Here is a 55893-nt window from a genome sequence, read left to right as displayed (position 1 = left end):
CGCCGAAGATGGTGTGCTTGCCCTGCAGCCAGGTGGTCGGCGCGACGGTGATGAAGAACTGCGAGCCGTTGGTGCCGCGGCCCGCCTGCTTGCCGGCGTTGGCCATCGCGAGGATGTAGGGCTGGGTGAAGTCGAGCTCCGAGTTGATCTCGTCGTCGAACTGGTAGCCCGGGCCGCCGATGCCCTGGCCGAGCGGGTCACCGCCCTGGAGCATGAAGTCGGGGATGATGCGGTGGAAGACGGTGCCGTTGTAGAGCGGCTCCTTCGTCTTCGCACCGGTCGCCGGGTGGGTCCATTCGATGTCGCCGGTCGCGAGACCGACGAAGTTGCGGACCGTCTTCGGCGCGTGGTTGCCGTAGAGGTTGACGACGATGTCGCCCTTGGTCGTGTGGAACGTCGCGACTGCGGTGTGCAAAGGCATGGGTGGATTCTCGCACAGCGGCTCTGTAGGCCCCCGCAACGCCGGGTGTCAATGCGCTGGGTGCGCGATGCGCGGGCCGCGGGATGAGTGGCAGTATTGAGCCGTTGTTCGCCGCTCGTAGCCGATGGAGGACCAAGTGGGTCTGTCACGTAAGCACAAGAAGGATCTCAAGCGCCTCCGCAAGAACGCCGAGGCGGTCTGGAGTGAGCAGCAGGAGGTGCTGGCGCACGCCGCCTCCGTTCTCGAGAAGAGCCGCCGCCACGCGACCAAGTACGCGAAGAAGGAGGTCGTGCCGGCCGTCAAGGACGCCTACTCGAGCCGGGTGAAGCCCGTCTACGACAACGGTGTCTCCGCGGTCGAGGGCACCTACTCGTCCGCTCGCGACGCGTACAAGCACAAGGTCCTGCCGACCTTCGCCGCTGTCGGCGGCACCGCCGCGGCCGCGTTCGAGGCCGCCAAGGACTCGAAGAATCGCGCGAAGCTCGCCGAGATCTCCAAGGCGCGCTGGGAGGAGCTCACCACTCCCCCGAAGAAGAAGAACAAGGTCGGAACGGTCTTCGCGATCGGCGCCGCCCTCGTCGCCGTCGGCGGCATCGGCTACGCCGTCTGGCAGACCTTCCGTGCCGACGACGAGCTGTGGGTCGCCGAGGACGAGCCGGCCAGCGCCGCCCAGTCGGCGGCGTCGACCGCTTCCTGAGCACTCGCGTGAGGCCCGGACACCGCTCTGCGGGTCCGGGCTTCACGCATGCCCGGGTCGCCGCTCTCCGCGGATAGGCTGCTGCAGTGGACATCCGGGTCGCCGCGTACGGCGTGATCATCGACGGCGAGCGCATGCTCCTCGCGCACTGGAGCCAGGGGCCGTGGGAGGCGTGGACGCTCCCCGGGGGCGGCATCGACGAGGGCGAGTCCCCGGCCGATGCGGCGGTCCGCGAGATCTTCGAGGAGACCGGCTACCACGCCGAGCTCGAGGGGCTGATCGGCGTGGACTCGCACGTCATCCCGGCGCACCGGCGCAGCGATCCCGCCGCCGGCCCGCTGCACGCGATCCGCGTCGTCTATCGCGCCCGTGTCACGGGCGGCGAGCTGACCCACGAGGTCGACGGGTCGACGGACGCCGCGGCGTGGTTCCCCCTCGCCGAGGTCGAGGGCCTGGAGCGCGTCGAGCTGATCGACGTCGCGCTGACGATGAACGAGGCCTGGTCTCTGCGCTGAGCCCCGCGGGTCTCGATACGCCGCCTCCGGCGGCTACTCGACCAGCATGCAGGGCCGACCATCTCTGTCACACCCTCCTGGAAGGCGCCCCCCATGCTGATCGAGTAGGCCGCGCAGCGGCCGTATCGAGATCCACAGGCACAGGCGCCACCGGCGCACCTGGCGTCCGTGCTGATCGAGTAGCGCGCGCAGCGCGCGCATCGAGATCCGCCGCGGGAATCGCGCGCCCGTCCGGGACGTTGACTCCCCTGTGATCGTCGAGCTCTACACGTCCGCGTTCTGCGGCGCCTGCCATGCGGCCCGCTCCGTGCTCGAGCGCGCCGCGGAGCTGGTCCCCGCGGCGGAGATCCGCGAGTTCGACGTGGCGTTCGCCCCGGAGGCGGCGGAGGCCGCCGACATCCGCTCCACCCCCACGGTCGTCGTCCGCGACGCCGACGGCCGCGCGGTGTTCCGCGCGGAGGGGGCGCCGTCGCTCCCCCAGGCGCTCTCCGCGCTCGCACTCGCCGTAGGGTGACCCCGTGCCGCATCGTCGTCGAGTCGCCAGCGTCGCGGTCGTCCTGACGACCGCCGCCTCCCTGGCGCTCTCCGGCTGCTCGACGCCCGCCGTCTCCGAGGCGACCGTCGGCCTCGGCCGCGGCGGCCAGCGCGCCGAGGTGCTCGGCGTCGTCGTGGTCTGCTCCGGAGCCGTGGACGGTCTCGACCTCGCCGTCGAGGACACCGCTCCCCTGCTCATCGGCGACCGCGCTCGGCGGATCACCCGCTGGGTCGCTCCGGAGCCCGTCGACGACATCGGCGCGACCGATCTCTCCGGCCGGACCGTCTGGCCCGCCGACCGCGAGATCGAGCGCTTCCCCCTCGGCGTCGACCTCACCCTGGGCGCCTACTCCGTCGGCGGCTCCGTCGTCGGCCGCCCGGTGGTCTTCACCGCCGAGCAGTTCGACACCCTGTCCGTCGGCGAGATCATCGTCGGCGACGTCCGCGACGGCACGTCCGAGTCGCTCTCGGTGGAGGAGTTCCTGGGCCGAGCCTGCCCGCCCCGCTGACGCGTCAGGCGCCTCGCGGGACGAGGACCACCCGGGGTGAGATCGCCGACGGAGGAGACCGCGGCGCAGGAGCTCGTGAGGGCCGGCACGCACAGCGGCTGAGGAGGAACCGCGGAGGGGTTCGAGTGTGGAGCCTAGGAGATTCGAACTCCTGACATCCTGCTTGCAAAGCAGGCGCTCTACCAACTGAGCTAAGGCCCCGGATTCCGGACGGGCGGACGCCCGGAGAGTGGAACGGCCCGACACCTCGCGGTGACGGGCCGTTCGGCACGTGGGGGTACCAGGACTTGAACCTGGGACCTCTTCATTATCAGTGAAGCGCTCTAACCGCCTGAGCTATACCCCCGAATTGGCCAGATGAGACTCTACCCGACACCGGGTCAGAATCCCAATCGGCCGCTCCGTGCACCCACTGGACCGCTGAGCGGTCCGGCAGGTCGCGGCCCCTACTGGTTGGTGAAGCCGACCAGCAGGCCACCGGTGATCTTGACGCTGAGGTTGTACAGCAGCGCCACGATCGCGCCGAGCGCGGTGGTGACGATGGTGTTCAGCACCGCCACGACGATCGCGAAGCCCATGATCTGGGGCAGCGAGATGATCGTGTTGAGATCGAACGCCTCCGCGCCGGCGATGTCCTGGACGAGGCCGTTGACCTCGTCGAAGACGCCGGTCTGGGCGAGCACCGTGTAGACGAGGTAGACGACGACGATCGTGATGATCGCGAGCGTCAGACCCAGCAGGAACGACAGCTTGACCGCCGACCAGAAGTCGACGTACACGAGCTTGAGCCGGACCTGCTTCGCCGCCGGGCTCTTCGCGGACTTCCTGGCGAGCTTCTCGGCGACCGTGCTACTCATCGACGGACTCATCCTCCTCCGACACCGCTTCGGACTCGGCCGACGCCGCGGCGTCGGGATCCTCGTCCTGGGCGTCGAGATTGCGTTCGGTGTTCTTGGCGAGTGCGATGATGCGGTCGTCGTCTGCGAATCGTGCGAAGACGACTCCCATGGTGTCGCGACCCTTGGCCGGTACCTCGGCCACGGCAGAGCGTACCACCTTGCCGCTGGCGAGCACGACGAGCACCTCGTCGTCCCCGCCGGTGATGATGGCGCCCACCAGATCGCCGCGCTTCTCCTCGAGCTTGGCCACCTTGATGCCCAGTCCGCCGCGCCCCTGCAGGCGGTACTGGTCCACCGCGGTGCGCTTCGCGTAGCCGCCCTCGGTCACGACGAAGACGTAGCCCTCGTCGCTGACGACGTTGGCGTCCAGCAGGCGGTCCTCGCCGCGGAACGACATTCCCCGCACTCCCGAGGTCGAGCGGCCCATGGGGCGCAGCGCCTCGTCGGACGCGGTGAAGCGGATCGACATGCCCTTGCGGGAGACGAGCAGCACGTCGCTGTCCTCGTCGACCAGGAGCGCCGAGACGAGCTCGTCGCCGTCGCGCAGCTTGATCGCGATGATGCCGCCGGAGCGGTTGGTGTCGTACTCCGCCAGCGCCGTCTTCTTCACCAGGCCGTCGCGGGTCGCGAGGACGAGGTAGCGGGCCGCCTCGTAGTCGCGGACGTCGAGGATCTGCGCGATCTGCTCGCCCGGCTCCAGCGCGAGGAGGTTCGCGATGTGCTGGCCCTTCGCGTCGCGGCTGACCTCCTGGAGCTCGTAGGTCTTGGCGCGGTACACGCGACCGGTGTTCGTGAAGAACAGCAGCCAGTGGTGCGTCGTGGTGACGAAGAAGTGCTCGACGATGTCGTCGGCCTTGAGCTGGGCGCCGCGCACGCCGCGACCGCCGCGGTGCTGAGCGCGGTAGGAGTCGCTCCTGGTGCGCTTGAGGTAGCCGCCGCGGGTGACGGTGACGACCATCTCCTCCTCGGGGATCAGGTCCTCGACGCTCATGTCGCCGTCGAAGCCGAAGAGGATCTCGGTGCGGCGGTCGTCTCCGAAGCGGTCGACGATCTCGTCGAGCTCGTCGGAGATGATCGAGCGCTGGCGCTCGGGGCTCGCGAGGATCGACTTGTAGTCCTCGATCTCGGCCTGGATGCGGTCGTGCTCGTCGATGATCTTCTGGCGCTCGAGAGCGGCCAGCCGGCGCAGCTGCATGTCGAGGATGGCGCGCGACTGCACCTCGTCGATGTCGAGGAGCTCCATCAGGCCGTCGCGGGCCTCCTCCACCGTGGGGGAGCGGCGGATGAGCGCGATGACCTCGTCGAGGGCGTCGAGCGCCTTGAGGTAGCCGCGCAGGATGTGGATGCGCGCCTCGGCCTCGTCGAGCAGGTACTGGGTGCGGCGGACGATGACCTCGACCTGGTGGTCGACCCAGGCGCGGATGAAGCCGTCGAGCGAGAGCGTGCGCGGGATGCCGTCGACGATCGCGAGCATGTTCGCGCCGAAGTTCTCCTGCAGCGGGGTGTGCTTGTAGAGGTTGTTCAGCACGACCTTCGCGACGGCGTCGCGCTTGAGCACGACGACGAGGCGCTGACCGGTGCGGCCCGAGGTCTCGTCGCGGATGTCGGCGATGCCGGAGACGCGGCCGTCCTTGACCAGCTCGGCGATCTTGATCGCGAGGTTGTCCGGGTTCACCTGGTACGGCAGCTCGGTGACGACGAGGCAGGTGCGGCCCTGGATCTCCTCGATCGAGACGACGGCGCGCATCGTGATCGAGCCGCGGCCCGTGCGGTACGCGTCCTGGATGCCGCGGACGCCGAGGATCTGCGCGCCGGTCGGGAAGTCGGGGCCCTTGATCCGCTGCAGGAGCGCCTCGAGCAGCTCCTCGCGCGACGCCTCGGGGTTCTCGAGCGCCCACTTGGCGCCGGCGGCGACCTCGCGCAGGTTGTGCGGCGGGATGTTGGTGGCCATGCCCACCGCGATGCCGACCGAGCCGTTGACCAGCAGGTTGGGGAAGCGCGCGGGGAGGATCGCCGGCTCGCGGGTGCGGCCGTCGTAGTTGTCCTGGAAGTCGACGGTGTTCTTGTCGATGTCGCGGACCATCTCGAGGGCCAGCGGGGCCATCTTGGTCTCGGTGTAGCGGGGGGCGGCCGCGCCGTCGTTCCCGGGGGACCCGAAGTTGCCCTGGCCGAGCGCCAGCGGGTAGCGCAGGCTCCACGGCTGGACGAGGCGCACCAGCGCGTCGTAGATGGCGGAGTCGCCGTGCGGGTGGAACTGGCCCATCACGTCGCCGACGACGCGCGAGCACTTCGAGAACGCCTTGTCGGGGCGGTAGCCGCCGTCGTACATCGCGTAGATCACGCGGCGGTGCACAGGCTTCAGCCCGTCGCGCACCTCGGGCAGCGCTCGCCCGACGATGACGCTCATCGCGTAGTCGAGGTAGGAGCGCTGCATCTCGAGCTGCAGGTCGACCGGCTCGATCTTGTCGTGCCCGTGGATCACCACACCGGTCTCAGTGACGATGTCCTCGCTGTCGTCCGGACCGGTGGGGGTGTCTGATTCGTCTGCCATGATCTCTGTCTTCTCAGGTGGGTCCGGGCCCCGGGTCGTGACGGGGGCGGGTCGCGCTGGGTGTCAGTGTTCTCGTCGTGCTTGCGGATGGTGTGGGCAGCTGTCGCGATCTCGTGGAGAATGCGACCCATTGAGGGTCGCCGTCACGTGTTCGAGGTGGTTGCGACGGCGGTCCACCGGACCGCCGGGCTGCCGCCTTTCGAAGGACGTCAGGTTCCTCGACATCGCTAGATGTCGAGGAACCTGACGTCCTTCGCATTCTTCTGGATGAAGGAGCGGCGGGACTCGACGTCCTCGCCCATCAGGGTCGAGAAGATCTCGTCGGCGGCGGCCGCGTCGTCGAGGGTGACCTGGAGGAGGGTCCGCGTGGCGGGGTCCATCGTGGTCTCCCACAGCTCCTTGTAGTCCATCTCGCCGAGACCCTTGTAGCGCTGGATCCCGTTCTCCTTCGGCATGCGCTTGTTCGACGCGGAGCCGTGCGCGAGCAGAGCGTCGCGCTCGCGGTCGCTGTAGACGTACTCGTGGGCCGAGTTCGACCACTTGAGGCGGTAGAGCGGCGGCTGCGCGAGGTAGACGTAGCCGAGATCGATCAGCGGGCGCATGTAGCGGAACAGCAGGGTCAGCAGCAGCGTGGTGATGTGCTGGCCGTCGACGTCGGCGTCGGCCATCAGGATGATCTTGTGGTACCGCGCCTTGTCGGGATTGAAGTCCTCGCCGATGCCGGCTCCGAAGGCCGTGATCATCGCCTGGACCTCGTTGTTGCCGAGGGCCCGGTCGAGGCGGGCCTTCTCGACGTTGAGGATCTTGCCGCGCAGCGGGAGGATCGCCTGCGTCTCGGGGTTCCGGCCCTGGACGGCGGAGCCGCCGGCCGAGTCGCCCTCGACGATGAAGATCTCGGAGATCGACGGGTCCTTGGACTGGCAGTCCTTGAGCTTGCCGGGCATGCCGCCGCCCTCGAGGAGGCCCTTGCGGCGCGCGGTCTCTCGGGCCTTGCGGGCCGCCATCCGCGCGGAGGCCGCCTGGATCGCCTTCCGGATGATGTCCTTGGCCTGGTTGGGGTTGCGGTCGAACCAGTCGGCGAGCTGCTCGCCGGCGACCCGCTGCACGAAGGCCTTCGCCTCGGTGTTGCCGAGCTTGGTCTTCGTCTGGCCCTCGAACTGCGGCTCGCCGAGCTTGATCGACACGACGGCGGTGAGGCCCTCGCGGATGTCGTCGCCGGAGAGGTTCTCGTCCTTGTCCTTCAGCAGGTTGTTCGCGCGCGCGTACTTGTTCACGAGCGTCGTGAGCGCCGCGCGGAACCCCTCCTCGTGCGTGCCGCCCTCGTGCGTGTTGATCGTGTTCGCGTAGGTGTGCACGCTCTCGGTGTAGGCCGTCGTCCACTGCATCGCGACCTCGAGCGAGATGCGGCGCTCGGTGTCCTCGGACTCGAAGTCGATGATCTCGGAGTGCACCAGATCGGACTTCTTGAGGGAGTTGATGTACTCGACGTAGTCGACGAGGCCCTTCTCGTAGAGGAAGACGTCGCCGCGGGGCCCGGAGGTCTCGTTCTCGCCCTCGCCCTCGAACTCGATCTCCTTTTCGTCGGTCAGCGCGATGCGGAGCCCCTTGTTGAGGAAGGCCATCTGCTGGAACCGGGCGCGCAGGGTCTCGTAGTCGAACTCGACGGTCTCGAAGATCTCGGCGTTCGGCCAGAAGGTGATGGTGGTGCCGGTCTCGTCGCTCGGCTCGCCCTTGGCGAGCGGCGCCTCCGGGACGCCGTCGGCGAAGGTCATGCTGTAGGAGGCGCCCTGGCGCTTGACCTCGACCTCGAGCCGGGTGGAGAGCGCGTTGACGACGGACGAGCCGACGCCGTGCAGACCACCGGAGACGGCGTAGCCGCCGCCGCCGAACTTGCCGCCGGCGTGCAGCACCGTCAGCACGAGCTCGACGGTGGAGATGCCCTCGGTGGGGTGCATGTCGACCGGGATGCCGCGGCCGTTGTCGACGACCGTCAGGCCGCCGTCGGCGCGCATGACGACCTCGATGTTGTCGCAGTAGCCCGCGAGCGCCTCGTCGACGGCGTTGTCGACGATCTCGTAGACCAGGTGGTGCAGACCGCGCGGGCCCGTCGATCCGATGTACATGCCGGGGCGCTTGCGGACCGCCTCGAGGCCCTCGAGGACCTGGATCTGGTTCGCGCCGTAGTCGCCGGAGGACTTCGTCGACATGCCCTCGGACGGAGCGGCGGCGGCGGGGGCGGCCTCGGACGAGGCGGCGGGGCCGGTGGAGCCGTTCGCGTCCAGGTCGTTCGCTGCGGGGGCTGACGTGGAGTCGTTCGGCTCGGGTGTCATAGCTGTGGAGTTCTCCTCTGACGGTCCGTCGCGGCGCGCGGGCGGATCTGGAGATCACGCGCACGGGGTCGACGCTGCGGTTCGGCGGCCCTCCATTCTATCGCGCGGCGGCCGGTCGCGCGGCGCTCAGTGGCGATCTGACGAGGGATTTTCTCGGGGTCGACCGAAAATGCGTACTCAGCCGTAGGTATCGCGCGGACCACGCCCTGGAATCGACCTGGGGCCCTTTTTCCAGTTCGGGACGTCGGGGCCCTGGAAACGGATCGCGGTGATCCCCGCGTCCGGGAAGTGCACGGCGATGTGGTTCATGATCTCGATCCGCATCAGTCGCAGCTGCGTCGACCAGGCCGTCGACTCGCACGCCACGGTGAGCACGCCGTCGACGACACCGGTGGGCGTCGAGTGCTTGGCCGTCTCCTCGCCCGCGATCGCCGTCCAGGAGGAGATGAGGTCGCCCTGGGCGAGGGGAGCGGTCCAGCCGAGCTTGACGGTGAGGGAGGAGAGGACGTCGCCGAGATCGTGCGGATCGCGGCCCTTGCCGAACGGGATCGCGTCGCCCTTGGGCTCGGCGCGCTCCACGGTCTTCCGCACGCGGCGGGGGGCGTCCCCGCCGAAGACCTCCTTGAGGTGCTGGTAGACGCGCGCCGCCTCGGACGCGGGAGCGGGCGAGGGCGCGCCGCGGCGGGGGGAGTCAGCCACGGCCGGGCTCCGGGGCGGGATCGGCGTCGGGGGCGGGCGCGGGGTCCGGGGCGGGCGCGGCCTCGGGGGCGGCGACCGGATTGGACTCGGGCTCGGCGTCCGGCTCCGCGGCGGGCGCGACCGGTGCTGCCAGCGGGGACTCCGGGATCGCGACGGCGTCGGACTCGACGATGCGGCCCGCCTCGATCCGGACGGTGTGCGCCGCCAGCGCCGCCGGCACGTCGTCGAAGACCGCCGCGGTGATCAGCACCTGCTCGTAGTCCGCGACCACCGCGGCGAGGCGCTCGCGCCGTCGCGCGTCGAGCTCGGCGAAGACGTCGTCGAGCATCAGCACCGGGTCGCCCATGGGGGAGTCGCGCCGCAGCAGCTCGGCCGCGCCGAGCTTGAGGGCGAGCGCGAAGGACCAGCTCTCGCCGTGGCTGGCGTAGCCCTTGGCCGGCAGGTCGTTCAGCTCGAACTGGACGTCGTCGCGGTGCGGACCGACCAGCGAGATCCCGCGGTCGAGCTCGCGCCGGCGCACGGAGAGCAGGGCCGCCGAGAAGGTCGCGGCCAGTTCGGTGGGGGCGGCGGCGGTCTCGGTCGTCGCGACGGGCTCGTCGTCGTCGTCGACCGCGCCCTCGATGCTCAGCCGCGAGCGCAGCACCGGTCGCTGGTCCGCTCCGGCGACCGCCTCGTACGCCGAGCGGACCGGACCGCTCAGCTCGTCGACCAGGGTCAGCCGCGACTGCATGATCTCGGTGCCGAGGGCGACGAGGCGCTCGTCCCAGATGTCGAGCGTCCCGAGCTTCGCGGGGTCGCGGACGCCGCTCGCCCGCGCGGACTTGAGGAGGGAGTTCCGCTGGCGCAGCACGCGCTCGTAGTCGGCCTGCACCGCGCTCATCCGGGGGGAGCGGAGGACGACCAGCTGGTCGAGGAAGCGGCGGCGGGCCGACGGGTCGCCGCGGATGAGGAGGAGGTCCTCGGGGGCGAAGAGCACGCTCGAGAAGAAGCGGGGCAGCTCGCGCGGCTTGATGCCGCCGCGGTTGATCTGCGCGCGGTTGGCGGAGGAGCGGTTGATCTGCACCTCGGCGAGCAGGTCGCGGTCGCCGTTGCGGAGCCGGGCGCGGATCACCGCGCTGTCCTGGCCGGCACGGATGAGCGCCTGGTCGGTGGACACCCGGTGCGAGCCGAGGGTGGAGAGGTAGCCGAGGGATTCGACGAGGTTGGTCTTGCCCTGGCCGTTGCGGCCGACGAACAGGTTCGGCCCCGGGGCGAGCGCGACGTCGACGGAGGCGTAGTTGCGGAAGTCGCTCAGCGCCAGCTGCGTCACCTGCACGCGCTCACCTCCTCCGTCTCCACTCTGCCCGATGCCGCGGGTGCCGGCGGCGGGGTCTCGATACGCCGCTCCGCGGCTACGCGACCAGCATGGGGGCCGCTCCGCGGCTGCTCGACCAGCATGCGGGTGGCCTGCGCCCTGAACCGATGGCGACCCGGCGGCCGACGTCTCGACGACGTGGGTCTCGATACGCCGCTCCGCGGCTACTCGACCAGCATGTGGCGAGGGCCCCGCGCAGGGTGCAGGCGGCCGGAGGCCCGCCGCGGCCATGACAGCATCCCTGCGTCATGGGTGCGGCGGGCCGCAGGTCGCCGTCCGCGACCGGCCCTGCGGAACGCCACGGCTTCGAGAAGCCGACCGCCGTGAGGACTGCCGCAGGCAGTCCGAACCAACGAGCACTGCGTCATGGTGGCGGCGGGCCGCAGGTCGCCGTCCGCGACCGGCTCTGCATGACGCCACGGCTTCGAGAGGCCGACCGCCGTTGAGGACCGCCGCGGGCGGTCCTCAACCCGTCGACTCAGTCGACGGCTTTGACGGAGTGCCCGCCGAACTGGTTACGGAGTGCCGCGACCGCCTTCATCGCGGGGGAGTCCTCCTGGCGGGAGACGAAGCGGGCGAAGATCGAGGCGCTGATCGTGGGGACGGGGACGGCGTTGTTGATGGCCTCCTCGATGGTCCAGCGGCCCTCGCCGGAGTCCTGGACGTAGCCCTCGATGTGCTCGAACTCCGGGTCCTGCTCGAGGGCGCGGACGAGCAGCTCGAGGAGCCAGGAGCGGACGACCGTGCCGCGCTGCCACGCCTTGAAGGTGCCGGTGACGTCCTTGATGATGTCCTTGCGCGTGTCCAGGAGCTCGTAGCCCTCGGCGAACGCCTGCATCAGCGCGTACTCGATGCCGTTGTGCACCATCTTCGCGTAGTGGCCGGCGCCGACCTCGCCGACGTGGACGAAGCCCTCCTCGCGGGGGCCCTCGGGGCGCAGCGCGTCGAAGACGGGCATCGCGTAGTCGACGAGCTCCTTCGGACCGCCGACCATGAGGCCGTAGCCGTTCTCGAGGCCCCAGACGCCGCCGGAGACGCCGGCGTCGATGTAGTGGATGCCCTTGGGCTTCAGCAGCGCGTCGTGCTTGAAGTCCTCGGTGAAGCGGGAGTTACCGCCGTCGATGACCAGGTCGCCCTCGCTGAGCTTCTCGGACAGGTCGGTGACGACCGCATCCGTGATGGCGCCGGCCGGCACCATGACCCAGACGACGCGCGGCGCGGGGAGCGCGGCGATCATCTCGTCGAGCGAGGCGGCGTCCGAGACGTCCGGGTTGCGGTCGTAGCCGGTGACCTCGACGCCCTTCTCCCTCAGGCGGGAGCGCATGTTGTCGCCCATCTTGCCGAGTCCGACGAGTCCGATGTGCATGGTGAACCTTCCTGGGATTCGATGTCCGGCGGGCGGGCGCTCGTCGGCGGAGTGACGGTCGCGGCGCTGCGATCGGGGAGGAGCGGTCAGCGCAGGAGCAGGTTCGGCTGGAGCAGGTAGCGGTAGCTGTCGCTGCCCGGCTGCTCGCGCGAGGTCTGCGCCGTGATGAGGACCGGTCCGGGCTTGTTGGGGTTCTCGGTCTTCGTGAACGCGATGCGCACGAACTCCGAGTGCACGGCGGCGAGGCCGTCGAGCAGGAACTGCGGCTTGAGCGACACGACGACGTCGGTGCCCGTGACGATGGCGTCGATGCTCTCGGAGGCCTGCGCCTGCTCCGAGCCGATCGCCTCGAGGGTGAGCCCGTCGCTGCTGAAGCTGAAGCGCAGGGCGGCCTCGCGCTCGAGGACGAGCGAGACGCGGCGGGTGGCCTCGATGAGGTCGCTCGTCGCCATCACCGCGTAGTTCTCGACCGAGGCGGGGAAGAGGCGCTTCACGGGCGGGAAGTTGCCCTTGATGAGGAGCGAGGTGACCGTCTTGCGATCGGCGGTGAAGGCGATCAGCTCGCGCTCGTCGCGCTGGGTGATCGCGACGGAGACGGTGCCGGAGTGGCTGAAGGTCTTGCCGACCTCCTGCAGGGTGCGCGCCGGCACGAGCGCGGTCAGCGGCTCGCGGGGGGCGTCGTTGTCGCCGTTGTCCCAGTCGATCTCGCGGACGGCCACGCGGTAGCGGTCGGTCGCGACGAGGCCGATGGTGTTCTCGGTGATCTCGAGCTGCACGCCGGTGATGACGGGGGTGACGTCGTCGCGGGAGGCGGCGACGGCGACCTGGGAGATGGCGGCCGAGAAGGCGTCCGCGGGGACGAGTCCGGTGGACGCGTCGATCTCGGGGATGCTCGGGTACTCCTCCACGGGCATCTGCAGCAGGGTGAAGTGCGCGGAGCCGGCCGAGACCGACACGCGCGACTCCTCAGTCGCCACGCGCACGGGCGCGTTGGGCAGGCGGTTCGCGATGTCGGCGAGGAGGCGGCCGGAGACGAGGACCGTGCCGATCTCCTCGACGTCGGCGGCGATCTGCGTCTGCGCGGAGACCTCGTAGTCGAACGAGGAGAGCGTGAGGCCCTCGGCGGTCGCCTCGATGAGGATGCCCGAGAGGATCGGCAGGGTCGTGCGCTGCGGCAGCAGCTTGACCGCGAACGACACCGCCTCGCTGAAGACATCGCGGTTGGCTTGGAACCTCACGAGAACACCCCTGACGAGTCGTGGACGAAGACCGACGCCCATCGTACTCGTCAGCTTCGGCGTGCCCGGAAGCACGGCGCTCCCTCGGCGCAGCCGGGCCCTGTGGAGAGGTTGCCGGTCCGCCCCTGATTAAAAAGAGAACTGCGTTAACAGTGTTAACACGTGTGGAAACTGTGGAAAACCCTCTTGAGCCCTACTGCCGACTGCGATGCGGAGGGGCCCGAGGTGTGGAGGGAGTGTGAGCGCGGTCGTGGACGGCCTGTGGAGGGATTCGGGGCGGGGGCCCGGAGTGCACAGGCGGGTGCTCGGAGCGCACAGATCGAGGGTGGTTGTCCACAGTTATCCACAGGTTCCTCACACGTGTGGAAATCGACCGGAATCGTTCGTTCCAGCGAACGCGGTGGGCGTGGCGGAGGGCGCGGAGGGGCGCGGGGGCGCGGAGACGGCTTCACCGGGAGGGGTGGGTCTCGATACGCCGCTGCTCGGCTGCTCGACCAGCATGGAGTCGACCAGCATGGAGGGAGGGGCGTTCGCGCCGCACGGGTGCTCGAACGTCACTGGGAGAGGGAGCGCGTGCTGGTCGAGCCTCCCGCGCAGCGGGCGCATCGGGACTCACCAGCGTCAGAAGGACGGGAGAGCGGAGTCGCTCCGGGCGTCAGCGGTTGGTCTTGATGCGGGTGGTCAGCTCGGTGACCTGGTTGTAGATGCTGCGGCGCTCCTTCATGAGCTCCGAGATCTTCTTGTTGGCGTACATGACGGTGGTGTGGTCGCGGTTGCCGAACAGCTGGCCGATCTTGGGCAGCGAGAGGTTCGTCAGCTCGCGGCAGAGGTACATCGCGATCTGGCGCGCGGTGGCCACCGCCTGCGAGCGCGACGAGCCGTACAGGTCGTCGACCGTGAGCTTGAAGTAGTCCGCGGTGTGATTGATGATGTCGACCGGCGAGATGACGTTGTCCTCGTCGAGCGTGATCAGGTCCTTCAGCACCGTCTGCACCAGGGCCATGTCGACCGGCGTGCGGTTGAGGCTCGCGAAGGCCGTGACGCGGATCAGCGTCCCCTCCAGCTCGCGGATGTTGCTCGACACCTTCGACGCCATGAACTCGAGGATGTCGTCGGGCACCAGGAGCTTCTCGCTGACGGCCTTCTTGCGGAGGATCGCGATGCGGGTCTCGAGGTCGGGCGCCTGGACGTCGGTGATGAGGCCCCACTCGAAGCGGGAGCGCATGCGGTCCTCGAACCCGGTCAGCGCCTTCGGCGGCAGGTCGGAGGTGATCACGACCTGCTTGTTGTGGTCGTGCAGCTGGTTGAAGGTGTGGAAGAACGCCTCCTGCGTCTCCGCCTTGCCCTGCAGGAACTGGATGTCGTCGATCAGGAGGATGTCGACGTTGCGGTACCGGCCGTGGAAGGCGTTGCCGCGGTTGTTCGCGATCGAGTTGATGAAGTCGTTCGTGAACTCCTCGCTCGACACGTACCGCACGCGGATGCCCGGGTAGAGGCTCATCGCGTAGTGGCCGATGGCGTGCAGGAGGTGGGTCTTGCCCAGCCCGGAGTCGCCGTAGACGAAGAGCGGGTTGTACGCCTTCGCCGGCGCCTCGGCCACGGCGACCGCGGCGGCGTGCGCGAAGCGGTTGGAGCCGCCGATGACGAAGTTGTCGAAGCTGTACTTGGGGTTCAGCCGGGTGTCGGTCGCCGGCACGGTGCGCAGCTCCTCGACGACCCGCACCGGGGGAGCGACGGTGGCGGAGGAGCCGGTGACGGGCTCGAACGGGTTCATCGACTCCGACGACGGCGAGCTCATCGGCTCGTGCTCGATGTCGGGGTTCACCACGAAGGCGAAGGTCGAGACGCCGAAGGAGTCGTCGAGCGCGCCGATCGCGCTGAGCAGCGGGACGCGGACGCGGTGCTCGAGCATCCCGCGGGTGAACTCGTTCGGGACCTCCAGGTAGAAGGTGCCCGCCATGATGCCCTTGGGCTCCACGAGGGAGACGAAGCCGTACATCGGCGCGGTGATGCGCTCGTCCCGCGACAGCTCGCCGCGGATCACGTTCCACGCGTCGATCATCGACGTGTCGTCAGGCATCTGTCTCCGGTCCTCGGTCGCTCTCGAAATCCTCGCCGCCGTCCTGAGCCGCCGTCGGTGACGGCGCGCCCTCGGTTCCAGCGGAGGTCCGGGGCCCGATCCCTGCACAGGCGCGTCCACAGGTCCCGGCCGATCCCTGCGCGGACGCGGGAGACGGCGGTTCTCGCCTGTGGATAACTGCGGCTCAACACCGTAACGAACGGAGCCGATGGGAGACAAATCCACCACAGCGCCACCCGCGTGTCAATGCGCGGAACGCACCGCCGCGTGTGCATGATCGAGGTTTCGCCCGGCGCACATTTGACCGGTGGCGGCGGAGGACGTAGTTTAAGTCAGTTGACGCCTGCCCGGCGTCGGGAGCACGGTCCTCGCGGATCGGGCCGATCGGCACCCGGGCACCCCCTCTTCCCGGACGATCCGGAGCCCTCGCCACCGGCGTGGAGCCCCGCTCGCACCGCGGAACACGTACGTGGAGATCTGACTATGAGCAAGCGAACCTTCCAGCCGAACAACCGTCGTCGCGCCAAGGTGCACGGCTTCCGTCTGCGCATGCGCACGCGCGCCGGTCGCGGCATCCTGAGCGCTCGCCGCGCCAAGGGCCGCACCGAGCTCTCGGCGTAGCGCCAAGCGATTCCGTCCAGCGGTGCTGGCCAGAGCCCATCGCATCGTCCTCGGTGGCGAGTACCGGGCAGTCGTCCGTCGCGGTGTGCGGTCCACGGGACCGCACACCGTCACGTATGTCCGGAGGTCCTCCGGCGACGCACCGGTGCGGTTCGGCTTCATCGTGGCCAAGACGGTCGGGACGGCCGTGAAGCGGAACACCGTCCGGCGCCGGCTCAAGGCCGTCGCGTTCGAGCTCGTGCCGCAGATCGATCCCGGGACCGACGTGGTCGTCCGCGCGCTGCCCGGCAGTGCCGACGCTCCGTGGTCCGCGCTCCGGCAGGACGTCGTGGCCGCGGTGATCCGCGCGCGCGTCGTCCGCGCGGGCGAGGCGCTCCGGTGACGGCCGCTCCGCTGACCACCGCTCCGGCTCCGGCCTCCGCGGCCGAGGCGTCGACGGTCTCCTGGGCCGCCCGGCTGGGGTGGGCCCTCCTCCTGCTGCCGCGGAACATCGGCATCCTGCTGCTCGTCGTGTACCGGGCGGTGATCTCGCCCCTCTACGGCGACGTCTGCCGCTACTACCCGTCGTGCTCCTCCTACGCACTCCAGGCGATCCAGCTCCACGGGCTCGTCCTCGGGTCCGTCCTCGGCGCCCGCCGACTCCTCCGCTGCCACCCGTGGGCGGCCGGCGGAGTCGACGACGTGCCGACCTCGATCCCCCTGCACCGACCGGCTTCCGGCCGGACCCGATTCGCCGTGACGCGATTCGGGTTCGTCGTGGGCCCTCGAAAGGACTGACCCCCTCCCATGGACCTCCTCGGCACGATTCTCTGGCCTCTCAAATGGGTGGTCGAGCTGATCCTCGTCGGCTTCCACCAGCTGCTCACCTTCACCGGTCTCGACGCGGCGGCGGGCATCACCTGGGTGCTGTCCATCGTGGGCCTCGTCCTGGTCATCCGCGCCGCGCTCATCCCGATCTTCGTCAAGCAGATCAAGAGCCAGCGCCGGATGATGGAGGTGGCGCCGCAGCTCAAGAAGATCCAGGACAAGTACAAGGGCAAGCGCGACCAGCTGTCCCGCGAGGCGATGTCCCGCGAGACCATGGAGCTCTACAAGAAGACCGGCACGAACCCGCTGGCGTCCTGCCTGCCGCTGCTCATCCAGATGCCGATCTTCTTCAGCCTCTTCTCGGTGCTGAACGACGCGCAGCGCAGCGAGCGCGGCGTCGGCCCGCTGGACGCCGTCCTCGCGCGCCAGTTCGGCGAGGCCAACCTCTTCGGCATCGCGCCGCTGCACCAGTCGATCCAGGGCGCTCTCGCGGAGGGCGGCCAGGAGGTCGTCGTCATCATCGCGGTCGTCATGGTCGTGCTGATGACCGCCTCGCAGTTCATCACCCAGCTGCAGATCGTCTCCAAGAACATGTCGCCCGAGGCCAAGGCCTCGCCGACGTTCAAGCAGCAGCGCATCCTGCTCTACATCCTCCCGCTGGTCTTCGCGTTCTCCGGCTTCGCCTTCCCGCTGGGCGTCATGTTCTACTGGCTGACCTCGAACATCTGGACGATGGTCCAGCAGTTCATCGTCATCCGGAACATGCCGACCCCCGGCAGCGAGGCCGCCAAGGCCCGCGAGGAGCGCCTGCGCCGCAAGGGCAAGCTCGTCGAGGAGACGACCGACGCCGGCACCGTCACGCTCGTCGAGAAGAAGGCCGTGCAGCGCACGCAGCCCGTCAGCAAGAACCGCTCCAAGAAGCAAGCCGGAAAGAAGTAGGCCCCAGAATGACCGATTCGACGCAGATGTTCACCGGTGCTCCGACGTCCTCGGACGGGGCGGCGCCGGCCGAGGGGCAGCTCGCCCAGCGGACTCCCTCGGCGGACGGCTCGGCCGAGCCGACCCTGTCGCAGCTCGAGGACGAGGGCGACGTCGCCGCGGACTACATCGAGGAGTTCCTCGACATCTGCGACCTCGACGGCGACATCGACATCGAGGTCCGCAACGGCCGCGCCTACCTGTCGGTCACCGCGTCGGGCGACACCAACCTGCGCGTGCTCTCGCGCCCCGATGCGGTGCAGGCCCTGCAGGAGCTGACGCGCCTCGCGGTGCAGACGAAGACGGGTGCGTTCTCGCGCCTCATCCTCGACATCGGCGGCTCCCGCGACGCCCGTGAGGCCGAGCTGGCGCAGCTGGTCGACCGGGCGATCGAGCGCATCGAGGAGGGCGCGACGTCGGCGTCGCTGCCCCCGATGTCCTCCTACGAGCGCAAGCTCGTGCACGACATGGTCGGCGAGCGCGGGTTCGTGTCGGAGTCGCGCGGCGAGGCCCGCGAGCGCCACACCGTCATCACCCGCGGCTGAGCGCCGTGGAGCCGACCCTCGAGCCGGAGCCCGCTGCCGCCGCGACGATCGCGGGGGAGCGGCTCCCCGTCCTCCGGCGCTTCACGGAGGCGCTCGCCCGGGAGGGCGAGGAGCGCGGCCTGATCGGTCCGCTGGAGCTTCCGCGCCTGTGGACGCGGCACGTGCTCAACAGCGCCCTGGTGGCCCCTCTGCTGCGTCCGGGGCTCGTGGGTGATGTCGGCAGTGGTGCCGGCCTTCCCGGCGTCGTCCTGGGCATCGTGCGGCCGGACGTGCGGTTCGTGCTGATCGAGCCGATGGAGCGCCGCGTGCTCTGGCTCCAGGAGCAGGTCGACGTTCTCGAACTCGAGAATGTTTCGGTTCTGCGAGCCCGGGCCGAGGAGGTCCGGCTTCCGGAGCCGCTCGATCAGGTGACGGCGCGCGCGGTCAGCGCCCTGTCGAAGCTCATCCCGCTGACGGCCCCGCTGCTGCGGCCGGGTGGCGAGCTCGTCCTGCTCAAGGGCGTGAACGCCGAGAAGGAGATCGAGGCGGCGGCGAAGCAGATCCGGCGCTTCAAGCTCTCTCCGCCCGAGGTCGTCGTCCTCGGCGACGGCGTGCTCTCCGAGGTGACGCGGGTCGTCCGAGCTACAGTGGGATGATCGCCACGACGTCGCACGTGATCTCCTGAGTCCTCGATCGTCGGTCCCTCGGTGCTGCCCCACTTCCACCCGCTGAGCGAAGGTTTCACGTGAAACGATCCGACCCCGCCGGACTGACCGGAGGATTCGACTCCTCGACTCCGCTCGCTCGCGAGATCGCGGACATGACCCGCCGGCGAGCCCTGCTCAACGCGCAGCCGCTGCCGAAGCCCGAGACGACGCGCGTGATCACGATCTCGAACCAGAAGGGCGGCGTCGGAAAGACGACGACGACCGTGAACCTCGCGGCCGGTCTGGCTCGGGGCGATGCGAAAGTCCTCGTGATCGACCTCGATCCGCAGGGGAACGCGTCGACCGCGCTGGGGATCGAGCATCGCGCCGAGACGGCGAGCGTCTACGACGTCATCGTCAACGACACTCCCTTGGCCGATGTCGTGCAGAAGAGCCCGGAATTCGCGTCGCTGTACGGCGTTCCCGCGACGATCCACCTCGCCGGCGCCGAGATCGAGCTGGTCTCGCTCGTCGCCCGCGAGCAGCGCCTCCGCCGCGCGCTCGATCGGATGCTCAAGGCGATGGACGAGCCGTTCGACTACGTCTTCATCGACTGCCCGCCCTCGCTCGGCCTGCTGACCATCAACGCCTTCGTCGCCGCGCGCGAGGTGCTGATCCCGATCCAGTGCGAGTACTACGCGCTCGAGGGTCTCAGCCAGCTGCTGAAGAACATCGATCTGATCGAGCGGCACCTGAACCCGAACCTCGCGGTCTCGACGATCCTGCTGACGATGTTCGACGGGCGGACCAATCTGTCGAACCAGGTCGCCGCGGATGTGCGTGAGCACTTCCCGAAGGAGGTGCTGCGCGCCGTGATCCCGCGGAACGTGCGCATCTCGGAGGCGCCGTCCTACGGGCAGAGCGTGATCAGCTACGACCCGCAGTCGTCCGGCTCGCTCGCCTACCTCGAGGCCGCTGCGGAGATCGCCCGACGTGGCGTCCCGAAGACGGCCGCCGCTACGACTGAAGGAGAGGCCCGCTGATGGCGACCAAGCGCACTGGACTCGGCCGCGGCATCGGGGCCCTGATCCCCGTCAGCGACGACACCCGCTCGCGGCCCGTCGACGTGTTCTTCCCCGACCAGATCGGTGCGAACGACTCGGACGACGATCTCGTCCAGGTTCCTGGAGCGCGGCTGGCTCAGCTGTCGCTCTCGGAGATCGTGCCGAACGCGGCACAGCCCCGGTCGGTGTTCGATCAGGACGAGCTGGCGGAGCTCGTGCACAGCATCCGCGAGTTCGGCGTGCTGCAGCCGATCGTGGTGCGGCCGGTGTCCGGTCGCAAGGGTGCGAAGTACGAGCTGGTGATGGGGGAGCGGCGGTTCCGGGCCTCGAAGGCGGCCGGGCTCAAGACGATCCCCGCGGTGGTAAAGGACACGGCCGACGAGAACATGCTCCGCGACGCGCTCCTGGAGAACCTGCACCGGGCTGAGCTCAACCCGCTGGAGGAGGCGTCCGCGTATCAGCAGCTGCTGAGCGACTTCGGCATCACGCAGGAGGCGCTGGCGACCCGGCTCGGGCGGTCGCGTCCCCAGATCTCGAACACGCTCCGGCTGCTGCGTCTGCCGGCCGACGTGCAGGCGCGCGTCGCGGCGGGTGTGCTCAGTGCGGGGCACGCGCGTGCGGTGCTGTCGGTGGAGACGCCGGAGCTGATGAGGCGCCTGGCCGACAAGATCGTGAACGAGGACCTGTCGGTCCGTGCGGCTGAGGCTGCAGCGACGCAGATGAAGGCTCCGAAGGCCGCTCCGCGCGAGCCGGAGGAGGAGCAGGGCGGGCACGCCGGGCACCTGACGACGGTGGCGGACCACCTCGGCGACCGTCTGAACACTCGGGTCAAGGTGACGCTGGGGGCACGGAAGGGCCAGGTCGTCATCGACTTCGCCACGATCCAGGACCTGAACCGCATCCTCGCCGAGATCGGTGAGCCGACCGAGGTGTCGCTGGCACCGTAGTGGTGTGAGCCGTTTCACGTGAAACGGCAGGTGCTGCGCGGGTCTCGATACGCCGCCGGGGGCGGCTACTCGACCGGCATCACGCGGCGCGCCGACTGCACAGGCCTGTGCACGCTCCATGCAGGTCGAGTAGGTGCGCAGCGCCGTATCGAGACCGACGCTCGTGGTGGGTGGGTCTCGATACGCCGCCGGTGGCGGCTACTCGACCAGCATGAGGTGAGATGTCGGTCGAGGATGTGCCCGCTTCTCTCTTGGTGGTCGAGTAGGTGCGGGGCGCCGTTTCGAGACTGGCGCTAGTGGTGGGTGGGTCTCGATACGCCGCCGGGGGCGGCTACTCGACCAGCATGAGTCGGGTGGGAGACGGTGATGTTTCACGTGAAACGAGGGCGGGCGGGGCGTCGCAGATGTTTCACGTGAAACGCGATGGGGATCTGTCGAGCCGTTTCACGTGAAACGGGGGTCAGGGGCGGAGGGCGCGGCGGGCGAGGGTGGAGTAGACGTCGCCGAGGTAGCGGCCGGACGCCTCGATGGCCTGGGGGATGAGGGAGGTCTCCGTCATGCCGGGGAGGACGTTCGCGTCGAAGAACCAGGGGAGGCCGTCGGGGTCGACGATGACGTCGATCCGCGAGAGGTGGCGGAGGCCGAGCAGTTTGTGGATGGCGACCGCGACGCGGGAGACCTCGGCGAGCGTCTCCTCCGGCAGCCGCGCGGGCGTGTAGAAGCGGGTCTCACCCGCGGTGTAGCGGGCCTCGAAGGTGTAGCGGCCGGCGACCGGCGCGATCTCCACCGGGGGGAGTGCGAAGGGGCCGTCGCCGAGGTCGAGGACACCGACCGAGACCTCTGTGCCGAGGATCTGCTGCTCGATCAGTGCGACCTCGCCGTAGGTGTAGGCATCGACCATCGCACGGGACAGCAGACCGGGCTCGGTGACGATGCTGACACCCTGTGCGGACCCGCCCTGCGCGGGCTTCACCACGAGCGGTCCGGGGAGGTGCGACTGCACCTGCTCCAGGATGCCCGCGGCGCCGAGCTCGCGGAACGTCTCGCGGGGGAGGGTGATCGAGCGGGGCGTCGAGAAGCCGGCCCGCGCGACCAGTGTCTTCGCCGTCGGCTTGAACCAGGCGAGTCGCGCCGCCTCGGTCTGCGAGCCGACGTACGCGAAGCCCGCCGCCTCGAGCAGCCCGAGCAGCGCGCCGTCCTCACCGCTCGCACCGTGCACGGCCGGCCACACGACGTCCGGGCGCTGCTTCAGCAGCGCTGCGAGCAGACCGGCGTCCGGCTCGCGGTGCGTGACCCGGTGCCCCATCGCGGACAGGCGGTCGGCGACGCGGCGGCCGGAGCGCAGGGAGACGTCGCGCTCGTGACTGATGCCGCCGCTGATGACGACGATGTCCAGGGGCTCCTCGGAGCTCGAGAGATCGGCGCTGGAGAAAGAGGTCATGACCTGGCCTTTTGTGCTCGTGGTTCGTGCCGTCAGAGGATCTGCGGCGGCAGGGCGGCGTCACGCTGCTCGACTGGGTCGCTCATGCGCGCACCCGTGCCGGCGAAGGTGGACAGCAGGTCGAGCTCGCCGTTGATGACGGTCGCGAGGCGCCGGATGCCGTCACCGATCCGCTCCGGAGTCGGGTAGCAGAACGACAGCCGGATGTTCCGGCGGCCGTCGCCGTTGCCGAAGAAGGCGGTTCCGGGCGTGTAGGCGACCAGCTCCTTCACCGCGCGGGGGAGCATCGCCTTGGAGTCGAGCTCCTCGGGGAGGGTGACCCAGACGTAGAAGCCGCCGTTCGGATTCGTCCAGGTGAGACCCGGCAGATGCGTCTCCAGGCCGCGGATCATCGCCTCCTTGCGCTCGCGGTAGACGCCGCGGAAGGTGTCGATCTGCCCCCGCCAGTCCGCCGTGGCCAGGTACTGGGAGATGACGAGCTGACTGAAGGACGACGGGCTGAGCACGGCGGCCTCGTTCGCGAGGATCAGCCGCTCCCGAATGGCGTGCGGCGCGAGTGCCCAGCCGATGCGGAATCCCGGTGCGAGGGTCTTGGAGAAGGTGCCGAGGTAGATCACGCCGTCCTCCTCGAGCGAGCGCATCGCCTTCGGCGGCACGTCCTCGAAGTACAGCAGGCCGTACGGGTTGTCCTCGAGGACGAGGATGCCCTCGCTCTTGCAGATCTCGAGGATCTCGACGCGGCGCTCCCAGCTGAGCGTGACACCGGCCGGGTTGTGGAAGGTGGGGATGGTGTAGAGGAACTTGATCCGCTTGCCCGCGGCACGCACATTCGCGATGTGCTCGCGGAGCGACTCAGGGATCAGGCCGTGCTCGTCCATCGCGACGTGCTCGATCTCGGCCTGGTAGGAGCGGAAGATCACCATCGCGGTGACGTAGCTGGGTCCCTCCGAGAGGACCACGTCGCCGGGGTCGAGGAACAGCTTCGACACGAGCTCGAGCGCGTGCTGCGAGCCGGTGGTGACCACGACGTCGTCGGCGCTGGCGGAGATGCCCTCGAGCGCCATCACCTCGAGGATCTGCTCGCGCAGCACCGGGACGCCCTGCCCCGAGCCGTACTGCAGGGCGACCGGGCCCTGCTCGCGCATGACGGTCGCCATCGCGCCGGTGACGAGGTCCTGGGGGAGGGCGGAGACGAACGGCATGCCACCGGCGAGGGAGACGACTTCGGGGCGGGAGGCGACGGCGAACAGGGCTCGGACCTCGCTGGCCGCGAGGCCGGCCGTGCGCTCCGCGTAGGAGTCGTACCAGGGGTCGAGATTGGTGCCGGCGTTGATCACGGTGGTGTCGCTCCGCTCGATGGACAGGGGCCTCCGACCGTCAGCCGGATCGGTCCAGACTACTCGGCGGCCCGGAGCGGAGCCGGGGGAGAGGGGCGCCACTGCGCAGCCCGTGGACTGCCTCCTGCGGCCGTTTCACGTGAAACATGGACACGGGGGTGGGAACGACGAAGCCCCCGCGCCACAGGGGCACGGGGGCTTCGACAGGGGGGCCTGGGCTCAGGAGGACCTGAGCTCAGAGCGGGCCCGAACTCAGAGGAACGCGGCCAGGTCGGCCTCGAGGGCGGGCTTCGGCTTGGCGCCGATGACGGTCTTGACGACCTCGCCCTTCTGGTAGACCTTCATCGCCGGGATCGAGGTGATCTGGTACTTCGCGGCGATCTGCGGGTTCTCGTCGACGTTCAGCTTGACGATCTCGATCTTGTCGCCGTGCTCGGCCGAGATCTGGTCGAGGATCGGGGCGACCATGCGGCAGGGGCCGCACCACTCGGCCCAGAAGTCGACCAGGACGGTCTTCTCGGAGTCGAGGACATCGGCCTGGAACGATGCGTCGGTGACGCTCTTCGCGGTGGACATGACGATTTTCTCCTTCGTGAGCCGGCGGCGCCGACTCGAGTGCGTTGGTGGGAGGGCTTAGAGGGTGAGCAGCTCGGCGGCCGGAGTGCCCTCGGTGCTGGCGATGCCATCGGTGAGGGCGGCGAGGTAGTGCTCGGCGTCGAGGGCGGCGACGGTGCCCGACGCGGCGGCGGTGACGGCCTGACGGTAGGTCGGGTCGATGACGTCGCCGGCGGCGAAGACGCCCGCCACGGAGGTCTGCGACGAGCGGCCGGTGACGGCGATCGTGCCGTCGGTCGTCAGGTCGAGCTTGCCGTGGACGATGTGGGTGCGCGGGTCGTTGCCGATCGCGATGAACAGGCCGTCGAGGTCGAGCGCCGACTCCGAGCCGTCGACCGTGTTGCGCAGCTTGACGCCGGTGACGTGGTTCTCACCGCGGATGCCGGTGACCTCGGTGTTCCAGACGAACTCGATCTTCTCGTTGTCGCGGGCGCGCTTCTGCATGACCTTCGACGCGCGGAGCGAGTCCTTGCGGTGGATCACGTAGACCTTCTCGGCGAACTTGGTGAGGAAGGTCGCCTCCTCCATCGCGGAGTCGCCGCCGCCGACGACGGCGATGGTCTTGCCCTTGAAGAAGAAGCCGTCGCAGGTCGCGCACCATGAGACACCATGTCCCGACAGGCGGTCCTCGTCGTGCAGGCCGAGCTTGCGATAGGCCGAGCCGGTCGCGACGACGACGGTCTTCGCCTCGATGCTCTCGCCGGAGCCGAGGTGGATCGTCTTGGTCTCGCCCTCGAGGTCGAGGGACACGACGTCGTCGTAGAAGGTGTCGGCGCCGAACTTCTCGGCCTGCTTCTGCATGGCCGTCATCAGCTCCGGGCCGAGGACGCCGTCCGGGAAGCCGGGGAAGTTCTCGACGTCGGTGGTGTTCATCAGATCGCCGCCGATCTCGACGGACGAGGCCACCACGACGGGCTTCAGATCGGCGCGCGCCGCGTAGATGGCGGCCGTCCAGCCTGCGGGGCCGGATCCGATGATGACGATGTCGCGCACGGCAACTCCTCGAGGTCTGTGCTGAGCGGGGGCTGCTCCGGCGGAGTGCCGGAGCGGGGGGACTGCCCGGACCCGGTGGTGATCGCCGGGCCGTGGAGCCGGACCCGCTCGCTCTGTCGTTCCCGGGCTCCAGGGGCTACAACACATCCTAGGCGGGGCCTATTCCGCGGCGCCGGGGGCACTCGGCGCGCGGTCAGGGTCGCGGGGCGGATCGGCGGCGGCAGCCTCAGAAACCTGCGGTGACCGGCTCTTTCGTCGCGTCGTGGTCCACGCTGCGGCGCTGCCCGATCGATCGCCGCGAGATCAGGACCGTCAGCCAGCCCGCCGAGGCGAAGACCGCCGTCATCGCGGCGACGTAGAAGACGACGGCGATCATGCCGCCGGGGACGATCGGCGGGTCGGCGAGGCGCGGATCGAGGAACGGGTACGGGTACCAGACCTGCTCGTGCTTCATCTGGTCGTACACCAGCGGGGCCCGGACGCTCGTGTAGACGAACCAGGCGACGGGGAAGGCCAGCAGTGCGGGGACGACGGCCCAGGAGAGCCGCCGGCGGCCGGGGGCGAAGAGCCAGTCGAGGACGAGCGCGAGCGGCGCGACGACGTGCATGACCTCGTTGGTCCACTCCTGGCCCGCCCCGGCGCCGGTGACCACCGTGCCGCGCAGCAGCAGGTTGTAGACCACGCCGATCACGACCATGTAGGTGACGACTCCGGCGCGCAGCCAGGCGAACCAGCGCGGTTCCGGCAGGGCGCCGCGCGCGAGGACGACGGCGCCGATCAGCAGGACCACGGCGGCGAGCAGGCAGACCTCGACGGTGATGTAGCTGAAGAAGTTGGCGGTGAGCGTCGCGCGGTCGCGGAAGCGGGCCTCGACCCAGAACGCGTGGGAGTCGAGGAAGCTCACCGTGGTCGCGGTGAGGACGGCGGCCGCGACGAGCACGCGGAGCAGGACGAAGGTGGAGCGCATCGCGCCTTCCGAGTCGGCGGGAGGGAGGAGGGGGAGGCGGCTCTGCCGGAGGACGCCCCCACCCTTCCACGTCGCGCCCGCCGGCGCACCACTGCTCGGGTGACGTCCCAGTGTCAGGACGGGGGCTCTCAGGGACGCCTGTGAGGCGTCAGCGGGTCCCAGCGGGTCTCAGTGACGCTCAGGGCCGGTCAACGGGCGTCAGCGGGCGTCGGCGGGCGTCAGCGCCCGAGGCGGCGGAGGAACGGCGCGGCCATCGCGCGCAGCTCGGGGACGCGGAGGACCCAGAGGACGCCGAAGTAGACGAGCGCCATCACGACGCCGACGGCGGCCATCGAGACGAGCGGCTCGACGTAGTTCGTGACGGCGAATCCGCCCGGACGGGTGCCGCCGAGCAGGACCAGCATCCCGAAGCCCGCGGCCGCCGAGGGGATCGTCGCGAGGGCGTACTGACCGAGGCGGAGGACGATCCGGGACCCGCCCCTGCCGCCGAGCTTCCGGCGCAGCAGGAAGGCGGCGACGGCGGCCTGGACGATGATGCCCGCCGAGGTCGATGCGGCGATGCCGATGGCGGTCTGCTCCGGCGGGAGCGGCCGGACCAGCTGGTAGCCGATGACGGCGATGACCACCTGGACGAGCGTGAAGACGAACGGACGCGCACCGTCGCTCAGGGCGTAGAACGCACGCTGCATGATGGCGATCGAGGAGAACAGCGGCAGCGCGACGACGTAGGCGATAGCGATCGCGCCGATGGCCCGCGCGTCGGCGAAGGTGTCGGTGAAGACCGACCCGAAGGGCACCGACACGACGACGATCGCCGCGCTCGCGAAGACCAGCATCATCAGGACGAGTCGCAGCGAGGTCGAGACGTCGGAGCGGAACTCCTTCATCTCGCCGCGGGCGGAGTGACCGCTCATCTTGGTGAAGTAGGCCACGGCGATCGAGATCGCGATGACGGAGTGCGGCAGCATGAAGATGAGCCACGCCTTCTGCAGGGCGGCGGCCGACGCGCCCTCACCGGACGCGGGCGAGGCGACGCGGCTCTCCACGAGCCCGGCTCCGATCGTGAGCAGGACGGTCGCGAAGGACCACAGGGACATGCGGCCGGCGGTGCCCAGGCCCAGCCCGCGGAGATGGAGGGCGGGGCGGTAGCTCAGCCCGACCCTCCTCCAGAAGAAGATGAGGAAGGTCGACTGGGCGACGATGCCGAGGGTCGCGCTCCCCGCGAGCAGCGCGACCATCGCGGGCGACCACGAGTCGACGGGACGATCGCCGTTCGGATCCGATCCGAACAGGATGTTGAAGGCGACCAGGCCGCCGAGGGCGACGATGTTGTTGAGCACCGGGGCCCAGGTGAACGGACCGAAGGACCCTCGCGCGTTGAGGACCTCGCCGAGGATCGTGAACAGGCCGTAGAAGAACACCTGCGGGATGCACCAGTAGGCGAACGAGACCGCGAGGTCGTACTGCTCGGGGCCGTAGGCCGGCGCGTACAGGCCGATGAGCACGGGTGCCAGGAGCGTGCCGACGACCGTCGTGACCACCAGCAGCCCGAGTGTCAGGGTGAGCAGGCTGTTGATGTAGCCGCGCCCGCCGTCCGCGTGCAGCCCGGCTCGGACGATCTGCGGGACGAGGACCGCGTTCAGCGCCCCGCCCGCGATGATCGTGTAGATCGTGTTGGGCAGCAGGTTCGCGACGGTGAAGGCGTCGGCGCCGGGCGAGACGGCCGCGCCGATCGTCTGCGCCAGGACGATGGACATCACGAAGCCGAGGACCCGCGAGACCATCGTTCCGGAGGCGAGGACGGCGCTCGCGCGACCGAGGGAGAAGCTAGCCACGGGGATCCGTTCGGTCGTCGTCGAGGCCCGGCTGGACGGCGAGGAGGGCGTTCGGGTCGTCCTCGGCCTCGTCGGGGGTGTCGCCGCGGCGGCGGCGGCGGATGTTGCGGAGGATGCCCGCGCCGAAGACGAGGACGAGGAGGATGCCGATGCCCAGCGTGCCGACGGTCTCCCAGTCGGCGCGGACGTTGGTCACGATGCTGGTGGGGGCGCCGATGGGCGTGCCGTCCTGGGCGGTCAGCTGCATGCGCAGCTCGGTCTCGCCGTTGCCGACGCGGGCCTTCACCGGGATGAGGACGCGGCCCTGGGAGCGGGCGTCGATCGCCGTCGGCTCGACCGAGGACTCGTCGATGTCGAGGACCGCGTTGGAGGTCGAGGCCTGGATCCGGACGGTGACGGGCCAGGGCAGGTCGTTGCGGACGTAGACCGGGATGCTCGAGTCGCGGGAGAGCTGGGTGACGCTGTCGGAGCTCTCGATGGCGACGGAGGAGAGCGTGGTGTCGGCCTGCTCGCGGCTGGCGGTGACCGCCGCCTGCCAGCCGGCGTCGTCCTCTCGCCAGGTCACGGCGAGCAGGGCGAGGAGGTCGTTGCGGCGCTTGCCGCTGAGCAGCTGCGGGTCGGTGAGGACGGCGGAGAACGACTCGACGCGGGCGGCCGCGGTGAGCAGGTCCGAGACGCCCTCGAGACGCTGGTCCGACTCCGGGGAGTCGACGATCGTCGCGTCCTCGGTCGCGGGCGCGGTGAGGGCGGCGGCGAGGGAGGAGCCCTCGGCCCAGGGCAGCGCGTCGACGGCCTGGAGGGTCTGCGAGAGGCGGACGCCGTCGATCGCGGCGCCGCGGTCGAGAGCGAGGACCACGTCGGGCGACTCGCCCTCGCGCTGGACCTGCGCGAGATCGGCCGTGAGGTCGGCCATGCTCGCGCGCCACTCCGAGTCGGTGCTCGCGCTCACGGCGGCGTCGAAGGCGGTGGAGAGGGCGCTGTCGGCGACGATGACGTCGTGGTCGTCGACCGTGGCCCGAGTGGTCGTCGAGACGCCGTCGGGGAGGACGAGGCCGGCGGAGGAGACGACGGTGCGGGAGCTGCCGCTGGTGGCGAAGACGTCGAGGTCCGCGGCACGGACGGTGCCGTCGTCCGGCCACGCGATGCCGCCGACCGTCGGCGACCAGTCGAAGGAGAGGAGCGACTCGGTCGTCGGGCGCTCGGGGAGGTCCTGGCCGGTCGCGTCGGGGGCGGCCGTCGGGGTCGCCGTGCTCGTCGGTGCGAAGAGGGCGGGGTCGAGGGCGTACTCGAACGACGTCGGCGCCAGCAGGGTGGAGAGGCCGGACTGGGCCTGCGCGGCGACGTCGGCGTCGGCGTAGGGGAGGGCGAAGACCTCGTTGGGCACCGCCTCGAGGCGCTCGAGCCAGGCGGTCGCCGACTCCGGTGCCGAGTCGCCGAGGACGCGGATCGACGCGAGGATCCGGGGGTCGACCCCGATGGTCACGGCGCGGCCGTCGATGCTGTCGAGCTGGCGCGAGAGCGTGCCGGTGGTCTGGGTGTAGTCCTGCAGCGTCTCGGCGGAGAACAGGCCGTCGGCGGTGTCGGGGACGGTGAGCGGCACGAGGACGCTGACCCCGGTCTCCTGCTCGCTCGGGAAGCCCGTCGTGAGCTCGAAGACTCCCCGTGCCGTCGCGATCGTGCCGCCGGGGCTGGTGACGGTGACGGAGACGGCGTGGGTGCCGAAGTCCTCGGGGTCGCGGGTGAAGTCGGTGGAGAAGGGGAGGGAGGCGGCGGGCACGGTGACGCCGACCTGTGCCGAGCTGGAGGGGAGCAGGCGGACGTCGGCGCCGTCGCCGGTGCTCGTGCCCTCGTCGTCCGATTCGCCGTCGAGCCACTCGGCCAGCTCGGCTCGGGAGTCGAGCACGGACCCGTCGACCGCGATCTCGACCCGGGCGCCGTCGATCGACTCCGTCGTGCCGTTGCGCACGGAGATGGCGAGCTGGAGGTCCTCGCCGGGGAGGAGGACGCCGTCGTTCGCGGCGCCGACCGTCGCGGTGACGGTGGCCTGCTCGGACTCGATCGCCGTGGGGGCTGCGGCGGCGGGTGCGGCGGCGGCCGCCGCGGGGAGGGCGCCGCCGAGGAGCGCGATCGACAGCGCGGCCGCGCCGACGGAGCGGAGCAGCTGCGGGACCGCTCGCCGGTGGCGGGGACGATCGGAGGGGGTGAGGTCGCGCCGACGCATCGAACTCACTCGGCCTCCATGCGGGTGATTCTACGTGCAGGCCTCCGGGCGTCCGGCTCCGCGCCGCGGGACGCGCGGCGGCGGCGTTCCAGGGCGTAACCCCCCGTGGGGGTTGCGGCCCGGCGTGCACCGCGGCCCGTCCACGCCTCCCCGGTAGGATCTGCCGGATGCACAGCGTCCAGACCGCACTCGAGACCCTCCGCTCCCTCGCGGCGACGCCGACGGTGGCCCGGCTCGCGGCGGCGTTCGAGGCGCAGGGCCACGAGCTCGCGCTGGTCGGCGGCCCGGTCCGCGACGCGTTCCTCGGGCACGGCGTGCACGACCTCGACTTCACGACCTCCGCTCGCCCGGACGACATCGTGCGGATCGTCGCTCCGATCGCGGAGGCGCACTGGGACATCGGGCGCGCGTTCGGCACCATCGGCGCGCGCATCGCGGGCGAGACGGTCGAGATCACGACCTACCGCAGCGACAGCTACGACGGGGTCAGCCGGAAGCCCGAGGTCGAGTTCGGCGACAGCCTCGAGGGCGACCTCGTGCGCCGCGACTTCACGGTGAACGCGATGGCGCTGCGGCTCCCCGAGATCGTGCTCGTCGATCCGGCCGGGGGAGTGGAGGACCTGCTCGCCGGCCGACTGCGGACCCCCGCCGCCGCCGACCTCTCCTTCGGCGACGACCCGCTCCGGATGCTGCGCGCGGCGCGGTTCACCTCGCAGCTGGGCTTCCGGACCACCGACGAGGTCGAGTGGGCGATGGCCGAGCTGGCCCCGCGCATCGACGACGTCTCCGCGGAGCGGGTGCAGGAGGAGCTGCGGAAGCTCCTCGCGACCGCGTCCCCGCGGGCCGGGCTGGAGCTGCTGGTCGACACCGGTCTGGCCGGTTACTTCCTCCCGGAGCTGCCGGCGCTCCGCCTGGAGCAGGACGAGCACCACCACCACAAGGACGTCTACGTGCACAGCCTGACCGTGCTGGAGCAGGCGATCGCGCTGGAGGGGCAGCGGAACCCGGGCTCGGCTCCGGACGTCGTCCTCCGCATCGCCGCGCTGCTGCACGACATCGGCAAGCCGGCGACGCGGCGCCTGGAGCCGGGCGGAGCGGTCAGCTTCTACCACCACGACCTCGTCGGCTCGAAGCTCGCGATCAAGCGGCTGCGCTCGCTCAAGTTCGACAAGCAGACGATCGCGGACGTCGCCCGGCTGATCGAGCTGCACCTGCGCTTCTTCGGCTACACCGAGGGCGCCTGGACCGACTCCGCCGTCCGCCGCTACGTGACCGACGCCGGCCCGCTGCTCGAGCGGCTGCACATCCTCACCCGGGCCGACGTGACGACCCGCAACACCCGCAAGGCCGACCGCCTCGCGCACGCCTACGACGACCTGGAGCAGCGGATCGCGGAGCTGGCCGAGAAGGAGGAGCTCGCCTCGAAGCGACCCGACCTCGACGGCACGCAGATCATGGCGATCCTCGACCTCGCACCGGGGCGCGAGGTGGGGCTGGCGTACAAGTTCCTGCTCGAGCTGCGACTCGAGGAGGGGCCGCTCGGCGAGGAGGAGGCCGCCCGGCGGCTGAAGGAGTGGTGGGCGGCGCGCTGAGGCCGTAAGGGGGATCTGCGAGGGCCACGCTCGGATGAGAGCGCTCCACCAGGATCTGGGCATGGCCTCCGACCTGAGCAACCAGCGATGACCCCGCCGGACGTCCTCGAGGAGCTCGCTCCGCGGCGGGCGGAGGTGATCGCGGGGCTGCTGGCGGAGGACGCCGGGCTGCGGCGGGCCGCCTTCGCCGAGGCGGTCGAGCGCCGCTGGCTGCGCCGCGACGCGCACACCGTCATCCGCGCGGTGCGGCTGGACTCCTCCGCCCCGCTCCCCGCGCGCAGGGCGCTCGCTCGCGGGATCGACGCCAGCCGCGTGTCCCCGCTGGTCTTCGTCGGCGAGCGGGAGGGCGCGCTGCTCTTCGCGAGCGCGGAGGCGCCGGGGTCGCCGCGCGGCGCCGAGTCCGACGCCCTCCTCCGCTCCGAGGCCCGGAGCCGCGGCCTCGCCGTGCAGGCCATCGGCACCGCCCGGCACGACCGCCGCGACGAGGACCTGCTGCCGGCCGCCGAGCGCGCCGTGCTCGCTGCGACCATCGTGGGCTCCCTGCCGGACGGCGGCGGCCGCGGCGACATCGCAGATCTCGGCGCGTGGGTGCTCCTCGCCTCGATCGGCGCGGACACGTCGCAGCTCGCGACGCTGTCCCCCGCGGCGGCGATACTGCTCGAGCGGGGCGACGAGGTGCAGCGGCTCACCGTCGAGGCGTACCTCGACGTGCGGGGCAGCGTGCGGGAGGCCTGCGAGATCCTGCACATCCATCGCACCACGCTCTACTACCGCCTGGAGAACCTGCCCGAGGCGGTCCGGGTCGCACTGGACGACGGCCTCGCCCGGAGCACGCTGCACCTGTGCCTGAAGCTGGTGCGGTTCCGCGGCGGGCTCGAGGGGCGGCGGGCGTAGTGACCGGGTCCGGGGCCGCCGGGCGCTCGCCGGGGGAGCACGAGGCCCCGCTCGTGCGGCTGTACGGGCGGCGCGAGAGCCGCGACGCGTGGGAGCTGCGCGACTTCCTCTCGCGCAGCGTCGTCTCCTTCTCCTGGACGCCGCTCGACACCGACGAGCAGTGCCTCGTCGTCGCCGGCCGGCCGCTCGACGCCGTGCCGCTGCCGCTCGTCGTCTTCCCGGACGGCACCCGCGCCTTCGATCCGACGATCGCCGAGGTGGCCGCCCGGCTCGGCTGGGTCGCCGCGCCGCGGTACGAGGAGTACGACCTCTCGATCTACGGCGCGGGGCCGGCGGGGCTCTCCGCCGCCGTCTACGCCGCCTCGGAGGGCCTGCGGGTCGTCGTGCTGGAGCGCTCGGCGATCGGCGGGCAGGCCGGCTCCAGCAGCCTGATCGAGAACTACCTCGGCTTCCCGCACGGGATCGCCGGGGCCGACCTCGCCGAGCGCGCCCGGCAGCAGGCCGTGGCGTTCGGCGCCGAGCTGCTGAGGATGCGGGAGGGGATCCGCGCCCGCTTCGCCGACGACCGCATCCACGCGCTGCTCGCCGACGGCACGACGGTCGTCGCGCGGGCCAACATCTGCGCCACCGGCATCCAGTGGCGCCGGCTCGGCCTCGAGCGGGAGGACGAGCTGCTCGGCGTGGGCGTCTACTACGGCGCCGGGACGAGCGAGGCGCCGCTGTGCGAGGGGCAGGACGTCGTGGTCGTCGGCGGCGGCAACTCGGCCGGTCAGGCGGTGATGAACCTCGCGGCCAGGGCGAGGCAGGTGACCATGCTCGTGCGCGGGCCCGCGCTGTCCGACACCCTCTCCTCTTACCTCGCGGATCGCGTCCTGCGGCAGCCGAACGTGACGGTCCTCCTCGACTCCCGCGTGGCCGCCCTGCACGGCGGCGACTCGCTCGAGGCGATCGAGGTGGAGAGCAGCGCGACCGGGGTGCGCGGACCGCTGGCGACATCGCACCTCTTCGTCTGCATCGGCGGCGAGCCGGACACGTCCTGGGCGGCCGGGACGGCGATCGTCCGCGACTCCGGCGACTACCTGGTGACCGGCCCCGACCTCGCGGGCGAGCACGCGGCGCTCGACTGGCCGCTGCAGCGCGCACCGTTCCACCTCGAGACCAGCGTCCCCGGTTCCTTCGCGGCGGGCGACGTGCGGCGCGGCTCGGTGAAGCGGGTCGCCTCGGCGGTCGGCGAGGGGGCGATGGCGGTCACCTTCGCGCACCGCCACCTGCAGGAGACGTCGTGAGCGGGCCGGGGGACGACGGCGAGCGAGCGGCCGCGCTGCCGGCCGCCGGGACGCCCGCGCTGCCGGACGCTGCGGTGTCGGCCGTGTCGCTGCCCGACCGGCCGGCGGCGTTCCTCAGCGCCCTGCTCACCGAGCACTTCGTCCTGGAGTCGGCGCGGAGCATCACCGTGACGGAGTCGAGCAGCCGGGCGTCCCTCTATCTGACGATGCTCTCAAGCTCGCTCGTCGCGTTCGGCTTCCTCGCGCCGACGGAGTACGCGATGGGGTTCCTCGCGGTGATCATCCCCGTCGTCGTCCTGCTCGGGGTCTTCACCTACGAGCGGCTGGTGCAGACCTCGATGGAGGACATCGCCGCGCTGACCGCGATCCAGCGGATCCGCCGCTACTACGGCACGCTGCTGCCGGGCGCGGGCGCCTACTTCACGATGCCGCGCGGCACCCACGCGCCCAACGAGCTGCTCGAGATCGGCCGCAGGCGCAGCTGGCGCGGGATCTTCTTCACGATGTCATCGGCGATCGCCGTGGTGAACTCGATCGTGGCCGGCGCGGGCGTCGCACTGGCGCTCACCCAGAGCGGCGCCGACGAGCCCGCCGCGATCGCCGCCGGGATCCTCGCGGCGATGCTGCTCGCCGTGCTGCACGGGCTCTACCAGGTGCACCGCTACCGGCAGATGCGTCTCCGGATCGCCGAGGCGGAGGCGCTGGACGGAGTCTCAGCGGGCTGAGTGCGGTGGGCTGAGAGCGGCGGGCTGAGTGCGGCGGTGGGGCTCGGTCGGCTCGGCTCAGCTCCGCGCAGCTCGGCCTCGGTCGGCCTCGCTCCGCTCGGCTCAGCTCCGCTCGGCGAGGACGGACTGCCAGTCGCGCGGCACGCGGTCCGCCGGACCGGGCGTGGACTGCTCCGCGGGGTGGCTCTGCGGGTCGGCCAGTCGCGGGCCGTCGGCGTAGTCGTCGGTCCGGTAGTCCCAGAACCAGTCCTCGCCGGGCTCGAAGCTCTGGATGACCGAGTGGCCCGTCTCGTGGAAGTGCGCCGTGGCGTGCCGGTTCAGCGAGTCGTCGCAGCAGCCGATGTGCCCGCAGAGCGCGCAGCGGCGCAGATGCAGCCACCACGAGCCGGTGCGCTCGCACTCGACGCAGCCGGGGCCGCTGGGCGGGACGGAGGGGTCGATCAGCTGCTGCGTCGTCATGCGCCCAGCATGTCCCTCGGGGCGGTCCGGCACCAGGGCGGCCCGTCGATCCGCGCACGACAGCTCGGTACTCCACAGCTCGGCGCTCCGGGCGCTAGATTCGTCCTCGTCGGACCGTCCCGACTGCACCGGATCGCCCTTCCCCCCGCCTGCCGCTCGGTCCGGCAGAGTCTGCTCTGGAGTCGTGGATGAGCGAACGCAGCCCTCTCGCCGACTTCCTCCGCGCGCGACGGGCGGCGCTGCGGCCCGAGCAGGTCGGCCTGACACCGGTCGGCGGCCGGCGGCGGGTCCCGGGTCTGCGGCGGGAGGAGGTCGCGGATCGCGCCAGGATCAGCCGCGACTACTACCTCCGGGTCGAGCAGGGCCACGACATCAGGCCGTCGGATCAGGTGCTCAACGCCCTCGCCCACGCGCTGGATCTCGGTGAGTTCGAGCGCGCCCATCTCTTCCGGCTGGCCCGGCCCGTGCCCCGGCCGCAGGATCCGGCGGCGCGCACGGACCCGCCGCAGGTGGAATCGCTGCTGAACCACTGGCCGATGACGCCGGCGTTCGCCTTCGACCGCAACCTCGACGTCCTGGCGGCGAACGACCTCATGCTGCGGCTCGCCCCGGAGAAGGGCCTGCCCGGCACGAACATGCTGCTCTCGGCGGCGGAGGGCCACGCGCGCGCGTTCGAGGAGGAGGAGCCGCCGGAGGTGCTGCGGGCGTGGGACGCCGTCTACCGCGATCTGATCGCGGGGCTGCGGTTCTACGGCGATCCCGACGACCCGCGGCTCCAGGAGATCGTCGGGGAGTGCTCGATGCGGCACCGCTCGTTCCGCTCGATCTGGGCGGAGTACGAGGTCCGGCCCTTCACGCGGCGCTCGCTCCGGCTCGACGTCGCCCCCTTCGGCTGGCTGGACTTCGACATGCAGACCCTGGAGCTCTCGACGGCGCCGGGCCACTACGTCGTCACGTACCTCGCCGATCCGGGATCGACCGCCGCCGCCGCGATCGACCACTTCACCGGGCTCCGTCCTCTGCCTCGTCCGGAGGAGGCCGGCGGGGACGATCGGACGCCGGCCGTGGCGTAGCGTCGGCGGCCAGCCGCTCGAGCGCCTCGCGCGACGTCGCGTCGGCCGGCTCGAACAGGAGCAGGGTGCGCTCGTCGTCGTCGTCCGCCGCCGGCGGAATCCGGCTCAGGCGGTAGCGCAGGCGGAGGGGGCCCGCGGCCGTGGCGGGCAGATCGACCGAACCGCTCGTCGCTGCGCGCGCGCCGCCCGCCCAGGAGTGCGCGAACGCGGAGCTCGTGGCGGACAGCTCGCCCACCACGGCCAGGAATCCGCGGTCGCCCTCGTGCCGGTCGAGCGAGTCGCGCAGCATCGCGGTGATCTGGTCCGCCGCGACCTGCCAGGAGGGCGACTCCTGCTGATCGAGGGTGTCGAGGAAGGTGTACCGGGCGAGGTTCGTCCCGGTGCGGAAGGCGGGCGAGAGCGCGCGGGCGGGCCCGGTCGCGGCCAGGACGGTGAGGTGCCGGTCCAGCAGCACCGCGGGCCGCCGCGCCCAGGGCGCCAGCGCGGCCGCCGCTCGCCCGCGGGGGAGGGACGCCCCCGACTCCTCGCCCTCCCGGGCCGTCGTGCCCACCGCCGCCCGTCCGGTCAGCCGCCGAGCGCCTCGAGCACGTCGCGGGACGGCACGAAGTAGACGCCGCCCGTCGTCGCGGTCGAGAAGTCGAGGAGGCGGTCGTGCCGGCCGGCGGGCACGCCGACGAACATGCGGGTCAGCATCGCCTCGATCACCGACAGATCGGCGGCGAGGCCGAGGAAGAAGGTGCCGAACTCGCCGCGGCCGGGCCGGCCGAAGGGCATGTTGTCGCGGAGGATGTCGTGCTCCGTCCCGCCCTCGTCGACGACGGTCGCCAGCCCGCGGTGCGAGAGCTGCGCGGGGTCGTCGGCGCCCTCCACGGCGTCGGCCTTGCGGCGGCCGATGATGTGCTCCTGCTGCTCCGTGCTGAGCGAGTGCCACGCCGTCAGATCGTGCAGGTACTTCTGCGCGACCAGGTAGCTCCCGCCGGCGAAGGCCTCGTCCTCGGCGCCGATCAGCGCGATGCGCGGCAGTGCCGCCCCGGTCGGGTTCTCGGTGCCGTCGACGAAGCCGAGCAGATCGCGGTTGTCGAAGTAGCGGAAGCCGATCACCTCGTCGCGCACGACGACGTCCTCGCCGAGAGCGTCGAGCAGGAGCCGCTCGAGCTCGAAGCAGGCGTCGTCCCGCTCCGCGCGGATGTGGACGAGGAGGTCGGTCTGCGTCGAGACCGCGGTGTGGGTCGCTCCGACGACCTCGCGGAAGGGGTGCAGCTGCTGCGGCCTGGCCGGGTCGCCGAAGCGGTCCCAGGCGTCGCTGCCGATCCCGATCAGGCAGGAGAGGCGCGTGCCGAGATCGCGGAAGCCCACCGCGCGGATCAGCCCGCCGACGTCGGCGACGACGTCCCGGACCCGGTCCGCCGCGTCCTGCCCGCCGACGATGTCGAGCGAGAGGAAGACGGCGGAGCGGCTGAGCGGAGCGATCACGGCCTGCGGCTCGGCGGGGACGCGGTCCTCGAGGGTCATCGCGGTGCCGTCCTTCCTCGTGCGCCGGCGGGCGTCGTCGTCACGGGCATCCGGATCTCCGATCTGCGCCGCGGAGGACGCGTCCGCCGCGAGCTCGGCCGCGGCGCCCGGCGCGGACCGGCCGGTGCGCGGCGGACGGGCCTCGCGTTGGCGAGGACTGTACGAGCGATCGGGGAGCCGCTCAAGCGGTGCGGGGGAGGGTCTCGACAGACGTCGGAACATCCGCGCGATCCCGCGGTGCCACGGCGGCCCGCGCCTATCGTGGAGCCACTTCTCACCCCTGCCGGGGGAGAGCACCTGACGTCGACTCGGGCCGCGCTCGGGGCCGACCCGATCACGGAGGTTCGAGCATGCCGTTCATCACCACGGACGATGGCGTTGAGATCTACTACAAGGACTGGGGCCCCGCGGACGCGCAGCCCGTCTTCTTCCACCACGGCTGGCCGCTGTCCTCGGACGACTGGGACGCGCAGCTGCTGTTCTTCCACGCCCACGGCTACCGCGTGATCGCGAGCGACCGGCGCGGCCACGGACGGTCGGAGCAGGTCGGCACCGGGCACGACATGGATCACTACGCCAGCGACGTGGACGCCGTGGTGCGCCACCTCGACCTGCACGACGCGGTCCACATCGGCCACTCCACGGGCGGCGGCCAGGTCGCGCGCTACGTCGCGCAATACGGGCAGCCGCAGGGCCGCGTCGCGAAGGCCGTCCTCGTCTCCTCGGTGCCGCCGCTGATGGTGCAGACCGAGGCGAACCCCGAGGGGACGCCGATCTCCGTCTTCGACGGCTTCCGCGAGGCGCTCGCCGCGAACCGCGCCGAGTTCTTCCAGGCCGTCGCCGCCGGCCCGTTCTACGGTTTCAACCGCGACGGCACGGAGCTCTCGCAGCCGGTGGTCGACAACTGGTGGCGCCAGGGGATGACGGGCAGCGCGCTGGCGCACTACGAGGGCATCAAGGCGTTCTCGGAGACCGACCAGACGGAGGACCTGAAGGCGATCACCGTGCCGGTGCTCGTCCTGCAGGGCGACGACGACCAGGTGGTGCCGTACAAGGACGCGGCGCTGAAGCAGCACGAGCTGCTGCAGGACTCGACGCTGAAGATCTACGCGGGCTACCCGCACGGCATGCTGACCACCCACGCCGACGTCATCAACCCGGACCTGCTCGCGTTCATCCAGGCGTAGCGCGTCGCCGCCGGCGGGATCCGCTCGGGTCCCGCCGGATCGGCACCGCGTCGAATCATCCCCGGGCGGGATCGGCACTGGGCCGCAGAGCCCGCGGATGGTAGGGTCGTCAGGTTGTCCATGACCAGACGCACTCGCGTCCGCGGGAGTGGGCAGATGCTACATACCCTCCTGTCACGGAAATACCGTGGCCGTTCAGTCCGAAGGAGGTGGGTTAGTGACGCATCAGTACGAACTCATGGTCATTCTGGATCCCGAGATCGATGAGCGCACCGTCGCTCCGAGTCTCGACAAGTTCCTCAACGTCATCCGCACCGATGGTGGAACCATCGACAAGGTCGACGTCTGGGGCCGCCGTCGTCTGGCGTACGAGATCAACAAGAAGTCCGAGGGCATCTACGCCATCGTCGACTTCACGTCGACCTCGGCCGCTGCGAACGAGCTCGACCGTCAGCTGAAGCTGTCGGAGGCCGTCATGCGCACCAAGGTGCTCCGCGCCGAAGAGGGCATCGCCCAGGTCGCCGCCGCCAAGAAGCTCGCCGACGAGAAGGCCGCCCGCAAGGCTGCCAAGGCTCCGGCCGCTCCCAAGGCGTAGCGCTCATGGCCGGCGAGACGATCATCACCGTGGTGGGGAACCTCACCGCCGACCCCGAGCTGCGCTACACGCAGGGCGGGCTCGCGGTCGCGAACTTCACCATCGCCTCCACGCCGCGCACCTTCGACCGTCAGGCGAACGACTGGAAGGACGGCGAAGCGCTGTTCCTCCGCGCGTCCGTCTGGCGCGAGTTCGCCGAGAACGTCGCGGGGACGCTGACCAAGGGAAGCCGTGTCGTCGCGACCGGCCGCCTGAAGCAGCGCTCCTACGAGACGAAGGAAGGCGAGAAGCGCACCAGCATCGAGCTCGAGATCGACGAGATCGGCCCCTCGCTGCGCTACGCGACCGCACAGGTCACGCGCGCAGCCGGTGGCGGCGGTGGACGCGGTCAGGTCGGCGGCGGCGGTCAGGGCGGTCAGGGCGCGAGCCAGGGCGGCTTCGGCGGCGGCAACGGCGGCAACGGCGGCGGCAACCGCGGTGGCGGCCAGGCCGAGGAGCCGTGGGCGCCCAGCGCTCCGGCCGGTGGCGACGTGTGGAGCACGCCGGGCAGCTACAACGACGAGACGCCGTTCTGAGCCTCCGGCTCGAGCGCGCCCTCACCTGAATCACGCGTCCCCGCCCCGAGAGGGGTGCCGGAGGACGCGAACCAGAATCTAAGGAAACCACTATGGCTGGAAAGAGCAGCGGCGATCGCCGCAAGCCGATCCGCGGCAAGGGCGCGAAGAACGCGGCCCCCGCGAAGTCGGTCCGCGTCGGCGTCATCGACTACAAGGACGTCCCGACGCTTCGCAAGTTCATCTCGGAGCGCGGGAAGATCCGCGCCCGTCGCATCACCGGCGTCTCCGTCCAGGAGCAGCGCCTCATCGCCCGCGCCGTCAAGAACGCCCGCGAGATGGCGCTCCTGCCCTACGCCGGCAGCGGAAGGTAGGTAACGGCATGTCAAAGGTCATCCTGACCCACGAGGTCGACGGTCTCGGCTCCGCCGGCGACGTCGTCGACGTCAAGAACGGGTTCGCCCGCAACTACCTCATCCCGCAGGGCTTCGGCGTCGCGTGGACCCGAGGTGGCGAGAAGCAGGTCGAGCAGATCAAGTCGGCGCGAGCCGCTCGTGAGCACAAGACCATCGAAGAGGCTCAGCACACGAAGCAGGTCCTCGAGGCCAACCGCGTGAAGCTGACCGTCAAGGCCGGGAAGGACGGACGCCTCTTCGGCTCCGTCAAGACCTCCGACATCGCGACCGCGGTGGCGGCGGCCGGCTACGGCGAGCTCGACAAGCGCAAGATCGTGATCTCGAACGCGATCAAGAACGTCGGCGAGCACGAGGCCGTGGTGCGTCTGCGCGACGACATCCAGGCCACCGTGAAGCTGCAGGTGGTCGCGGCCAAGTAAGGCCGCGAGAACGCCGCGAAGGGCGGTGCGACGGGACTCCAGGGTCCCGCCGCACCGCCCTTCGTCGTTCCCGTTGTCCACAGCTCCATCCACATACACCCTCGCGGGCGGGCAACCTTCAATGTGGTCTGGAGACTCTTTTCCCCACACACCTGTGGAAAGCGGGAAAGGCCAGGTCAGCGCGGTGAAAAAACTTATCCGACAGTGCAGTTCCCACAGGGTTGTCCACACGTTGCCCACAGTGGGCGCGGCGTTTCCCGCCGATTCTCCACAGTTCTCTCCACAGGGTGGTTTGACCCTGTGGGCGGCGGGTCCGTAGTGTGGCGCAGCGCCCCGCGAGGGGAGCGGGGCGGGCGCCGGGCGCCCGCTGTCGGAGGTCGGGAGTAGACCTGGATCCGGCACTCGCGACAGGCGGCCGAGCCGCGTGGCCACCCGTTCCGCGAGGCACCCGACAGGAGGAGGCGAAGGCATGACGATCGCGCACCTGGCGGTTCCCGGCTCGGACGGACGAGACGGGCGGGACTCCCGCGGAGACGCTCCGCGCAGCAGTGACCGCACGCCCCCGCATGACCTCCTCGCGGAGCAGTCGGCCCTCGGCGGCATGCTGCTGTCGAAGGACGCCGTCGCCGACGTGGTCGAGAGCGTCAAGGCGACCGACTTCTACATCCCCAAGCACGAGATCGTCTTCGAGGCGATCCTGGCGCTCTACTCGCACGGCGAGCCGACCGACGTCATCGCCGTCACCGACGAGCTGACCAAGCAGGGCGAGCTGCAGCGCGCCGGCGGCGCCGACTACCTGCACTCGCTCACCGCGATGGTGCCGACCGCGGCGAACGCGGGCTACTACGCGTCCATCGTCGCCGAGCGCGCGCTGCTGCGCCGCCTGGTCGAGGCGGGCACCCGCATCGCGCAGATGGGCTACCAGGGTGAGGGCGAGGTGCTCGACCTCGTGAACACCGCGCAGGCCGAGATCTACAACGTCACCGGGTCCGAGACGGCGGAGGACTACGTCCCGCTGACCGACGCGGTCACCGTGGCGATCGACGAGATCGAGGCGGCCGCGCACAAGGACGGCGCCTTCACGGGCGTGCCGACCGGCTTCGCCGACCTGGACGATCTCACCAACGGCTTCCATCCCGGCCAGATGATCATCGTCGCCGCGCGACCGGCGCTCGGAAAGTCGACGCTCGCGCTCGACTTCGCCCGGGCCGCCGCGATCAAGCACAACATGGCCACGATCTTCTTCTCGCTCGAGATGGGGCGCAGCGAGATCGCGATGCGCCTGCTCTCCGCCGAGGCGTCGGTGCCGCTGCAGCACATGCGCAAGGGCACGGTCGACCAGCGCGACTGGACGACCATCGCCTCCACCCGCGGCCGCATCAACGACGCCCCGCTCTACATCGACGACTCGCCGAACCTCACGCTCGTCGAGATCCGCGCGAAGTGCCGCCGGCTCAAGCAGCGCATCGGGCTGAAGATGGTCGTCATCGACTACCTCCAGCTGATGACCTCGGGCAAGAAGGTCGAGAGCCGCCAGCAGGAGGTCTCCGAGTTCTCCCGCGCGCTCAAGCTGCTCGCGAAGGAGCTGCAGGTGCCGGTCATCGCGCTCTCGCAGCTGAACCGTGGCCCGGAGCAGCGCGCCGACAAGCTGCCCGCCATCTCCGACCTCCGCGAGTCCGGCTCGATCGAGCAGGACGCCGACATGGTGATCCTCCTGCACCGCGAGAGCGCCTACGAGAAGGACAACCCGCGCGCGGGCGAGGCCGACCTCATCGTCGCCAAGCACCGCAACGGCCCGACCCGCACCGTCACCGTCGGCTTCCACGGCCACTTCTCCCGCTTCGCGGACATCCCGGCGGTCTGACGCTCGTGGCTGCGCAGGATCCGGTCGAGGACGTCCCGCTGGACGGGGAGAGCATCCGGCTCGGGCAGTTCCTGAAGTTCGCGGGGATTCTCGACTCCGGGGGCGAGGTGAAGGAGGCCGTCGCGGAGGGCTTCGTCAGCGTCAACGGCGAGGTGGACCGCCGTCGCGGGCGGCAGCTCGTGGTCGGCGACGTCGTGGAGTTCGGCGGGCGCCGGTTCCGCGTCGGCGCCTGACGACTCCTCCGGGGCGCGCCCTGCTCCGCCGCGGTGTGCGGCCGGGCGCTGTCCGGAGCGGTGGCGGACGCCACCGGCTCGACGCTTCGCGCCGGTATCGCTCCAACCGCGGATGCCGCGCAAGCAGCTGCTAACTTGGAAGCAATCGACCCCCTCCCAAGCCTCTCCGCGATGCTCACATGGGAGGGGCCTTTTTTATGGGCACCGAGGGGTGGAGTGGCGGATCCGTGTGCGCGGCGAATGCGCTGGGGGCACGTGACCGGGGCGGCCCTGCGTGACAGGCTCGGGGGACACTGACGTCAGGAGCACGCGCATGCAGGTCGGCATCCACTTCATGAACTTCACGCTGCCGGGGGGAAGTGCCGGGATCGCGCCGATCCTCGGGGCGACGGCGCGGACGGCGGAGGACGTCGGCTGCGAGTGGTTCACGCTGATGGACCACTACTTCCAGATGGAGCAGTTCGCGACGAGCGAGGATCCGATGCTCGAGGGGTACACCTCGCTCGGGTTCGTCGCGGGGCGGACGGAGCGGCTGCGGCTGGGGCTGCTGGTGACCGGGGTGACGTACCGGCATCCGGGGCTGCTGGCGAAGATCGTGACGACGCTCGACGTGCTGTCGGGCGGGCGGGCGATGCTCGGCATCGGCGCGGCCTGGTACGAGCGGGAGCACCTCGGGCTCGGTGTGCCGTACCCGGCGCTGAAGGAGCGGTTCGAGCGGCTCGAGGAGACGCTGCAGATCTGCAGGCAGATGTGGAGCGAGGACGACGGGCCGTACTCGGGGACGCACTTCCAGCTCGCCGAGACTCTGAACCACCCGGAGCCGATCCAGCGGCCGGGGCCGCCGATCCTGATCGGCGGGAGCGGGGAGAAGAAGACGCTGCGGCTGGTCGCGGAGTACGGCGACGCGTGCAACCTGTTCGCGATCGGGGCGGAGGGGGTCGCGCACAAGCTCGACGTGCTGCGACGGCACTGCGACGATCTCGGGCGCGACTACGACGCGATCACGAAGACGATCATCGGGGGCGGCGATCCGATCGGGGATCCGGACGGGTTCGTGCGGGCGATGGAGGAGTACGCGGCGCTCGGGATCTCGCTGGTCGAGCTCGCGCCGCAGGGGCCGGACCCGGAGGGGTACGTCGCGCGGCTGGGCGAGGGCGTCGTGGGGCGGCTGGCGGCGATCGGCTGAGGGCGAGCGTGGGTCGGCGTCGACGTGCGCACAACGTCAGCTGAGAGCACCCGGCCTCCTCTGTCGGGGGAGGGACCCCCGTCTCAGCTGACGTTGTGCGCGGGACGGCGGCAGAACATCAGCTGGATGGGCGTCTCATCGCCGATGGGCGATGAGGGCGGCTCTCGGCTGATGTTGTGCGGCGGATCGGAGGGGGTAGGGGTGCTCGGCTGATCGGGTAGGTCTCGATACGCCCCTGCGGGGCTACTCGACCAGCATGAGGGGGGAGTCCGAAGAGCTGGTCTGCTGATGAGGGTGGGTCTCGATACGCCCCTTCGGGGCTGCTCGACCAGCATGTTCTGCAGTCCTTCCGGTTCCGCTGGAGGGGCGCTTCCATGGTGATCGAGTAGGCCCGCAGGGCCGTATCGAGATCCAGGCGGGTCAGGGGGTGGGGGTGCAGCCGCAGGTCTCGCCGAGGACGAGGGTGGTGGGCAGGACGACGTGGCGGACGGGGGCGTCGGCGAGGGACTCGTCGAGCAGCTCGAAGGCGATGCGGGCCATCTCGCGGACGGGGACGGCGACGGTCGTGACGCGGACGCCGCCGAGGAGCGCCTCGCGGATGCCGTCGAAGCCGACGATCGCGAGCTCGTCCGGGACGCGGATCCCCTCCTGCGAGGCGGCGCGGAGGAGGGCGAGGGCGTGCTCGTCGGTCGTGGCGAAGACGGCGCGCGGACGCTCGGCGCGGAGGATCGTGCGGAGGGCGGCCTCGGCCGAGACGCGGTCCATCGGCACGCGGTGCAGGCGGCCGGCGGCGCCTCCGATCGCCTCGGACCAGGAGCGGGCGCGGAGGCCGGACGGGCCGAAGTCGTCGGGGCCGGTCACGCAGTGCACGTCGTCGTGGCCGTGGGCGAGGAGGTGCTCGACCGCGGCTCGCACGCCCTGCTCGTCGTCGAAGACGACGCTGGGCTCGGCGTCGGTGGGGGCCGCGGAGTGCAGGAAGACGCGGGGCGCGGTGTCGGCGGTGCTGAGCGGGTCGATGGTCACGAGGAGGATGCCGGCGGTCCGCAGGTCGGCGAAGGTGCGCTCGTAGCCGCGCTCGACCTCCGGGTCGTACTCGGTGTTGCCGAGGAGGGTCAGCAGGGAGCGGCGGCGAGCCTCGTGCTCGATCTCGCGCGCCAGCTCGCCGAAGAAGGCGTTCGAGGAGTCGGGGACGAGGAGGCCGACGAGGGTGGAGCGGCCGACGCTGAGCGCCTCGGCGAGGGAGTTGCGGCGGTAGCCGAGCTCGGTGATCGCGGACTCGACGCGGGCGCGGAGCTCGGGCGAGACGGGGCGCGGGCCGTTGTTGACGACGTAGCTGACGACGGTGGCGGACGTGCCGGCCGAGCGCGCCACGTCGGCGAGGGTGGGGCGCCGGGAGCGGGTTGGCATCCGGTCAGCTTATGGGGGGGGGGTGGATCTCGATACGCCCGCTGCGCGGGCTACTCGATCAGCATGAACGCGTCCGCTGCGCGGGAGGCTCGGTCGGCATGGGGGCGGCCGCTGCGCGGGGTGCTCGATCGGCGTTGGGTGCGCCGGCTGTGCAAGCTGCCCGTGTGGCTGGGGCGGCCCATGCTGGTCGAGTAGCGCGCAGCGCGTATCGAGACCCACGTGTGCAGGGGGGTGGATCTCGATATGCCCGCTGTGCGGGCTACTCGATCAGCATGAAGGCGTGCCCGATGTGCGGGGTGGTCGGAGGGCGACGGGGAATGTTTCACACGGGCGTAATAAAAGGGCGGGTGGGGGAAACGAGGCGCGACTATGGTCGCGCTAACCGCTTAGAACCGCCGACTCCCCTGGAGCGTCATGCACGCCACCCTCACTCCGCTGCGACGCGCCGCGCTGCCCGCGACGGCGGCCGATGCGACCGGTGACTCGCGGGTCGTCCGGGCGCTGACCCGCACTGCCTGGGCGCAGGCCGTCCTGCGCGCGGTCGCCGCCGCCTCCAACCTCTCCTTCGCGCACACCCGCGTCGCCGTGCTCGGCACCGGGCCGCTCGCCGCCGAGCTGGCGACCAGGACCGCGGCGACGGGCGCGCGCGTGGTCGTCGTCGGCGACGATCCGGTCGCGCTGGTCGAGATCGCCCAGCGCGGGCTCGCGGTCGCGACGACGGAGGCGGCCGAGCTCGGGGACGCGACGATCGCCCTCGCGACGGGCGAGCTGTCGGCGCCGGTCACTGCGGCGCTGCTCGGCGGCGGGGGTCCGCTCCTCCTGGTCGACGCGGCGGAGGAGCACCCGGCGGTCACCGCGGTCACCGACCCGTCCTCGGGGCGACCCGGGATCGACCGGATCGCGGACGCGGACCGCGAGCTCTTCCTCCTCGTGGCGCGCGACGTCGTCGACGGCTCGACGCGCCGCACCCGCGAGCAGCTGTCCGCGCGCTTCGCGGCCGCGGTCGAGGCCGCCCGGGAGCAGGATCCGTCGCCCGACGCCCTGCACGACCGCGCCGACCGCGCCCTGGCCCTGGAGCTGCTGCGATGACCGCGCCGATCCGGGACGCCTCGCTCTGGCGGCAGGGGCAGGACAAGATCGACTGGGCCGCGCGGTTCATGCCCGTCACCCGCGGCATCGCCGGGCAGCTGCGCGAGAGCGGCGCGGTGCGGGGCCTGCGGATCGGGCTGGTGCTCGTGCTCGAGCCGAAGACGGCGACCCTGGCGCTCGAGCTGGCGGCGGCCGGCGCGGACGTCAGCGTGATGTGCGGCGCCTCCAACACCCACGACGACACCGCCGCGGCCCTGCAGCACGCGGGCATCGCGGTCTTCGCCCGCTCCGACGCGAGCGCGGCCGACGACCGGGCGTTCGCGCTGGAGCTGCTCGACCGGCGCCCGGACGTCCTGGTCGACGACGGCTCGTCGGTCACCCGGCTCGCGCACACCGACCGGCCGGCGGTCTTCGAGACCCTGCGCGGGGCGACGGAGGAGACGACCAGCGGCCTGCGTCCGCTGCGGGTGATGGAGCGCGAGGGCGCGCTGCGGATCCCGGTGCTCGCCGTGAACGACGCGCGCTGCAAGACGCTGTTCGACAACCGGCACGGCACGGGGCAGTCGACGCTCCTCACCATGCTCGACCTGCTCGCGACTCCACTCGACCGCGCGCACGTCGTCGTCGCGGGCTTCGGCCCGGTCGGCCGCGGCGTCGCCCAGCACGCCCGCGCCCTCGGCGCCCGGGTGACGATCGCCGAGGTCGACCCGGTCCGCGCGCTCGAGGCGGTCTTCGCCGGCTACGACGTCGACGCGCTGGAGTCGGCGGCCGGCAGCGCCGACCTGCTGATCTCGGCGACCGGCATCGCGCACACGATCGACGTGGAGCACCTCCTCGCGCTGCCGGAGGGGGCGGCCGTGGCCGTCTCGGGCGGAGTCGCGCAGGAGATCGCGATCGACGCGGCGCTCGCCGCGGGGGCGACCCGGCGGAGCATCGGCCACGCGCTGGAGAGCTTCGACCTGCCCAACGGCCGCTCGATCGTCGTGCTCGACGACGGCGGCTGCATCAACTGCACCGCCGGCGAGGGGAACCCGATCGAGATCATGGACCTGTCCTTCGGTGTCCAGCTGGCCGCCGTCGACCTGCTCGCCCGCGAGGCGGGGAGCCTCGCGCCGGCCGTGCACCTGCTGCCGCCCGAGGTCGACGACCGGGTCGCGCGCGCCAAGCTCGACGCGCTCGGCCTCCGCATCGACGCGCCGAGCAGCGCCCAGCGCGACTTCCTCGGCAGCTGGACCTCGACCGGCCGCCGCGCGGCTCCGCAGCGGGACGGGGCGCGCTCGTGACCGAGCTGCTGCGCCTCGAGGGCGTCGGAGTGACCTACCGCAGCGCGACGGAGCCGGCGCTCGTCGACGCGGACTTCTCGGTGTCCAGCGGCGAGGTCGTGCTCGTCGCGGGCCCCTCCGGCTGCGGCAAGAGCACGCTGCTGCGCGTGCTGAACGGCCTGGTGCCGCGCTCCTACCGCGCCGAGGTGACCGGACGGATCGAGGTCGAGGGGCGGGAGGCGACTCCGCTCGCCCTGCGCGACATCTCGGAGGTCGTCGGCACGCTGCTGCAGGACCCGGCCAAGCAGGTCGTCGGGCACAGCGTCCTCGCCGAGATCGCCTTCGGGCTGGAGAACCGCGGGACGCCGCCCGCCGAGATCCGCGAGCGCGCGCTCCGGGTCGCCGAGCGGCTCGGCCTGACGTCGCTGCTCGCCACGCCGCCGCACGAGCTGTCCGGCGGGCAGCTGCAGCTCGTCGCCTTCGCGGGGATCCTGGTGCTCGACCCGCGGGTGATAGTCGTCGACGAGCCCCTGGCGAACCTCGATCCCGATGCGGCCGACGTGCTGCTGCGGGCGGTGCGCGACTACGTCGACGGGGGCGGGGCGGCCGTGATCGTCGAGCACCGGGTCGACGAGGTGCTCGCGCTCGAGCCGGACCGCGTGGTCTACCTCGAGGAGGGGCGGGTGGTCTTCACCGGGGACGTCGCCGGGTTCCTCGCGGTCGCGTCGCCGGAGTCGGTGAAGCTGCCGTTCGAGGCGCTGCTCGCCGGAGCCGTGGGGGAGGAGACCCCCGAGGAGGAGGCGCGGCCCGCGGCCGGCGGCGTGGCCCGGCTGCACTTCGACGGCGCCGAGCTCGGCTACGGCGCGCGGACGATCGTGGCCGCCGTCGACCGCCGCTTCCACGCGGGGGAGCGCGTCGCGATCCTCGGCCGGAACGGCGCCGGCAAGTCGACGCTGATGCGCGCGGCGGTGGGCCTGGTCGCGCCGAGCCGCGGCCGGGTGCTGCTGGAGGACCGGCCGGTGCACGAGCTGACCGCGGCCGAGCTCGTCTCGACCTGCGGCTACCTGTTCCAGAATCCGGGGCAGGCGCTCTTCAGCGAGACGGTCGAGGCGGAGCTGGCCTTCGGGCCGCGCAATCTCGGGGTCCCGGAGGCGGAGATCCCCGCCATCGCGGACGCCGCGCTGCGCGCCGTGTCGCTCGACGACGTGCCGGGGATCCTGCAGCGCCCGCCGCGGACGCTCTCGTTCGGGCAGCAGCGTCGGCTCGCCGTCGCGCTCGCCCTGACCCTGCGGCCGCGCACGCTGATCCTCGACGAGCCGACGGCCGGGCAGGACGAGCGCTCCTCGCGCCACTTCCTCGACGCGGTCTGGGCGATCGACGGCATCGACAGCGTGTACTTCATCACCCACGACATCGACATGGCCCTCGCCCGCGCCGACCGCGTGGTCGTCGTCGACGGCGGCGGGATCGTCGCCGACGCCGGCCCCGCGGAGGTCGTGCACGACCTGTCGCTCTGGCACGGCCCGGGCGTCGACCCCGGGTCCTCCCGCGCGGTGCTGCGCGAGACCGACTTCGTGCGCGCCGCCCGGCGCCACGGACCCGCGAGCGGTCGCCTCCCGCGCCCGCTCGACCTGGCCCGGCGTCTCCGCCGCGCGCAGGACGACCCCGGCAGCTCCTCCGATCCGCGCTCCTCGGATCCGCGCTCCTCGGGCCTGCGCAGCTCCTCCGATCCGCGCAGCTCCGCCCACCCCGGCTCCTCCTCCCCCCTCGAAAGGACACACCCGTGACCGCCACCACCACCTCCACCGCCGCGAAGACCGGCCCCTGGGCCGTCTCCTCGCGGACGATCGTCTTCGGCGCCGTCGGCGCGGCCCTCTACGGCGCTCTCGGGGCGCTCAGCTTCGTGATCCCCGGCACGATGATCTCGATCCGCCCCGCGATCGCGATCATCCCCTTCGTCGGCCTGCGCTTCGGACCCGTCGCCGGCTTCTTCACCGGCGCCGTCGGCAACGCGATCGTCGACCAGATCATGGGCTACGGCTTCCTCACCTACTGGAACTGGAGCATCGCGAACGGCCTCGTCGGCCTGCTCGCCGGCCTGATCGGCTACTACGCCAAGGAGCCGCGCACCACCGGCCGCCAGCTCGTCTGGGCCGCCGCGATCGCGGTCGCCGCGGTCGTCGTCGGGCTGCTCTTCACGGCCACCGACTTCCTGTTCCTCGGTCAGACCTTCCAGTACTGGTTCTTCGGCTCCTACCTCCTGGCGATCCTCGCGACCGGCATCACCGCGGTGATCCTGGTGCCCGTGCTCGACCGGGTCTGGAAGCCGCTGCAGAACCTCGCCGGACGCTGACGGGCGCGCGAGATGGAGGTATCGCCTCGATATCTCGGCGGTGACTCCTTCCTCGGCCGTCGGGATCCGCGCGTGCTCATCCTGGTGCCGGTGATGTTCGTGATCACCGCCAGCCAGGTGCGCGATCTGCGCTGGATGGCGGCGCTCGCCGTGGTGGCGTTCGCGTACTACTTCAGCGCGCGGATCCCGTTCCGCGAGATCCGCTCGAACTGGGCGGTCGTGGCGGTGTTCGTGCTGGTCTTCGCGGGCATCAACGGACTCATCGTCGGCGCGACCGGCAGCGGCGAGCCCGAGGCCGGCGCGACGCTGTTCACGGTGCCGGTGGTCGGCCTGGCGATCACGGAGGGGGCGGTGTCGTACGCGGTCAACCTGCTCCTGCGCTTCCTCTCCCTGGTCGCGGTCGGCTTCCCGCTCGCGTTCGCGATCCGCCCCGGCGACCTGGCGGTCGCGTTCGCGCGGCTCGGGGTGCCGGCGCGGTTCGCCTACGGGATCGACCTGACCTTCAAGTTCCTGCCCAGCGCGGCCTCGAACCTGCAGGAGACCGCGGCGGCCCAGCGGCTGCGCGGCTACGAGCGGGCGCAGACGAGGAATCCGGTCCGGCGCCTGCGCGAGGTGGCGCCGCTGATGGTGCCCGTCACCATCTCGTCGTTCGTCGACGCGGAGGACACGGTCGACGCGCTCGATCTGCGCGGCTTCGGGACGCGCAAGCGCACCTGGCTGCGGGAGATCCGCTACACCCCGATCGACTGGACGGTCACGCTCGCGGCGCTGCTGCTGGCGGTCGCGGCGACCACGGCGAGCCTCACCGGCACGATGCCGTCGGCGTGGATCCCGTGAGCGGCGCGGTCTCGCTCGGGCGCGAGGAAGCGGTGAGCGCCACGGCGGTGCTCACCGTGCACAGCGCGCCGTGGGTGCTGCCCGTCGCGGGCGAGCCTGTGCGGGACGGAGCGGTGGCCGTGCGCGGCGAGCGGATCGTCGCGGTCGGGCCGCGGGACGAGGTGCTGGCGTCGCTCCGCGACGAGGGTCCGGCGGTGCACGAGTGGCGGGGCGCGATCGTCCCGGGACTCGTCAACGCGCACTCGCACCTGCAGTACACCTGCATGTCCGCGGTGGGCGCGGGCCGGTACGCCGGCTTCGAGGACTGGTCGCGCGCCTTCCAGGAGGTCTACGAGCAGCCGCACGACTGGGGCGCGTCCGCCGCCGCGGGCCTGGAGATCGCGGTCTCGACCGGGACGACGGCGATCGCCGACATCGTCACCGACCTCGACGCGCTGCGTGTGCTCGAGGACGGCCGCGTGCACGGGATCGCCTACTGGGAGCTGATGAGCCTCCTCGAGGACGACTGGCGCGGCAGTGGCCGGGCGATCACGGCGGAGCTGGTGCGCACCTCCGGAGTCACCCGCATCGGGCTCTCGCCGCACGCGCCGTACTCGCTGGACACCCCGGTGCTGAGCGACCTGACCGGGCTCTCGCAGGAGCTCGGCGTGCGCCGGCACCTGCACCTGGCCGAGTCGGCGTGGGAGGCGGAGTACACGATGCACGGCCGCGGCGACCTGGCGGAGCAGTGGCGGCGCTGGGGCTACGACGGCTTCCACCTGCTGCGCAACGGCGGGAGCGCGCTGCGCCCGGTGGCATACGCCGAGACGATCGGCGCGCTCGGCGACGACGTGCACATCGCGCACGGGATCTACGTGGACGCGGACGACCGGGCGACGCTGCGGCGCACCGGCACCTCGGTCGCGCTCTGCCCGCGCTCGAACGCGGTGATCGGGCTGGACGAGGCGCCGGTCGCCGACTACCTGCGCGAGGGGAACGCGATCGCGGTGGGGACGGACTCGCTGTCGTCGACGCCGTCGCTCGACCTGCTCGGGGACGTGGCCGAGCTGCACCGGATCGCGCGGGAGCAGGGATACGCGGGGCGCGATCTGCACGCGCGGCTGCTGGCCGCGGCGACGCTCGGCGGGGCGGTCGCGATGGGGGCGGCGAGCGGTGCGGAGGCGATCGGGACGCTCGTGCCCGGGGCGCTCGCGGATCTCGCGGTGCTCGGTGTGTCCGGGCGCTCCGCCGACGACGTCGTGGCGACGATCGTCGAAGCCGGCGAGGGGACAGCCCTCGCCACGATCATCTCCGGGGAGGTCCGATGGCGGGCGCAGATCTGAGCGGGTTCGTCGACCGGCTGAGCGTGGACGGCCGGGTGCTCGAGCGGGTGCGGCGGCCGGCGCTCGCCGAGTCGATGGGGCTGGAGCCGCATCCGGAGGGCGGCTGGTACCGGCGGACGTGGGAGTCGCCGGAGCGGCTGACGCTGCTGGGCGCCGACGGCTCGGTGCGCGAGCGGCCGGCGGCGACGCTGATCGTGTTCCTGCTGCCGGCGGGCGAGGCGTCGGCCTGGCACCGGGTGTCGTCGGCGGAGACGTGGATCTGGAACGGGCCGGGCCGGGTGGCGCTGCAGTACGGCGGGCTCGGCGAGGAGCCGGCGGAGGGCGAGACGGTCGTGCTCGGCTCGGCCTTCGAGGGGCTGCCGGTGCAGGCGCTGGTGCCGGCCGACGTGTGGCAGCGGACGCTGCCCTCGGCGGAGGACGCGGTGGTGAGCTGCCTGGTCTCGCCGGGCTTCGACTTCGCCGACTTCTCGATGCCGGAGTAGCGCGGGCTCGATCCGCCGCCGGTGGCGGCTGCTCGACCGGCGTGGATCGCGCGCGGACCTCAGGCATGGTGATCCGCGGGTGGAGCTCCGCACAACATCAGCTGAGACGAGGGGGCCTCCTCCGACAGCGGACGCCACCCCTTCTCAGCTGATGTTGTGCGGAGCGGAGGGAGGAGTCCGCGGAACGCGGCCCCTTCATGCCGATCGGGCAGCCCGCACAGCGGGCATCGAGATCCACGTGTGCAGGCGGGTGGGTCTCGATACGCCGCCGGTGGCGGCTACTCGACCAGCATGGAGAGCGCGCAGCGGCGGATCGGGATCCGGCGCCGTCAGCTCGAGGACTCGCGGGGGACGAGGCGCACCGGCATCGAGCGGACGCCCGGCGTCGCGCGGCCGTGGATGGCGTGGGAGAGCTCCTCGGCGGCCGCGCGGCCGAGGGCCTCGAGCTGCATGTCGATGCTGGTGAGCGGGGGGCGGGCGGCCTCGACGAGCAGGTCCCAGTTGTCGAAGCCGACCACGGCGACGTCGCGGGGCAGGGAGCGCCCGCTCTCGCGCAGGTGGTCGAGGGCGCCGCGCGCGATCTGGTCGCTCGCGCAGATGATCGCGTCGAGGTCCGGATGCGCCGCGAGCAGCGTCTCGGCGCACTGCCGCCCCCAGCTCTCCGACCACTGCCCGTAGAGCACGTCGCCGCCGATCAGCGGGAGCCCCGCCTCCGCCAGCGCCCGCTCGACCCCGCGGGCCCGGTCGTGCGCGGCGGAGTAGCTGGGCTCGCCGTTGATCAGCGCGACGCGGGTGCGCCCCCGCTCGATCAGGTGCCGGGCGGCGAGCGCGCCGGCGAGCGTGTTGTCGGGGGTGAACGACGAGTCGCGCTCGTCCTCGGAGGGCGCGTAGGCGTAGACCACGGGGACGGGGATCGTCGCGGTGATCGACGGGCGCGGGTTCGTGGTCCGGCCGAGCACGACGATGCCGTCCACGCGCTTGGCCAGCAGGTTCTTGATGTGGTGCTGCTCGCGGATGGAGTCGCCGCGGGCGTCGCAGAGGAGCACCGAGGTGGAGCCGGCGCCGAACGCGTCCTCGGCGCCCAGCAGCACCGGCAGCACGAAGCGATTGTCGAGGTCGTTGGTGAGCATCCCGATCGTGCCGGTGCGCCGCGAGTTGAGGGCCTGGGCGAACGGGTTCGGCGTGAAGGAGAGCGCGGCGGCGGCGTCGAGCACCTTCTGGCGCGTCTCGGCCCGCACCTGGTCGCGGCCGTTCAGCGCCTTCGAGGCGGTGGCGATCGAGACTCCGGCCTCCCGCGCGACGTCGGTCAGCGTGATGGTGCCCGTGGGCTTGCGCGGCGCGATGACGTCCTCCTGCTCCGGGCGCCGGCGGGCGCCCCGGTCGATCCTCGCACAGCACGGGGCGAACCGAAAAGACCGAAAACGCGCCGCCTCTTGACTCGCTCTCTCCGCGGTGTCTAGGTTGATCCCGCAGAAAGTAGTTTCGGTCCGGCACCTCCGCCGGCGCCGAGGACGCCACGACCCGTCAACGACGAAGGGAACATCCGCGATGAAGAGGAAGCACGCTCGGGGCCTCGCCGCCGCCGTCCTGCTCGGGACCGCCGCAGCGGCACTGACCGGCTGCGCAGGAGGCTCGGGCGGCGACGCCTCCGCCGCCGGCGGCACGTACACGTTCTGGGACCCGTACCCCCAGTTCGACGAGTCGTCCGACTGGGCGAAGCTCATCGACTCCTGCGGCACCGACGCCGGCGTCACGATCGAGCGCACCGGCTACGACACGACCGACCTGACCAACAAGGCGCTCCTCGCCGGTCAGCAGGGCAGCTCGCCGGACATCCTGCTCGTCGACAACCCCGTCGTCTCCACGCTCGCCGAGTCGGGCATCCTGACCACCACCGCCGAGAACGGCCTCGAGACCGGCGACATCGATGCCAACATCCTGGCCGCGGGCGAGACCGGCAGCGACACCTTCGGCGTCCCGATCGGCGCCAACACGCTCGCGCTGTACTACAACAAGACGGTGCTGGCCACGGCCGGCGTCGACGTCTCGTCGATCACCGACTGGGCGAGCCTCACCAGCGCGCTCGAGAAGGTCACCGCCTCGGGCGGCAAGGGCATCACGTTCTCCGCCATCGGCACCGAGGAGGGCACCTTCCAGTTCCTGCCGTGGTTCTGGGGCTCCGGCGCCGAGCTGACCGAGCTCGACTCGGACGCCGCGGTCGACGCGGTCTCGCTCTGGACCGACTGGCTCGACAAGGGCTACGCGCCCAACTCCGTGATCGGCAACACCCAGACCACCAGCTGGCAGGAGTTCGAGACCGGCGAGTACGCGTTCGGCGAGAACGGCACCTGGCAGCTCGCCAACGCCAAGGCGTCCGGCATCGACTACGGCGTCCTCACCATCCCCGCGAAGGACGGCGGCTCGGCCCCCGCTCCGACCGGCGGCGAGTTCCTCACCCTGCCCGTGCAGAAGGACACCGCGCGCTACGAGACCTCGGCGGCGATCGCCGAGTGCCTCACCTCGACGGACAACCTGGTGACGACCGACAACACGCTGTCGTACATCGCGCCGACGGCCGCCGCGCAGGAGGCGCAGGTCGCCGGGAACGCCGACCTCGCTCCCTGGGTCGAGGCGGTCCAGGCCGCGAAGGGCCGCACCTCGGACGACCTCGGGACGAAGTACCCGAAGATCTCCGAGCAGCTCTGGTCGGCCGTGCAGACCGCGCTGAGCGGCTCGCAGTCGCCCGCCGACGCCCTGAAGGCCGCGCAGTCGGCGGCGGCCTCCGCCACGCAGTGATGACCACCGCCACTGAGACGGCGCGGCTGCTGCGCCGCGAGGCCGACCCCCGGGTCGCGCCCGTCGCGGCGCAGCCGCCGCGGCGGCGCCGGCGCCCGGGCGGGCAGCTCGCGGCGTGGGCGTTCCTCGCGCCGCTCGTCGTCTACCTGCTCGTCTTCTA

The 55893-nt window shown here is 71.3% G+C and carries 55 protein-coding genes and 2 tRNA genes (2 of these 57 only partly in view); 34 read left to right on the top strand and 23 right to left on the bottom strand.

What is annotated here, in order from left to right:
* A protein-coding gene (locus HQQ82_RS14270; protein ID WP_173234314.1) for a peptidylprolyl isomerase crosses the window boundary here: on the bottom strand, positions 1–421 show its 5' portion. The gene continues 119 nt to the left of window position 1, outside the view; the window shows 421 of its 540 coding nt (coding positions 1–421); the start codon lies at positions 419–421; its stop codon lies off the left edge, out of view.
* 136 nt (positions 422–557) lie between these two features.
* On the opposite strand from HQQ82_RS14270, the gene HQQ82_RS14265 reads away from it, so the two are divergent.
* The 4 genes from HQQ82_RS14265 (at position 558) to HQQ82_RS14250 (ending at position 2676) form a co-directional block, all read left to right on the top strand.
* A complete protein-coding gene (locus HQQ82_RS14265; protein ID WP_173234312.1) occupies positions 558–1118 on the top strand; it encodes a hypothetical protein in 561 nt (186 codons plus the stop codon).
* An 86-nt stretch (positions 1119–1204) separates the two neighbouring features.
* Positions 1205–1633, top strand: a complete 429-nt coding sequence (locus tag HQQ82_RS14260; protein WP_173234310.1) for an NUDIX hydrolase — start codon at positions 1205–1207, stop codon at positions 1631–1633.
* Positions 1634–1832: 199 nt separating this feature from the next.
* Positions 1833–2147, top strand: coding sequence for a thioredoxin domain-containing protein (locus HQQ82_RS14255; protein WP_367948282.1), 315 nt, complete (start codon positions 1833–1835; stop codon positions 2145–2147).
* Between the two features lie 4 nt (positions 2148–2151).
* Positions 2152–2676, top strand: coding sequence for a hypothetical protein (locus tag HQQ82_RS14250; RefSeq protein WP_173234309.1), 525 nt, complete (start codon positions 2152–2154; stop codon positions 2674–2676).
* A gap of 128 nt (positions 2677–2804) precedes the next feature.
* Here the strand turns inward: HQQ82_RS14250 and HQQ82_RS14245 are convergent.
* From HQQ82_RS14245 to dnaA, 10 genes are all read right to left on the bottom strand, one after another.
* Positions 2805–2877, bottom strand: a tRNA-Ala gene (locus tag HQQ82_RS14245).
* A 71-nt stretch (positions 2878–2948) separates the two neighbouring features.
* Positions 2949–3022, bottom strand: a tRNA-Ile gene (locus HQQ82_RS14240).
* Positions 3023–3122: 100 nt separating this feature from the next.
* Positions 3123–3533 (bottom strand): DUF3566 domain-containing protein, encoded by a 411-nt coding sequence (locus HQQ82_RS14235; protein WP_159982649.1) that lies wholly within the window; start codon positions 3531–3533, stop codon positions 3123–3125.
* Complete coding sequence (gyrA, locus tag HQQ82_RS14230) at positions 3526–6126, bottom strand: DNA gyrase subunit A (protein ID WP_173234307.1); 2601 nt, start codon at positions 6124–6126, stop codon at positions 3526–3528. The genes HQQ82_RS14235 and gyrA overlap by 8 nt, the downstream gene beginning before the upstream one ends.
* A 227-nt stretch (positions 6127–6353) precedes the next feature.
* Positions 6354–8333, bottom strand: coding sequence for a DNA topoisomerase (ATP-hydrolyzing) subunit B (gyrB, locus tag HQQ82_RS14225; RefSeq protein ID WP_173234684.1), 1980 nt, complete (start codon positions 8331–8333; stop codon positions 6354–6356).
* A 300-nt stretch (positions 8334–8633) separates the two neighbouring features.
* Positions 8634–9155, bottom strand: a complete 522-nt coding sequence (locus HQQ82_RS20655) for a DciA family protein (RefSeq protein WP_173234305.1) — start codon at positions 9153–9155, stop codon at positions 8634–8636.
* Entirely contained in the window at positions 9148–10470 is a 1323-nt protein-coding gene (gene recF, locus HQQ82_RS14215) for a DNA replication/repair protein RecF (protein ID WP_173234303.1), read from the bottom strand. Before recF ends, HQQ82_RS20655 begins: the two co-directional genes overlap by 8 nt.
* Before the next feature lie 517 nt (positions 10471–10987).
* Entirely contained in the window at positions 10988–11875 is an 888-nt protein-coding gene (gnd, locus tag HQQ82_RS14210; protein WP_173234301.1) for a phosphogluconate dehydrogenase (NAD(+)-dependent, decarboxylating), read from the bottom strand.
* An 86-nt stretch (positions 11876–11961) separates the two neighbouring features.
* Complete coding sequence (gene dnaN, locus HQQ82_RS14205; RefSeq protein WP_173234299.1) at positions 11962–13113, bottom strand: DNA polymerase III subunit beta; 1152 nt, start codon at positions 13111–13113, stop codon at positions 11962–11964.
* Positions 13114–13768: 655 nt separating this feature from the next.
* Positions 13769–15193, bottom strand: coding sequence for a chromosomal replication initiator protein DnaA (gene dnaA / locus HQQ82_RS14200; protein WP_173234297.1), 1425 nt, complete (start codon positions 15191–15193; stop codon positions 13769–13771).
* 483 nt (positions 15194–15676) lie between these two features.
* On the opposite strand from dnaA, the gene rpmH reads away from it, so the two are divergent.
* The 8 genes from rpmH (at position 15677) to HQQ82_RS14160 (ending at position 20781) form a co-directional block, all read left to right on the top strand.
* Positions 15677–15814, top strand: coding sequence for a 50S ribosomal protein L34 (rpmH, locus tag HQQ82_RS14195; protein WP_055784512.1), 138 nt, complete (start codon positions 15677–15679; stop codon positions 15812–15814).
* 22 nt (positions 15815–15836) lie between these two features.
* Positions 15837–16196 (top strand): ribonuclease P protein component, encoded by a 360-nt coding sequence (gene rnpA / locus HQQ82_RS14190; protein ID WP_173234295.1) that lies wholly within the window; start codon positions 15837–15839, stop codon positions 16194–16196.
* A 74-nt stretch (positions 16197–16270) separates the two neighbouring features.
* The gene (gene yidD / locus HQQ82_RS14185) at positions 16271–16591 is read left to right on the top strand and encodes a membrane protein insertion efficiency factor YidD (protein WP_173234683.1); all 321 of its coding nucleotides are present in this window, start codon (positions 16271–16273) and stop codon (positions 16589–16591) included.
* Positions 16592–16600: 9 nt separating this feature from the next.
* Positions 16601–17560, top strand: a complete 960-nt coding sequence (gene yidC, locus HQQ82_RS14180) for a membrane protein insertase YidC (RefSeq protein WP_173234293.1) — start codon at positions 16601–16603, stop codon at positions 17558–17560.
* Between the two features lie 8 nt (positions 17561–17568).
* Positions 17569–18144: a R3H domain-containing nucleic acid-binding protein gene (locus tag HQQ82_RS14175; RefSeq protein ID WP_254071522.1), complete on the top strand. Its 576-nt coding sequence runs from the start codon at positions 17569–17571 to the stop codon at positions 18142–18144.
* 5 nt (positions 18145–18149) lie between these two features.
* On the top strand, positions 18150–18779 hold the full coding sequence (rsmG, locus tag HQQ82_RS14170) for a 16S rRNA (guanine(527)-N(7))-methyltransferase RsmG (protein ID WP_173234292.1): 630 nt from the start codon (positions 18150–18152) through the stop codon (positions 18777–18779).
* A gap of 164 nt (positions 18780–18943) precedes the next feature.
* Positions 18944–19813, top strand: coding sequence for a ParA family protein (locus HQQ82_RS14165; protein ID WP_173234679.1), 870 nt, complete (start codon positions 18944–18946; stop codon positions 19811–19813).
* Positions 19813–20781, top strand: a complete 969-nt coding sequence (locus tag HQQ82_RS14160) for a ParB/RepB/Spo0J family partition protein (protein WP_160086149.1) — start codon at positions 19813–19815, stop codon at positions 20779–20781. The genes HQQ82_RS14165 and HQQ82_RS14160 overlap by 1 nt, the downstream gene beginning before the upstream one ends.
* A 460-nt stretch (positions 20782–21241) precedes the next feature.
* Here the strand turns inward: HQQ82_RS14160 and HQQ82_RS14155 are convergent, their stop codons facing one another.
* From HQQ82_RS14155 to HQQ82_RS14125, 7 genes are all read right to left on the bottom strand, one after another.
* Positions 21242–22222 carry a D-alanine--D-alanine ligase gene (locus tag HQQ82_RS14155; protein WP_173234290.1) on the bottom strand — a complete coding sequence of 327 codons (981 nt, stop codon included), beginning with the start codon at positions 22220–22222 and terminating at the stop codon, positions 21242–21244.
* A gap of 32 nt (positions 22223–22254) precedes the next feature.
* Entirely contained in the window at positions 22255–23556 is a 1302-nt protein-coding gene (locus tag HQQ82_RS14150; RefSeq protein ID WP_173234678.1) for a PLP-dependent aminotransferase family protein, read from the bottom strand.
* 255 nt (positions 23557–23811) lie between these two features.
* Positions 23812–24135, bottom strand: a complete 324-nt coding sequence (trxA, locus tag HQQ82_RS14145) for a thioredoxin (RefSeq protein ID WP_123447267.1) — start codon at positions 24133–24135, stop codon at positions 23812–23814.
* A 57-nt stretch (positions 24136–24192) separates the two neighbouring features.
* The gene (gene trxB, locus HQQ82_RS14140; protein ID WP_173234288.1) at positions 24193–25167 is read right to left on the bottom strand and encodes a thioredoxin-disulfide reductase; all 975 of its coding nucleotides are present in this window, start codon (positions 25165–25167) and stop codon (positions 24193–24195) included.
* A 226-nt stretch (positions 25168–25393) separates the two neighbouring features.
* A complete protein-coding gene (locus HQQ82_RS14135) occupies positions 25394–26134 on the bottom strand; it encodes a Pr6Pr family membrane protein (RefSeq protein ID WP_173234287.1) in 741 nt (246 codons plus the stop codon).
* Positions 26135–26352: 218 nt separating this feature from the next.
* Complete coding sequence (murJ, locus tag HQQ82_RS14130; RefSeq protein WP_173234286.1) at positions 26353–27969, bottom strand: murein biosynthesis integral membrane protein MurJ; 1617 nt, start codon at positions 27967–27969, stop codon at positions 26353–26355.
* Entirely contained in the window at positions 27962–30190 is a 2229-nt protein-coding gene (locus HQQ82_RS14125) for a DUF6049 family protein (RefSeq protein ID WP_254071536.1), read from the bottom strand. The genes murJ and HQQ82_RS14125 overlap by 8 nt, the downstream gene beginning before the upstream one ends.
* A gap of 167 nt (positions 30191–30357) precedes the next feature.
* Between HQQ82_RS14125 and HQQ82_RS14120 the strand changes: the two genes are divergently transcribed.
* The 4 genes from HQQ82_RS14120 to HQQ82_RS14105 all read left to right on the top strand — a co-directional run bounded on the left by HQQ82_RS14120 (position 30358) and on the right by HQQ82_RS14105 (position 34687).
* Positions 30358–31782 (top strand): CCA tRNA nucleotidyltransferase, encoded by a 1425-nt coding sequence (locus tag HQQ82_RS14120; RefSeq protein WP_173234283.1) that lies wholly within the window; start codon positions 30358–30360, stop codon positions 31780–31782.
* Positions 31783–31869: 87 nt separating this feature from the next.
* Positions 31870–32676: a helix-turn-helix domain-containing protein gene (locus tag HQQ82_RS14115; RefSeq protein ID WP_173234281.1), complete on the top strand. Its 807-nt coding sequence runs from the start codon at positions 31870–31872 to the stop codon at positions 32674–32676.
* Positions 32676–33962 (top strand): FAD-dependent oxidoreductase, encoded by a 1287-nt coding sequence (locus tag HQQ82_RS14110; RefSeq protein ID WP_173234279.1) that lies wholly within the window; start codon positions 32676–32678, stop codon positions 33960–33962. Before HQQ82_RS14115 ends, HQQ82_RS14110 begins: the two co-directional genes overlap by 1 nt.
* Positions 33959–34687, top strand: coding sequence for a hypothetical protein (locus HQQ82_RS14105; RefSeq protein WP_173234277.1), 729 nt, complete (start codon positions 33959–33961; stop codon positions 34685–34687). The genes HQQ82_RS14110 and HQQ82_RS14105 overlap by 4 nt, the downstream gene beginning before the upstream one ends.
* A 102-nt stretch (positions 34688–34789) precedes the next feature.
* Here HQQ82_RS14105 and HQQ82_RS14100 read toward each other — a convergent pair whose 3' ends face one another.
* The gene (locus HQQ82_RS14100; RefSeq protein ID WP_173234275.1) at positions 34790–35146 is read right to left on the bottom strand and encodes a UBP-type zinc finger domain-containing protein; all 357 of its coding nucleotides are present in this window, start codon (positions 35144–35146) and stop codon (positions 34790–34792) included.
* Between the two features lie 188 nt (positions 35147–35334).
* Here HQQ82_RS14100 and HQQ82_RS14095 point away from each other — a divergent pair, with 188 nt between their 5' ends.
* Positions 35335–36219, top strand: a complete 885-nt coding sequence (locus tag HQQ82_RS14095; RefSeq protein WP_173234273.1) for a helix-turn-helix transcriptional regulator — start codon at positions 35335–35337, stop codon at positions 36217–36219.
* Here the strand turns inward: HQQ82_RS14095 and HQQ82_RS14090 are convergent.
* Complete coding sequence (locus HQQ82_RS14090; RefSeq protein WP_173234271.1) at positions 36149–36769, bottom strand: hypothetical protein; 621 nt, start codon at positions 36767–36769, stop codon at positions 36149–36151. The genes HQQ82_RS14095 and HQQ82_RS14090 overlap by 71 nt on opposite strands.
* Before the next feature lie 14 nt (positions 36770–36783).
* Positions 36784–37731, bottom strand: coding sequence for a Dyp-type peroxidase (locus HQQ82_RS14085; RefSeq protein WP_173234269.1), 948 nt, complete (start codon positions 37729–37731; stop codon positions 36784–36786).
* A 350-nt stretch (positions 37732–38081) separates the two neighbouring features.
* Here HQQ82_RS14085 and HQQ82_RS14080 point away from each other — a divergent pair, with 350 nt between their 5' ends.
* The 8 genes from HQQ82_RS14080 (at position 38082) to HQQ82_RS14045 (ending at position 44185) form a co-directional block, all read left to right on the top strand.
* A complete protein-coding gene (locus tag HQQ82_RS14080) occupies positions 38082–38918 on the top strand; it encodes an alpha/beta fold hydrolase (RefSeq protein WP_173234267.1) in 837 nt (278 codons plus the stop codon).
* Positions 38919–39135: 217 nt separating this feature from the next.
* The gene (rpsF, locus tag HQQ82_RS14075) at positions 39136–39513 is read left to right on the top strand and encodes a 30S ribosomal protein S6 (protein WP_173234265.1); all 378 of its coding nucleotides are present in this window, start codon (positions 39136–39138) and stop codon (positions 39511–39513) included.
* Between the two features lie 5 nt (positions 39514–39518).
* Entirely contained in the window at positions 39519–40088 is a 570-nt protein-coding gene (locus HQQ82_RS14070) for a single-stranded DNA-binding protein (protein WP_173234263.1), read from the top strand.
* Between the two features lie 92 nt (positions 40089–40180).
* Positions 40181–40441: a 30S ribosomal protein S18 gene (gene rpsR / locus HQQ82_RS14065; protein ID WP_056039813.1), complete on the top strand. Its 261-nt coding sequence runs from the start codon at positions 40181–40183 to the stop codon at positions 40439–40441.
* A gap of 8 nt (positions 40442–40449) precedes the next feature.
* Positions 40450–40902 carry a 50S ribosomal protein L9 gene (rplI, locus tag HQQ82_RS14060; RefSeq protein ID WP_123447282.1) on the top strand — a complete coding sequence of 151 codons (453 nt, stop codon included), beginning with the start codon at positions 40450–40452 and terminating at the stop codon, positions 40900–40902.
* Between the two features lie 469 nt (positions 40903–41371).
* A complete protein-coding gene (gene dnaB / locus HQQ82_RS14055; protein ID WP_173234261.1) occupies positions 41372–42766 on the top strand; it encodes a replicative DNA helicase in 1395 nt (464 codons plus the stop codon).
* Positions 42767–42771: 5 nt separating this feature from the next.
* Positions 42772–42999, top strand: a complete 228-nt coding sequence (locus HQQ82_RS14050; protein ID WP_173234259.1) for an RNA-binding S4 domain-containing protein — start codon at positions 42772–42774, stop codon at positions 42997–42999.
* 313 nt (positions 43000–43312) lie between these two features.
* Entirely contained in the window at positions 43313–44185 is an 873-nt protein-coding gene (locus HQQ82_RS14045; RefSeq protein ID WP_173234257.1) for an LLM class F420-dependent oxidoreductase, read from the top strand.
* Between the two features lie 420 nt (positions 44186–44605).
* Here the strand turns inward: HQQ82_RS14045 and HQQ82_RS14040 are convergent, their stop codons facing one another.
* A complete protein-coding gene (locus tag HQQ82_RS14040; protein WP_173234255.1) occupies positions 44606–45592 on the bottom strand; it encodes a LacI family DNA-binding transcriptional regulator in 987 nt (328 codons plus the stop codon).
* A 414-nt stretch (positions 45593–46006) separates the two neighbouring features.
* On the opposite strand from HQQ82_RS14040, the gene HQQ82_RS14035 reads away from it, so the two are divergent.
* The 7 genes from HQQ82_RS14035 to HQQ82_RS14005 all read left to right on the top strand — a co-directional run bounded on the left by HQQ82_RS14035 (position 46007) and on the right by HQQ82_RS14005 (position 52937).
* Complete coding sequence (locus HQQ82_RS14035; protein WP_173234253.1) at positions 46007–46681, top strand: hypothetical protein; 675 nt, start codon at positions 46007–46009, stop codon at positions 46679–46681.
* A complete protein-coding gene (locus HQQ82_RS14030) occupies positions 46678–47964 on the top strand; it encodes an adenosylhomocysteinase (RefSeq protein ID WP_173234251.1) in 1287 nt (428 codons plus the stop codon). Before HQQ82_RS14035 ends, HQQ82_RS14030 begins: the two co-directional genes overlap by 4 nt.
* Complete coding sequence (locus HQQ82_RS14025; RefSeq protein ID WP_173234249.1) at positions 47961–49730, top strand: ABC transporter ATP-binding protein; 1770 nt, start codon at positions 47961–47963, stop codon at positions 49728–49730. Before HQQ82_RS14030 ends, HQQ82_RS14025 begins: the two co-directional genes overlap by 4 nt.
* On the top strand, positions 49727–50296 hold the full coding sequence (locus HQQ82_RS14020; RefSeq protein ID WP_173234247.1) for an ECF transporter S component: 570 nt from the start codon (positions 49727–49729) through the stop codon (positions 50294–50296). The genes HQQ82_RS14025 and HQQ82_RS14020 overlap by 4 nt, the downstream gene beginning before the upstream one ends.
* A 72-nt stretch (positions 50297–50368) precedes the next feature.
* Entirely contained in the window at positions 50369–51133 is a 765-nt protein-coding gene (locus HQQ82_RS14015; RefSeq protein WP_173234245.1) for an energy-coupling factor transporter transmembrane component T, read from the top strand.
* Positions 51121–52455 carry an amidohydrolase family protein gene (locus tag HQQ82_RS14010; protein ID WP_367947953.1) on the top strand — a complete coding sequence of 445 codons (1335 nt, stop codon included), beginning with the start codon at positions 51121–51123 and terminating at the stop codon, positions 52453–52455. The genes HQQ82_RS14015 and HQQ82_RS14010 overlap by 13 nt, the downstream gene beginning before the upstream one ends.
* Positions 52437–52937, top strand: coding sequence for a cupin domain-containing protein (locus HQQ82_RS14005; RefSeq protein WP_173234243.1), 501 nt, complete (start codon positions 52437–52439; stop codon positions 52935–52937). The genes HQQ82_RS14010 and HQQ82_RS14005 overlap by 19 nt, the downstream gene beginning before the upstream one ends.
* Before the next feature lie 329 nt (positions 52938–53266).
* Here HQQ82_RS14005 and HQQ82_RS14000 read toward each other — a convergent pair whose 3' ends face one another.
* Complete coding sequence (locus HQQ82_RS14000; protein ID WP_216848641.1) at positions 53267–54247, bottom strand: LacI family DNA-binding transcriptional regulator; 981 nt, start codon at positions 54245–54247, stop codon at positions 53267–53269.
* Between the two features lie 238 nt (positions 54248–54485).
* On the opposite strand from HQQ82_RS14000, the gene HQQ82_RS13995 reads away from it, so the two are divergent.
* Together HQQ82_RS13995 and HQQ82_RS13990 are read left to right on the top strand one after the other, a co-directional pair.
* On the top strand, positions 54486–55733 hold the full coding sequence (locus HQQ82_RS13995; RefSeq protein ID WP_173234241.1) for an extracellular solute-binding protein: 1248 nt from the start codon (positions 54486–54488) through the stop codon (positions 55731–55733).
* On the top strand, positions 55733–55893 hold the 5' end (the start) of the coding sequence (locus HQQ82_RS13990; protein ID WP_173234239.1) for a carbohydrate ABC transporter permease. 814 nt of this gene lie beyond the right edge of the window; only the first 161 of its 975 coding nucleotides appear in the window; its start codon is at positions 55733–55735; the stop codon falls past the right edge of the window. The genes HQQ82_RS13995 and HQQ82_RS13990 overlap by 1 nt, the downstream gene beginning before the upstream one ends.

Source organism: Rathayibacter sp. VKM Ac-2856 (genome assembly GCF_013205055.1).
In the GTDB taxonomy this organism is placed as follows: domain Bacteria; phylum Actinomycetota; class Actinomycetes; order Actinomycetales; family Microbacteriaceae; genus Rathayibacter.
This window is presented reverse-complemented; position numbering and strand designations above follow the sequence as displayed.

What these genes read in the sequence shown, in the direction of transcription:
- HQQ82_RS14235 (WP_159982649.1), bottom strand. Translation starts at nt 3,533, where the DNA reads ATGAGTAGCACGGTCGCCGAGAAGCTCGCCAGGAAGTCCGCGAAGAGC.
- gyrA (WP_173234307.1), bottom strand. Translation starts at nt 6,126, where the DNA reads ATGGCAGACGAATCAGACACCCCCACCGGTCCGGACGACAGCGAGGAC.
- gyrB (WP_173234684.1), bottom strand. Translation starts at nt 8,333, where the DNA reads ATGTCGACGAAGTCCTCCGGCGACTACGGCGCGAACCAGATCCAGGTC.
- gnd (WP_173234301.1), bottom strand. Translation starts at nt 11,875, where the DNA reads ATGCACATCGGACTCGTCGGACTCGGCAAGATGGGCGACAACATGCGC.
- dnaA (WP_173234297.1), bottom strand. Translation starts at nt 15,193, where the DNA reads ATGCCTGACGACACGTCGATGATCGACGCGTGGAACGTGATCCGCGGC.
- rpmH (WP_055784512.1), top strand. Translation starts at nt 15,677, where the DNA reads ATGAGCAAGCGAACCTTCCAGCCGAACAACCGTCGTCGCGCCAAGGTG.
- yidC (WP_173234293.1), top strand. Translation starts at nt 16,601, where the DNA reads ATGGACCTCCTCGGCACGATTCTCTGGCCTCTCAAATGGGTGGTCGAG.
- HQQ82_RS14175 (WP_254071522.1), top strand. Translation starts at nt 17,569, where the DNA reads ATGACCGATTCGACGCAGATGTTCACCGGTGCTCCGACGTCCTCGGAC.
- HQQ82_RS14165 (WP_173234679.1), top strand. Translation starts at nt 18,944, where the DNA reads ATGACCCGCCGGCGAGCCCTGCTCAACGCGCAGCCGCTGCCGAAGCCC.
- HQQ82_RS14160 (WP_160086149.1), top strand. Translation starts at nt 19,813, where the DNA reads ATGGCGACCAAGCGCACTGGACTCGGCCGCGGCATCGGGGCCCTGATC.
- HQQ82_RS14155 (WP_173234290.1), bottom strand. Translation starts at nt 22,222, where the DNA reads ATGACCTCTTTCTCCAGCGCCGATCTCTCGAGCTCCGAGGAGCCCCTG.
- trxA (WP_123447267.1), bottom strand. Translation starts at nt 24,135, where the DNA reads ATGTCCACCGCGAAGAGCGTCACCGACGCATCGTTCCAGGCCGATGTC.
- HQQ82_RS14135 (WP_173234287.1), bottom strand. Translation starts at nt 26,134, where the DNA reads ATGCGCTCCACCTTCGTCCTGCTCCGCGTGCTCGTCGCGGCCGCCGTC.
- HQQ82_RS14125 (WP_254071536.1), bottom strand. Translation starts at nt 30,190, where the DNA reads ATGCGTCGGCGCGACCTCACCCCCTCCGATCGTCCCCGCCACCGGCGA.
- HQQ82_RS14120 (WP_173234283.1), top strand. Translation starts at nt 30,358, where the DNA reads ATGCACAGCGTCCAGACCGCACTCGAGACCCTCCGCTCCCTCGCGGCG.
- HQQ82_RS14115 (WP_173234281.1), top strand. Translation starts at nt 31,870, where the DNA reads ATGACCCCGCCGGACGTCCTCGAGGAGCTCGCTCCGCGGCGGGCGGAG.
- HQQ82_RS14100 (WP_173234275.1), bottom strand. Translation starts at nt 35,146, where the DNA reads ATGACGACGCAGCAGCTGATCGACCCCTCCGTCCCGCCCAGCGGCCCC.
- HQQ82_RS14095 (WP_173234273.1), top strand. Translation starts at nt 35,335, where the DNA reads ATGAGCGAACGCAGCCCTCTCGCCGACTTCCTCCGCGCGCGACGGGCG.
- HQQ82_RS14085 (WP_173234269.1), bottom strand. Translation starts at nt 37,731, where the DNA reads ATGACCCTCGAGGACCGCGTCCCCGCCGAGCCGCAGGCCGTGATCGCT.
- HQQ82_RS14080 (WP_173234267.1), top strand. Translation starts at nt 38,082, where the DNA reads ATGCCGTTCATCACCACGGACGATGGCGTTGAGATCTACTACAAGGAC.
- HQQ82_RS14070 (WP_173234263.1), top strand. Translation starts at nt 39,519, where the DNA reads ATGGCCGGCGAGACGATCATCACCGTGGTGGGGAACCTCACCGCCGAC.
- rpsR (WP_056039813.1), top strand. Translation starts at nt 40,181, where the DNA reads ATGGCTGGAAAGAGCAGCGGCGATCGCCGCAAGCCGATCCGCGGCAAG.
- rplI (WP_123447282.1), top strand. Translation starts at nt 40,450, where the DNA reads ATGTCAAAGGTCATCCTGACCCACGAGGTCGACGGTCTCGGCTCCGCC.
- dnaB (WP_173234261.1), top strand. Translation starts at nt 41,372, where the DNA reads ATGACGATCGCGCACCTGGCGGTTCCCGGCTCGGACGGACGAGACGGG.
- HQQ82_RS14045 (WP_173234257.1), top strand. Translation starts at nt 43,313, where the DNA reads ATGCAGGTCGGCATCCACTTCATGAACTTCACGCTGCCGGGGGGAAGT.
- HQQ82_RS14040 (WP_173234255.1), bottom strand. Translation starts at nt 45,592, where the DNA reads ATGCCAACCCGCTCCCGGCGCCCCACCCTCGCCGACGTGGCGCGCTCG.
- HQQ82_RS14035 (WP_173234253.1), top strand. Translation starts at nt 46,007, where the DNA reads ATGCACGCCACCCTCACTCCGCTGCGACGCGCCGCGCTGCCCGCGACG.
- HQQ82_RS14030 (WP_173234251.1), top strand. Translation starts at nt 46,678, where the DNA reads ATGACCGCGCCGATCCGGGACGCCTCGCTCTGGCGGCAGGGGCAGGAC.
- HQQ82_RS14005 (WP_173234243.1), top strand. Translation starts at nt 52,437, where the DNA reads ATGGCGGGCGCAGATCTGAGCGGGTTCGTCGACCGGCTGAGCGTGGAC.
- HQQ82_RS13995 (WP_173234241.1), top strand. Translation starts at nt 54,486, where the DNA reads ATGAAGAGGAAGCACGCTCGGGGCCTCGCCGCCGCCGTCCTGCTCGGG.